The organism is Aquimarina atlantica (assembly GCF_000626715.1).
GTDB lineage: Bacteria > Bacteroidota > Bacteroidia > Flavobacteriales > Flavobacteriaceae > Aquimarina > Aquimarina atlantica.
In genome coordinates this window covers 1-57,671 of record NZ_AQRA01000013.1, presented here as the reverse complement: position 1 = coordinate 57,671, position 57,671 = coordinate 1, and the positions used below count along the sequence as shown (strand labels likewise).

The following is a 57,671-nucleotide window of genomic DNA, read 5'->3' as shown; positions in this document are numbered from 1 at the left end:
GTACCAATGGCCATTACTCCAGCACCAAAAAGAGCACCTACAAGACTATGAGTTGTTGATATTGGCATTCCTATTTTTGTAGCAATAAATACAGTGAAGGCAGCTCCAAGAGCAATAGAGATCGCAAAAATCGGCATCTGGATTAATTCATTAGGCACTAGTCCTTTTCCAGAAAAGTTTTTTACCAGTTCTTCGGCTAAAAAGATAGCAGCAACAGAACCTGAAAATGTTGTTATTGTAGCCCAATTTATTGCTTTTTTGTAATTCGTAGTTCCACTTCCGAAGAGTGTGGCAACGCCTTTAAAATTATCATTGGCACCATTACTATATGCCAAAAAACAAGCAGCAATAAAAAGAAGAATTAATATCATCGGTATATATGTAGTTAAGAATTAATTGTTCATAATCCGACGCATTGTTTTGAATTACCTTACAGTATTTATAAAAGAAAACAAAAAAAGAAGCCGAAGACAAATACTTGTCTTCGACTTCTCAGGTTATAGTTAATTAGCCCTCGCTTTTAACAGCATCCACCTCCATCATAATGGTAGGTAGATTCGCTAATAAATATATCATCTCTGTTTAAATCAGCTATAGCACCAGCCGTCTTATCGCATATTGCTATTGGTTGATTTTTTAGTAATACATGCCCTTTTTTATCATCAAAATAATCTTCATCACCATAGTATATAGCTGCTTTTCCTGTAAATACACAAGGGCCATCTTTTGGCATTGGATCTTTGATTGCTGCTACTTCTATAGATTCAATGTAGATCAATTCGTCGGTATCATAATGTTTTGGATCCAAAATTCTGTAAGGTTTACGCGCTCTAATTTCAATAGTACCAAAACCTACATCGGTTAGTGCTTTTACATATTCTGCAATAGGTAAACTTCCGCTTAAGCATAAAGCTCTTAATCGTTCATCGTTACGCAGGGTATCATTCATTGGTTGTTCGCAAGTAGGATCGCTCATAACCAATCTTCCATGTGGTTTTAATACACGATACATTTCTTCGATCGCTTTTCGAAGATCATCTGCCTTAAATATATTAAACAAACAATTTTGAGCAGCAACGTCGATACTATTATCTTCTACAGGAAGGTTAAGGGCATCACCATACCTTAGATCAACAAATTCACTTTTAAACCAGTCATTTTGAGCTTCGGCTTCTTCAAAATTCTTACGAGAAGCTTCTAACATTTCATTCACAACATCGATTCCTATAACACCACTTTTCTGACGAGAAAAATAAGAGAATTGTAATAATTCCATTCCGCCTCCCACACCAACATATAAGACTTTGGGAGAATTAGTTAAGTCACGTGCATTTACTGTACTACCACAACCATAATTCATTTCCTGCATAATTTTAGGAATCTTAAGTCCAGGTAGTTCCCAGATGGGATTAGTGGTACAGCATAAACCTACATCTGGAGTTAATGCTGCTTCTTTATACACATCGTGAGTGGTATTTAAGTAGCTCATATAGTATTTTTTGTCGTTTCCAATTAAGAAGGAAATATAAGTTATTTTGGGTTATAATTAGTTTTGTCGGAAAGTGAGGAAAAAACTTTCACTACTATTTATAATGATTTTATTAATTCTTTAAATAATAGGATCATTTCTGGCTCTGCTTTTCCTGCCATTTCAATAATTTCATCGATATTGATCGGTTTTAGATTGTCGGGATCACATTCGTCGGTAAGAACAGAAACAGCAGCTACAGACAGATCTAGATGATTAGCGACAATCACCTCGGGAACGGTACTCATTCCTACTGCATCGGCACCGATAATTTTAAGATAACGATACTCTGCACGAGTCTCGAGTTGAGGCCCCACTACAGAGGCATATACTCCTTTATGAAGATTGATGTTATTATCCTTCGCAATAGATTCTAATTTTGTATTTATATCTACATCATAAGGAGCACTCATATCTGTAAAACGACTTCCTAATTGTTCTACACCTTTAAAAGCCAGAGGTGAACCTCCTTGTAAATTAATATGATCATCGATAAGCATTAATTCTCCTTTTTTAAAGTTGAGATTAACAGCTCCAGAGGCATTAGAAACTAATAAGGTCTTGATTCCCAATTTATGCATGATACGAACCGGATAGGTCACATCCTGAAGCGAATATCCTTCATAAAGATGGAAACGTCCTTGCATGACAATTACATTTTTACCGCCTAGTTTTCCATAAATTAGTTTTCCTTTATGAAATTCTACAGTAGCTGTCGGGAAATTAGGAATATGATTATAGCTTACTTCTTTAATGACTTCTATTTCATTAATTAATTGTCCTAATCCTGTTCCTAGTATGATTCCTATTTCAGGATTTTCAAAGCCTTTTTTCTGAAGGAATTCTGTGGTTTCTTCGATGTATTTGATCATATTGTATTAGCTTAGAAATTTTTGAAAAACGGCAATGTCTTTAATGTCTTCATAATAATCAATATCATTGCGTTCTTCTAATAATTTTAGGTTTTTGTTTTGAATATTTTTTAATGTATCCTTAAGAACAGTTTCTGTTCCCCAGGTTTTATTTTTAAAAACTTGTGAATTTAAGGATTTCATTCCAAATAAGTAGTATCCTCCATCTTCTGCCGGACCAATTACATACTCATGAGATGCCAAAGCCAGAAATGCATTTTCAATATCTTTTTGAGTTAAATCATACATATCACTTCCGATAATGATAATGTTTTGATATCCATTGGCAAAACCTGCTGCAAAAGCATACTCCATTCGTTGTCCTAAATCATCACCTACCTGTTGTTTTTTGGTATAAACCTCGGGGTTCCAGGAGTCATTATCTCTTATTTTTACAGAATAATGAACTTCTTTATGAACATTTAGATTTTTAGTAATATCAACTGTATGTTGTAGCAGAAATTTATAGATATCCAAAGCTGCCTGGTCACCAATAGTGGCAGCTAGCCGGGTCTTGCATTTGCCCAACTCTGGATTTCGGGTAAAGATTAGAAGTAGATTTTTTTCTTTCAATTTGAGTAGATTTTTTTTCCTTTATATAGCCATTTACTCCATTCTTCAGAATAGGTATGGACTTCATCGGTTAATTCTTCATTAGAGTTTAGAATAGGGAGACCTCTATTTTTCCATTCAAAAATACCTCCATACAAATTATAAACATTGGTGTATCCAGCTTTTTTTAGCTGTTCTGAGATATCTTCTGATCGAATACCAATACTGCAATAGACAACTATAAATGAATCTTTTGGAATATGTTGTTTTGTAATAGAATCTATTTTGAAGTTATCATACCCAACATGAATAGCCTTTTTTAAATGACTAATCTGATATTCTTTTCGCTCTCTTGCATCCAGTACTAGCACTGTATCCTGAATAGTATTTAATGTCGAAACCGAAATATAAGGAATACTTTCGTTATTGTATAGATGTAATAATTCATCTAACGAATTCTGAGCACTAGCTATAACAGAGAGAAAGAATGATATTGAAAGTATAAAAATCTTCATTTTGGGTTTCAAGAAATATTAGGCCACTGTTCCCTGGCAACTACTTCCCGCTCCGGCTGTACATCCATAACAATGTTGTGAAATGATAATATTTCTGTCCTGAAGTAATTCTTCGTTATATTCACTTATATGTTTTACTTTACTGGCTACTTTAAGATCTAGCATCTGATTAAAATCACAATCATATAACCATCCGTCCCAACTTACAGAGATCGTATTAGTACACATTACATTTGCTACAGCAACCGGATTATATGCTTCTACCAATGCATACATATAATCTTCATAATTTTCTGAAGCGATTAGGTAATCCAAAAACCTACTAATCGGTAAATTGGTAATTGCAAAAAGATTATGAAATTGAATATTGAAATCTTCTAATAAGGCCTTTTTAAAATCTTTTTCCATAGATGCCTGATTTCCTGGCAAGAATGCTCCCGAAGGATTGTAGACCAAATCTAACCTTAAGCCACTATCGGGCATGCCATACCCTCTATCATTAAGCTCCTGAAGTGCTTTTATAGATTTGTCAAAAACACCATCCCCTCGTTGCTTATCTGTTTTCCCCCTGGTCCAGTGAGGCATAGAAGAGACTACATGTACATTATGTTTTTTGAAAAAATCAGGAAGGTCATAATATTTTTTATTCGCTCTAATAATCGTAAGGTTGCTACGTACAATAAAATCTTTGATTCCTGCTTTACTTGCTTCTTCAACAAACCATCTAAAATTAGGATTCATTTCGGGGGCTCCTCCTGTTAAATCCAAAGTATGAGCTCCGGTTTTTTTTATAACATCCAGGCATTGCTGCATGGTTTCCTTAGTCATGATTTCTTTACGATCAGGACCTGCATCTACATGACAATGTTCACAAACCTGATTGCACATATACCCTACATTAATTTGTAAAATTTCTAGCTTATTAGGGCGCAAAGTAGAATGACCAATTTCTGCAATTTTATCGGCAAACCGAGGGAGTTCTCCATTAGCAAAAATACCATTGTTCAGGATTTCTAATTGCCTCGTGGTATTTGCTAACTGATCATTTCGTTTATGTAAAGACTGTTTTTTTTTAACTTCTGACATCTTCTGTTCTTGGATTATACTTCTTTTGGGGCTATTCTAATTAGAACTGATCTTTTTTGATTTCACTTCCTTTAGCAGTATAATGTAGCATCATTGCCTTATAAAGTTTTCGTTCTAAGAAGGTCAAATTTACTTACATAGAAAGCTTTTCATATTTATTCATCATCTGCACTCCGTGAACCAAAGTGGCACCACTTTCTATCGCAGCACCGGCATGTACCGCCTCCATCATTTCTTCTTTTGTAATCCCTCGTTGTAGTCCGTCCTTGGTATAAGCATCGATACAATAAGGGCATTTTACAACATGAGAAACGGCAAGTGCAATTAATGATTTTTCTCTGGCACTTAATGCTCCTTCTTCAAAAACCTTACCGTAGTAATCAAAGAATTTAGTTCCTAATTCTTCACTCCACTCAGTGATTTTTCCAAATTTTCTTAAGTCGGCAGGGTCATAATATGTTTTTGACATATGGGATTATTTTTTTTGAGTTACAGACACGCAATATTATGTCGTTGATGGTATGTTATACTTACATAAGAAATTGTTTATTTCTTTAAAAAGTATGTGAATTCTTAAAGATATGTAAGATAAAAAACCCTAATTAATAAATGAACTATTTTTTTGGCAAAAATATAGGAATTACACTACAAACTCATCACTATATTAATATTACGTTAAGAAAAAAGCTTAATTTAGGCGTTGAAGTACGACAGTTCTTCTTCTAATACTATGAAGCCAAAATTGAAGCTATGAGGAAAAAAGTAACCCTAAAACAACTTGCCAGAGAATTAAATCTTTCTATTTCTACAGTTTCAAAATCGTTAAAAAACGACTCAGAGATTAGTCAAAAGACCATTACCAGAGTGCATGAACTTGCAGATTTTTATAATTATAAACCCAATGCACTGGCAGTTAGCTTAAAAAGTAATAAAACCAAGACGATAGGAGTAATATTACCCGAAATTCTCAATCATTTTTTTGCAAAAGTCCTTTACGGAATTGAACAGGAAGCTTCAGAAAATGGATATAAAATAGTGACCTGTATTACAAACGAATCGTATAAAAAAGAAGTAGAATATGTAGAGATGTTAAACTATAGTAGTGTTGATGGATTTATTGTTTCACTAAGTCAGGAAACGCAGGTTCTCAATAAATTCGACCATTTCAAAGAACTTAAAAGAGATAATGTACCGATTGTAATGTTTGATAGAGTTACAGAAGAGATCGATTGTGATAAAGTGATTGTTAATGATAAACAAGCTTCAAAAACAGCAGCGAAATATCTTATTGATACGGGTTGTAAAAAGATAGCCATAATTACAACAATCGGGGGTCTAAGTGTAGCTAATTTACGTTTAGAAGGAGCAAGAGAAGCCGTAGGTGTTAATGATCAGATATCTTTAATAGAATTGGTAGTAAAGGATTCTAATAATAATGAACAGGAAATAGAGAAATTTCTTAAAAATAATGATATTGATGCGGTTCTTGGGTTAGATGAAACGGCTGCCGCTATTACCATAAATATGTCGCATAAATTAGGATATAAAATCCCAGAAGATATTTCGGTTATAGGATTTACCGACGGATTATTGTCTAAGTATTCGTACCCAAAACTTACAACTGTTTCTCAACATGCCGAGGATTTAGGAGTAAAAGCTGCTCAGATTTTAGTGAATCAATTGGATGATTTTGTTGAGAATTACAAAACCAATACCGAAATCGTTAAGACGTCTTTAATTTTAAGAGATTCTACCCATTAAATATAAGTAGAGGTAAACATCTAAATAATTATAGTGAATAAAAATAAGCGTACAGCAAAAGAAGAAAGTCCGATTAGGTTTTCGGTTTTGGATCGCGATGCGCAGGTACAAAGTGCAAAAAATGAACTATATGATCTGGTTGTGATTGGTGGAGGAGTCACAGGGGCCGGAACCGCCTTAGATGCAGCTTCCAGAGGGTTAAAAGTTTGCCTGGTAGAGAAAAATGATTTTGCCTCTGGTACCAGTAATAAATCTACTAAACTTATTCATGGTGGGCTTAGATATCTAAAACAAATGGAAATCGGCCTGGTTAAAGAATCAGGAAGTGAACGGGCAATAGTACATAAATTAGCGCCACATTTGGTAATGCCAGAAAAGATGTTGCTTCCTATTATCGAAGGAGGAACATACGGTAAGTTTATGGCATCTGTAGGATTAAAAATCTATGATTTTTTGGCTAATGTAGAAGGTGACGACAAGCGAAAAATGCTTAGCGCACAAGAAACATTAAGTAAAGAACCTTTGCTTGGCGAAGAAGGACTTACAGGAGGAGGATACTATGCAGAATACAGGACAGATGATGCTCGACTTACTATAGAATTGCTAAAAAAAGCTGCTTCTTTTGGGGCTAATAGTATCAATTATTGCGAAATGACTTCTTTTAATTATGATGAAGAAGGTAAGATCAGAAGCCTTAAATGTATAGATCATAATACAAAGAAAAGTTTTTCAATTCGATCCAGAAGTTATATTTCTGCAGCAGGACCATGGGTAGACTTGCTACGAGAAAAAGATCACTCGATGGGTAGTAAGCATCTACATTTGACCAAAGGTGTACATCTTGTTTTTTCTAGAAATCGGTTTCCTCTTACACAATCTATCTACTTTGATGTGCCGGATGGTAGAATGATTTTTGCTATTCCCAGAGGAAGAGCAACTTATGTAGGAACCACAGATACCGATTATAATGCAAACCTTAATCGGGTAGTCGCTACAAAACAAGATGCAGACTATTTACTGAAAGCAGTAAATCATATGTTTCCTGGTCTAAAACTTACCAGAGATGATATTGAGTCGAATTGGGCGGGATTACGACCTTTAATTCATGAAGATGGCAAAGATCCTTCAGAATTGTCTAGAAAAGACGAAATATTTGTGTCAAAAACAGGCTTGATTTCTATAGCAGGAGGAAAACTTACCGGATATCGTAAAATGGCACAGCGGGTAATTGATACCGTACTTAAAACTTTGAGTGATAAAACAAGGGGAAAGTTTTCTGAATCACATACACAGAAAATACCACTTACCAGTACACCTCTTAAAGATACCGAAGAAGTACAAGCATACCAATATAATATTACTCAACAACTTAAAGCTTTAAAACTAGAGGATCCATATTATGGTTGGTACCTTACTTCGACTTATGGTAAACAAGCAGATATTATTATAGATAATATGAAGCGTTTTCCAAATGATGAAATAATAGAACGATTGATACGTGCAGAACTATGGTATTGTATTCACTACGAAATGACCAATGGCTTAGCGGATTTCTTTGTAAGAAGAACGGGGAGACTCTATTTCAATATAAATAGTGTTCATAAATATCGATTATTGATTCAAGGAGATATTGTTGAATATTTAAAATGGGATGAAATTCGTATCGAAACCGAAAATAGATACCTTGATTTATTATTACAAGATGCTACTACTTATTATGAAAAAGAATTTGAATAAAACGAGTTAAAATCTGCCAACAACACCTATCTGTCCAACGCCTACTCGTAAATTCCATCGGATTTTGTGTTTTTTAGAGCCAAAAGCATAACGCTTATCTTTCTTCAAATAATTATCAACACTGTCAACAATAAATACACTCATTACTATCCCAAGTGTAACATCGGTCAACCAATGTGCACCATCCCACAATCGTGAAACCGGAGTGACCAGGCCCAGAGCATAAATTCCACCCTTTACGAATAAGTTATCAAATTGTTTAGCAAACGCATGTGCTGTAGTAAACGCCAAAATTGCATGTCCCGAAGGAAAAGAATGATATCCAGCTTCATTAGACCAAAAACGAAAACTTAAGTTCCCCTCACCTTCTAAAGGTCGTGCACGACCTACAGCAGTTTTTCCTAATGTTTGAAGAAGCCCTCCCGCAGTTGCAGATGCGATAAGAAGAACGCCGGTTCGTCTAATTTTTTCATTTTTTGTAATAAGTCCTAAAGTATAAACGCTAGTCGTTAATCCATAGTTTAACAAGGGCTTTCCAAATCTAAAACCGGCTTCTTTTATAAGGTCGGGAACCCCATCGCCTTGTTTTCTGAAAACATCATTGGCAGGCTCGTCTACTGCCAAAAGAATGGCATTCCCGGCAATAACCCCACCAAAAGTTAACCAGTCTTTTCCTTTCCATCTTAATGGACCGGTATAAACATGTTTTACACCACCATATACAGACATACCATCATGCTTCATCATTTGCCAGGTGGTCATTTCAGACTTAGTTTCTAGTGTATCACCAACATTTTGAGAATCTTGCATGTCATGAGAATCCTGAGCATAAATAGAGAATGTAGAAGCTAATAAAATGCAGATTAGCAGTGGTTTAGTGTATTTCATAGTAGGGATTTGCTATGCAAAAATAGTAACTTATTCATAAATAAATCATACCACACGAAATATTTGAACAAAAAACAGAGATGTGATGCAAGAATAAAAATTTAAGCTTTTTTTAGATACATTTTTTGAAATTGAGAAGGAGACATGCCACTTCTTTGTTTAAATAATTTTGAAAAATGAGAATAATCATCATATCCCAGGTCCCAGGCGATCTCTGTTAAATTATTTTCTGAATATAAAATTTGTCGTTTAGCCTCAAGAATAACTCTTTCTAAAATAAGATCTGTTGTCGTTTTACCAATAGTCTCTTTGCATATTCGATTTAGGTGCTTTACACTTATATTCATTGATTCTGCATAGGCAATAGCAGATTTTTGCCTCTTATATTTTTCTTCTATCAATTGTTCAAACTTATGTAGTTTCATCGTGAGATTTTTAGAATTTACCAGGTCCTCAAAACTGTCCTTTAGAACAAGACGTGATAATTCTATATAGATGAGATCAATAAGATTAACTAGCTTCTGTTTTTTTAATAAAGCATTAGATCGAGATTCATTTAAAATAGAAATAAAAAGAGGCTCAATTAATGCTTGTGTTTTTTTATCAAGGTAGATACAAGGGGAGTTTTGATTTGAGAAAAAAAACGGAAAAATAGAAAGATTTTTGTTTCGCCCAATAGCTTCGTAAAACTCCTTAGAATGAAAAATAATATACCCTTTACCTTTGGTCGTAAATTTCCAGAAATGTGTCTGACCAGGTCTTAAAAGAAAAACACTTCCGGGTTTAATCTCATAGGACTCAAAATCAATTTCGTGAACTCCTGTTCCTTCAATAAATAAAACAGAAAGATAAAAATTATGCTTATGCGGATGAGATATAATATCTCGATTATTTAATAGATGAGTTGCAAAGTCATTTGCATAAAAATTTTCAACACTCCCGGTATCGCGAAATTGCGTAATATCTAAAATAGGAAGATTCATAAATATAATAAATGTCTTAATTATACAAATAAAAGTGTAAATAATAAAATATGAAAACTTCAAAATGTCCATATTTTGCAATAAAAAGAATAGTTTTTATGAAAACCGTGATAAATATCCTAAAGGGAAAATGTTCAAAGTGTGAAGAAGGAGATATTTTTATTAAAAAAAGAGGAGTGTTTGCATTGAAATTGCCTAAAATGAATGAGAAATGCCCACATTGTAATCATAAATTTTTGATTGAACCTGGTTACTTTTATGGAGCAATGTATGTGAGTTATGGTTTAACCGTTGCCGAAGGGATTATAATTTATTTGTTAAGTAGTTTTTTTATAACAAAACCAGTCCATTTTTTTATTATTTTATCTGTGAGTGCTGTATTGTTGAGTACTACGAATTATAAATATGCCAGAATATTTTGGATATATTTGTTTACCAGAAAAGCACAACATGCATCAGAACTAACTAATTCATTTATTAGAGAAGGTACAAAAGAAACAGAATTACCATAACTTGCTTTATATGATATTTTTAGGAAACATAAAGGAGTATCTTCAATTAGAGACCATCAATAATCAAAATAGTAAAATAATAAATGAAACTATAGAAAGTAGTTTGACTATTTTATGGTTTGAATCTGATCACAACGAACTCATAATTGATGGAAAGAAGCATGCATTCTCTAAGAATGAAATTGTTTTCTTAACAGAATTTCATAAGGTAGAAATCAATAATATTGACTGTATTCGGTTTTTAAGATTTAATAGACCTTTCTATTGTATTCTTGATCACGATACCGAGGTAGGTTGTAAAGGTATTTTATTCTTTGGGGCATCGCAATTACCAATCATTCAAATTCCAGACAAAGAATTAGACAAATTTGAGACGTTATGGAAAATGTTTACTATAGAGATGCAATCTAATGATAGTTTGCAAATAGAGATGTTGCAAATGATGCTTAAAAGATATTTGATTCTTTGTGCCAGAATATATAAGTCAAAAGAGAATTATCCCAATGAAAAAGCAGATTCTGATATTATAAGAGAGTTTAATTTTTTGGTAGAACAACATTTCAAGACAAAGCATCACGTATCCGAGTATGCCGAGTTATTATTTAAGTCTCCAAAGACATTGTCTAATATTTTTTCAAAGATGGGATCCAAAACTCCTCTGCAATATATACAGGATCGTAAAATGCTTGAAGCAAGAAGACTTTTGCATTACACAAATATGCAGATCAAAGAAATCGCTTACGAAATTGGGTATGAAGATGTACAGGCATTTAGTAGATTTTTTAAAAACCAGGAAGGGATTTCTCCTTCAGAATTCAAAGAAAAGGTAAGCTAGGAAAAATTGCCAACACTTCGGGAATAGTTACCTAACAAAGACTTGCTTCTCTGCACCATCTTTGCATTGTCAAATTAAGTATTAATCTAAAGAATAAGACAATGAAAAAAATAATAATACTAGTAACGTTAATCATATCAGGTTTAACAAGTGTATATGCACAATTACCGGATCCAGGATTTACTGTAGATCAAAATACAGCCATTGTAATTACAGATCCCCAAAACGATTTTTTAAGCCCTAACGGTGTAACCTGGGGAGTAGTAGGAGAAAGTGTTACCGCAAATAATACAGTTGATAATATCGAAGCATTATTTAAAGTAGCACAACAAAAAAACATTACTGTTTTTGTTTCTCCGCATTATTATTATCCTCATGATCATACCTGGGAAATAGAAGGAGCACTAGAAGCATTAATGCATAAAATCAATATGTTTGATAGAAAAGATGCATTATCTACAGAAGGTTTTGAAGGTTCTGGAGCAGATTGGTTAGATAAGTACAAAAAGTATATTAAAAAAGATAATGTTATTGTCACAAGTCCTCACAAAGTATATGGGCCAGAATCTAATGATTTGGCATTGCAATTACGCAAACATGGGTATAGTAAAGTGATATTGGCAGGTATGTCTGCGAACCTGTGTACAGAATCACACATGAGAGATCTTGTAGAATCAGGTTTTGATGTAGCTGTAGTAAAAGATGCAACGGCAGGAGCTATTTTACCCGGTTTAAATGCCTATGAAGCAGCGGTGGTAAATTTTCAGATGATCGCTAGTCATGTTTTTACAACCAAAGACATTGTTAAAGAAATCAATAGTTATAAATAGTAAACTATTTGGATTACAAAAAATGTGAAATGTGATTATTTCATAATTGAGGATTGATTTTTTTATGATAGAAACCCTTGCGAGTAATTATTCGTAAGGGTTTATTATTTAAAAATGAATTTTAATAGTAGAAAACAAAAGGGGATTCTTTAAAATCTTATTAAATAATTCTTACTTTGTATCTATGGTTATAGACTTATCTTTTTTCTCAATTTTAGAGCTTCTTTCATTTTCTGGGGCTCTAATGTTGGGCCTTCTCTTTTTTACTATGAAGTCTGCTAATAAAAAAGCTAATATTTTTTTAGGACTATTTCTTTGGATTTTTTCATTAGGTATTTTTGTCGATTTATTGGATTATGAAATAGAAGAAGGTGTGCTACTTGATCGTATTCTTTTTCTTATTCCTTTATGTATTGCCCCGCTTTTATACATGTATACCTATCAAACGATAAATAGACCTTATCTAAAAATGTTGAAGTATGTGTTTATACCTTTGTTTATAGTCTATTTGATTATTCTATTTGTTATGAACTCTGAAGAAATGATTTGGGGTATCGATTTAATGGAATATGCAATTGAGATTGTATTATATGTATTGATTTTGAAAAAATTGCAAGAACTTAAATCAGAATTAAATAATTTCTATTCAGAATTAGAAAATAAGAGACTATCCTGGATAAAGACCATCATTTATATTAGCCTCGCATTTATTGTATTTGATTTTGTAGAAGGTTTTATAGGTTTTGAAGAAGAAATGGTAGAACCATATCTTGATTCGATTTCGATAATACTTTCTTTTATAATGGTGTATTGGATTGCCCACAATGGGTTTTCTCAGTCAGAGATATTTAAAGCATCTCTTTTTACCCATGATTCGCAAGATCTGCCATCAGAACCATTCGAAATACATACGATTACTATAAATGAAACTAGCGTTGAAGATCAAAAACGATTTGAAGAGGTTAAGAGTACAATCGAAAAAGAAAAATTGTATGCAAATTCTGAATTAAATTTGCGAACACTCTCCGAATCTCTTCAGATAAAAGAAAAAGAACTCTCCAGACTTATAAATATTCATGCTGAAACTAATTTTTATCATTTTATAAATGGTTTTCGGGTTACCGAATTCAAAAGATTAGTACAAACCCCAATGGCTCAGCAGTTATCGATTTTAGGGATAGCTCAGGAAGCAGGGTTTTCTTCTAAATCAACATTTTACAATACCTTCAAGACTATAGAAGGGATGACTCCTAAGCAGTATGAACTATCGCTAAAAAAGTCCGAATAGAAGCAGCTGGACTTGTTGGGTGAAACTATGCCTGGATAGGGGCGTTATTTTGTATGTACCTAATTTTTATACATACAATTTATGAAACACCTATTTTTAATTTTTACTTTTTTTTCTGCCTCTTATACGCTACTGGCACAATCTTATAGCATCAGTGGATCTATTAAAGATAGTACTACAGGAGAAACATTATTGGGAGCTACGATCTATGATAAGCAATCAGGAAAAGGAGCGGTAACTAATGAATATGGATTCTTTTCTTTAACCCTTAGAGAGGGAGAGCATACATTGATTATTTCTTATCTGGGATATGAGGATATAATTCAAAATATTGATCTAACAGAAAGTAAAAAAATAAACATCGAATTAAAGCCGGTCAGCAATAATTTAGATGAAGTTATTATCACTACTAATACAAATAACAAAAGTCAGACAGGAAACATTATTGCCGGCTCTATAAACCTGAAACCTCAGGATATAAAAAAACTACCTGCTTTGCTAGGAGAGCCAGATGTAACCAGAGCTATGCTTACACAAGCAGGAGTGTCTTCTGTAGGAGAAGGAACGTCTGGTTTTAATGTAAGAGGAGGTAATATTGATCAAAATTTGATTCTTCTGGATGAAGCCCCCATTTATAATTCTTCACATGTTTGGGGGTTCTTTTCCATTTTTAACTCAGATGCGATAAAAGATATGAAATTATACAAAGGAGGAATCCCTGCAAGGTATGGCGGTAGAGCTTCTTCGGTATTAGATATTAGACAGCGTGAAGGAAGTAATAAACAGTTTAAAGGAGAAGGAGGATTGGGGCTTTTATTTTCCAGATTAACCCTCGAAGGCCCTATTAAAAAGGATAAACTAAGTTATTTGGTCTCTGGTAGGCGTTCTTATTTTGATTTAGCATTTCCGCTTATAAAAAGTTTAAAAGGAAACAAAGTGTATTTCTATGATCTAAATGCTAAACTCTCCTGGGATATCAATGAAAAAAACAAACTATTCGCTTCTGGATATTTTGGAGCCGATGTGATGAAACTAAAATTTGATGATACCGATGAGGATCAACAAAACACACAGCAAAATACTAATGAGAGTATAAATTTCTCATGGAAAAACAGTACAGCTACAATACGATGGAATCATATTTTTTCTGAAAGATTATTTATGAACTTGTCAGGAGTCTTCAGTCGCTATAATTACTCATTATCATCAGAAAATAGTAGTGGAGGGCCCGCCGGATCGGCTAGTAATTTCACCTGGAAATCGGCCGTAGAAAATTGGATACTTAAACCCGATTTTACATTCTTTCAGAATACAGAGACCAAAATTCGTTTTGGAGTTAATAGTACATTATATCGTTTTACTCCTGCAAAGATTACAGGAAACGATACTTCTATAAATACAGTAAACTTTGGTACAGAAAAAGGCCTGGAAATAGCACCTTATGTGTCTTACGAAAAGAAGTTAAATAAGTTTTCTGCAAATATAGGTTTGCGATACTCCTGGTTCGGAAACTTAGGACCGAAAAAAGTATCCTTTTATGATGCGCAGGTACCACAAACTGTAAGTAGTATTACAGGATCACGTAGTTATAAAAGTAATGAGGTGATTAAAAATTACCATGGTTTTGAGCCTCGATTAGCACTTAAGTATGATCTTAATAATAGAAAAGCTATAAAATTGGGATACAACAGGATGTTTCAATACATACACCTGATTTCGAATAGCTACTCTACACTACCTTTTGATATATGGAAACCAGCAGGATATCATATAAAACCATTAGAGGTGAACCAGATTTCTGCTGGATATGCTTATGATACTCCTAACAGAAAATATAATTTTTCTGTAGAAGGATATTACAAAACCTTTAAGAACCTGGTAGAATATAAAAATGGAGCAGATCTGTTTTTGAATGAAAATTTAGAAACTCAACTATTAACCGCAAAGGGATATTCATACGGCTTAGAATTAAGTGGATATAAAACAAAAGGAAAGTTAACAGGAAATGCTAATTACACGTATTCGGTAACTAAAAGAAAGACTACAAGTTCATTTAATTCAGAGAATATTAATAGTGGAAATTATTATCCTTCTAATTACGATCGTCCTCATATTTTTAATATTACTTCTAATTATGCATTGTCTAAAAAATGGAGTGTTGGAGCCTTTTTTACTTATCAAACAGGTAGGCCAACAACTTATGCGACAGGCAAGTTCGAAGTGGGGGGAAACCAATTTTTTACCTACTCAGATAGGAATGCATTTCGCTTAAAACCTACACATAGATTAGATATTTCTTTTACATATACGCCTAAAAAGAAAGCAAACAGAAGGTGGAGTGGTAATTGGGTGTTCGGTGTGTATAATGTATACAGTCATAAAAACCCATTCTCGGTGTATTCTTCTGTGAGAAATAATCAATTAAAAACATTTCAATATTCTGTAATCGGTGCACCGGTACCTTTTATAACCTATAATTTTAAATTTTAAGTAAGATGAAAAGTATATATATAAAAATAATAACAGGTAGTTTGCTTATCTTTTGTATTATCAGTTGTACCAAAGAAATAAGTCTTGATGTTACTCATGAACCTCAGACTATCATTTTTGGATCTATTTCTAACGAGACTGTTCCGGTTTCGATACGTATCCAACAATCGGTTCCTTTGCAGGATTCGTCATCTTCAAAACCTGTAAATGATGCTTCAGTATCGTTATATGCAAAAGATACTTCGGGGAATACCAATTTAATTACAAATGATTTTGCGATTAATCAAGGGATTTATACTTCAACTCAATCTATTTCAACTATAATAGGTTATTCGTATTGGATAGAGGTGCGACTAACCGATGGAACTTTATTTAAATCAAAAGAAGAGCTGTTAAAACCTGTTGTTCTTATTAAGAATACAGGCATTAAAAATGGAGATGTTTTAGAGATAGAGTTTAGTGACCCAGGTGATGATACCAACTTTTATAAGTTTACTGTAGAGTTATTTAATGAAGGGCAATTAGTTTCATCTAATACATCGCAATCTAATGATGTAGTATTTAATGGCAAAGAAAGCGCATCTGTAGAAGTTGATCTGTTTCGATTGCAGGATGATGATGAGGATATTACAGTTCTTTATGATGAAATAAAAGTTACTTTTTGTAATATCAATTTTAGTTCGTATCAGTTTTATTTAAACCAAAGCCTACAATTAGAGGCAAATGATAGTGAAAGCTCTGGAGACCCAAGCCAATTGTTTGCAACTCCCCCTGTAAATCTCTTAGGAAATATTACAAACTCAAGCTCGAATACAGTGGTGCTAGGCAATTTTACTGTGAATTCATTGAGTACTGTAAATCAACCAGTCAGTAATTAAAAAGTCCGGATAGAAGCATTCGGACTTGTTCTGTGGCATAACTTTTAGGGTTTAGCGTCATTTAGATGTTGTAGATATAAACCATAAAATTTTAAAATTATGAAAATGAAAAGAAATCAACTTATTATCCTGTTTTTAATCTCTGTAAGCCTTTTGGCGTGTAGTAATGATGATGATAACAGTGGAGCTGTGTCTCAAAGCGATTTCGGAATCTTTAAATCAATTAATGAAACAACAGCAGAAATGAACGGTACGATTACAAGCGCTACCCCTGCTCATTTTAATAATCTACTTGCAAAGTATCCCAAATTAAAAAGAATCAATATGTTGGATTGTCCTGGTTCTGAGGATGATGATGCTAATTTGATTGTCTCCAAAAAAATGCATGATAGTGGTATAGAATTTCATTTATCTGCACGTTCTGTCATTGCCTCTGGAGCAGTAGATATGTATGTAGGAGGGGTAAAAAGAACGCGCGAACAAGGAAGTCGTATCGGAGTACATTCCTGGGGGGCTGATCCCGGGCAACCAATCGCTACTTCATACCCCGTTGGTCACGCCGTGCATTTACCATATATCAACTATTACAAATCGGTAGGGTTTACACAGAAAGAAGCCGAGGATTTTTATTATTTCACAATAAATGCGGCTCCTGCAGAAAGGGTTCACTGGATGACTGAAGAAGAAATAACCCGATATAAATTAACAAAATAACAAAGTATGAAAAATCATTTTAGAATAGTAAATATGATAGTAGTAGTCTGTACCATTTTAAATTGTGTAGCCTGCTCAAATGATGATGATATTGTAACAGTACCAACAACAGGAACGATTAATTCTGGAAATGACCCAAATTTTAAAATTGTAGAAAATACAGATACAGGTTTTGGTGCATTCAATAGAAAAGTTATGGTTTTTGATATTCCAATTTATGCTGTAGCTGCAGTAGAAGATGTTAAATTATTACATGCTGCTAATTTAATGGCTCAGTATCTAGATAATGACGAAGATGGTTCGATTGATAATACAACGATTCACAATTCGATGAAATCTAACAAAGCTTTTTTGTTTATGTGGAAAACAGAAGCCGATAGAGATAGTTTTAACCCTCCTGCGGGATTTGAAGTTGGGCAGGACTTAGGAGCAGATGAGACCGTACCGGCATGGCATACAAATGGGCATACGGGATCATTTGATGCTGCTTTAGAAGAAGTATGGCATATTGTTACTAATGGAGGACATGAAAGAGCCTATCCTGGGGTTTTTAGCTCTCAATCTGGATCAGAAATCAGTAAAGCAATGGATGTTGCCCGTGGAGGAAACTTTCAATCTCCGCCGGCTAGCTATCCTGCCAGTGCCTGGTATACTTATGATGATACTACCTGTAATTATAATTGCCAGGTTGGCGAATATTTATATTGGGTAATGAGTTCTATGCTTGGAGCGCAAGAAAACAGATTAAGTGAAATTGATAATGAGTGGAGGTTAAACACCAGGGCCAAAGTAGAAGCAACTGATACAAAGGCCTGGGCAATATTTACAAATCCTGCCTATAAAATGCCGTCAAAATTGCCAGATGGTACGTATAAAAGGTAATACATGAAATTAACCGAATACATCTGGTTTTTGATTATACCCCATATAAATTGAAATGCCTAAAAGATGTGTTCGGTTTTTAAACTACTAAAAGAAAATAACGATGAAGAATATATTTAGATTATCGCTATTAGGTTTTTTGTTGGTGTTGATTATTGCTTCTTGTAGTAAAGATGATGATGCAACAATACCGGATAGTAATAGCACTTTAATAGAACAACAAAAGGTATTTAAAGAATTTTGGGAGATCTATGATAGACATTATCCTTTAATGCACAGAAAGAATATAGACTGGCAGAATGTATACGATACATATTACCCAAAAATCACTAGCACAACTTCCGACAATCAGTTGTTTGGGATTTTTGAAACGATAATGGGTACTATTGTCAAAGATGGGCATAGTAGTTTAACTTTTAATGCCAATCAAGAAGCAGGGTTTGAACCAGAATTTGATAGGAATATTCAAAATATGATCCAAAACAATACTGCTGGTAAAGTAAGTATTGTCTCGAGCACTGCCAATAATCCATATTTGTCGTACGGTACTATAACCAGTGATTCTAATATTGGATATATCAATTCCAAAAATTTTGAACCAGTACGTGAAAATGATAGCGAGTTTAATAATTTTAAAACTATTGTCGACGAGGCATTAACAGCACTGAAAAATAAAACAGGGATTATTATAGACCTTCGTACTAATGGAGGTGGGCAAGGGCCATTTGCATATTATTTGGCTGGTAGATTTTTTGCAAACAATACCCCGATAGAATTGATACGACAACGTATAAAAATAGCTACAGGAAGTACTGTTGCTTCCCTTGGTGAATGGGCAACAAAGGAGTTCGAAGGGTATCCCGATGCCAGAGTAGAAGGAGGCTTTGTAGCAGGAGTTTCTCCTGAAGATAATACCGTTGTAGCTTCAGGACCATTTCAATTTACCAAAAAAGTTGCAGTGCTAACTTCAAAAGGAACGGCAAGTGCAGCAGAGTATTTTACAGCTGCAATGAAAACCCAATCTCATACCAGAACAATAGGAAATACAACTTTTGGGATCTTTGCCGGGAGTGACATTTTTACCTTAACTAATGGAGGAGGAAAATGGAAAACTCAGGTTTCAATTCATGATGTAGAAGTTAAATACAACAATACATTTCAATCCTTTGAAGGCATTGGGATAAGCCCTGATATATTATCTATACCCACCAATGCCCAAGTTGCAGCAGGAGATGATATTCATATAGCAGAGGCAATACATTATATTAAGAATTAATAGAATGTTGTGGATCGCTTTCTATGATTTAGAGATTATGATTCTAGCAATAACAAAAAAATAAGCAAAATGAAAAACAAAGTTTTAATGAAAAGTATAATTGCTATAGCAAGTTTTACTTTTTTTCTTTCCTGCGAAGCAGATGATACCCCAGATACAATAACAACCACAACGAAACCAACCAGTACCATTTTACAGGAAGTAAAAAAAGATCTTAATGGATATAAAATAGCCTTTGGTGATACTAGGAATATATATATGATGGATCCAGATGGTTCTAATGTGGTAGAATTAGCAGATGCCAGTCCTGTATCGGGTTATGTCTCGTGGAGTCCAGACGCCAAACACGTATATTTTGCAAGTGCAAAAGGACCAGCAGGAAGTGCTTGGGAAGCTTTTAGAGTAAATGTAAAAACAAAAGAGGTGTCTAAAATATCAAACTTTGGTTTGGATGTAAGATCCCTGGGGGTTTCTCCTGACGGAAAAACATTAGCAATCTCTGTAATGACAGGTAATTCTAATATTGATGGCAACAACGATAATTTGACCAAATTTTCTACTAATTTGTATACTATCCCAATGGCTACGGTAGAGTCAAAAATTAATTCAGGAACTCAAATAGTAATAAGTGATCTGACGGCTATTCAAAGTTCACCCAATGAAGATCAATTTTGGTACGAAGAGTTGAGCTGGAATCACGATGCAGCTAACCCTGTGCTGGCATATACCAAAACCTGGCGTTATGATGAGGATGAGGTGTCTTATACGCATGCTTATACGATTAAACCAGATGGAAGTTCTAATACATTGATTTCTGAAAATAAAGATCAGCCAATCTGGAGTATTGATAATAAGAAATTATCTTTTCTGGATTTAAGTTATTACAGTTTTTCTGATAGTAGTATAAAACAAATTACTGTCTCAGGCATTTCTAAAGAAGTTTCAGGAGGTTCACTATCACCAAAAGGAGGTGCTTATATCGTTTTTGAAATTGGTGATGAAAATAGAAAAGGAGGTATTGCTAAAACCACTGAAGCTTCTAATATAGGATTTCAATTACAGACTTCTGTAGATGTATATGAACCTAGATGGTCACCAATACCCTTTAATTAGACAAAAGGTAATTTTTTAAGAATTAAGGAAAAGTTAAAAAATAGGGTAGAATAAACTTTAGTTGTTGTTTATATATAACATTTTGTAACATCCATGTGTATTTCAGTCTTTTGAGAGAGTAGATAGTAGTATGAGGTGTTATTCATAGTAAATGTTGTACTAGAAAATACAGATTAATAAAGTGTTGTGGGGCGTTTCTATATTGTAGTAATGTAATTACGCCCCTGCAACCACAAATTATGATATTATGGATAGAAAGAAATTTTTAAAAAATGGAATGGCAGGAATAGGCTCTATTATAGCAATTCCGACGTTAATAACATCTTGTAATAAAGATGATGATGCAGGAGGCGTAGTAGATGCAGGGTCATGTGTTGTCTCTCCGGTAGAAACAGCAGGGCCGTTTCCGATAAAAACACCAGCAGATTTGGTGAAAGAAAATATAATTGGTGATCGTACGGGAATTCCTCTAAAAATAATCATACAGGTGCAAAATGTAAATGATAATTGTAAACCATTAACAGGAGCATTTGTAGATATCTGGCAATGTGATGCAAAGGGGAATTACTCTGAATATTCTGGTCAGTTAGATGGAGATTTTACAAATCAAAAATTTTTAAGAGGAAGGCAAACTACAGATACCAGTGGTAATGCTTCGTTCATAAGTATATATCCTGGATGGTACCCAGGCAGAGCTCCTCATCTTCACTTAGAAATTTTAAAATCATCAGGACAATCATTACTTATTACTCAAGTTGCTTTTCCCGAAGATATTTCTAAAGCAGTCTATGCTACTACAAATTATAAAGGCGATTTTGATACTTCAAATGCTCAGGATGGTATATTTTCTGGTGATATTAATCGCAGTATAGCGAATTCTGTAACAGGAAATATAACCGATGGATATGTCCTTACCGAGACTATAAAAGTATCGGGGTAAATCTAGAATGTTAGACTTTTGACTTATGTAATAAAAACAAAAAACCCAAACACCTGTTCGGGTTTTTCGTGGTGTAACTCCTTCAGATAAATATCAACATATATTTTACTCACAAACTCAAAATGATTTTAGAAGGCACCTTTTCTTATAAATTATATTCTTAATACACCCAGCCGGTTACACCTTCATATTTGTATCCGGCATTAACACCTTCAGAATAATTTTTGGTATACAGGTGATCAGAATGTTGAGTATTGTAAAAGCGATATAGCTTTTTTCTTCCGTTACCAGGCTTTTTGTGTATTAAAACAAGTCGGGAAACATCTTTCCATCCTTTACTAATTAAAGTCAAAATTTCGGTAGGGCTAGTTGTTAAAACGAAGTCTATTTTTCTTGGGTGTAACAAAAAGTATAGCTCGTTATACGTATTAAAATCGATTTCTTGGCGAGATCTGGCTACGTCAGTCCTAAAAGAAACCCCTTCTCTGCGTCCTATTCCAATACCTTGACCTCCTTGTGTTCTATAGGTATGAAGAGATGCAGATCCCCCACTATAATATCGATATACGTTTTGAGAACTTAAAGCTCTTGATTTGGTGTTGTTATTGTTTTCAGTCGTATTAGAAACTTGCTCTATAGGTAACTCTTCATTGTCTGATTCACAAGAAGTCAATACTAAGCATATTACAAAAGTTAAATTTAAAATTGAAACTAAGAATTTGGTTTTTTTCATGGTTTTAAGAGTTTTAAAAGTTGGTATTTGATGAAATTCGTTTTTAAGATTGGTATGTGTTTTATTCTGTAGAATTCAAAAATATGATGATAAGTGTATGAAATACAAAGTAATATTGTTGATATTTATAAATTTAAACCGATACTTTATGCATGTCGCAAGCGTTAGATTTTTGCTATTGTATACCAAACTATGTAGTTAATAAATTATTCACATTGTTTTTTTTTGGTAGTTTTATTTCGTATTATTTTTTTATGTTATTCACCTATACATTTAATTAAAAGGTATGATTTTCGAATTCTGTTGAGCAGATTTCAAGTACTATAAAAATCATTTTAATGATCAGGAAGTATTTATTTTTAGGGTATCTGCTAATTTTATTTGTTTTTGCACAGCCATTATGCGGACAGATAAAAAAGTCTAATGCTGCTCAGGATTTACTTGATTTTGATAAATTAAAAGAGATAATTGCAGAACAACAGGAAGATTCCCTAAAATTAAAAATAGCACAGGTCGCTCTCGATAAAGCCAGATATCGATTAGATACATTGCGTATGGCTGATGCATATTATTTTTTGTCCAAACTAAGCCGTTCTAATCAATTACATTATGCAGATAGTCTTATTGCAATTACAAAGAGCAAAAATTATGAAAGATATCCGGCATTGGGTTATTTGAGGAAAGGTAATATACGTTATGAAGAAGGAAATTATAAAGAGGCTTTAGAGCTTTACCTAATAGCATCAGAATCTGCAAAAGAAAATGGAAATGAGCTGTTATACTTAAAATTGAAATTTAATATAGGACTATTAAAAAATACGGCAGGAGAAAGAGAAGAGGCTCAAGCTATTTTTTTTGAGTATTTAAACTTTTTAGACCAAAACCCCAAAATTAAAACTTCAAATACCTACAATAGAGTGCTATTTGCTCTTACTGATTCATACATTTATAGTAATCAATTTAAATTGGCTGAAGATTATATTGATAAAGGAATTAAGGAAGCATTAAAAACAAATGACATATCTATCTATTCTAATTTTGTGATGTATTCGGGGATGTACGAATATTTTTCTAAAAACTACAATAAGGCAATTGACAGCCTAAAAAAAGGAAAGAAATTAATACAAAAATCTGATGAGGTAAAGACAAGAATTGCTATCTGTGACTATTATATAGCTCGCTCATATCAGGATCAGGGTATGGTAGACCAGAGTATACAATATTTTAGAGATGTAGATCGTATTCTTAAAGAAACTGAAGATGTTATTCCTGAGTTAATTGATACATATGATTATTTGATTGCTGATTCTAAATCAAAAAAAAACCTTCAAAAACAAATTGAATATATTAATACACTATTACGATTAGATAGTATAAGACATGCTAACCAAATATATTTAACCAAAAACATTAACGAGAGATACGATACTGTAGAATTAATTTCTGAAAAAGAAAAATTAATAGATCAATTGCAACGCGATAAATTCTTAAAAGAAGAAACGATAACTATTCTAATTGTATTTCTTGTTGTTTTGATTGTACTTGCTATATATGGTTTTCGTAAGAGTTATGTGAATAAAAAACGTTTTTTAAAATTACTTGAAGATCAAAAAAATAAAGAACATGATCTGCTAGAGTTTGTTAATATCAATACTAATATTTCAAAAAAACAGGATATAGATATTCCAAAAGATGTTGTAGAAACGGTATTACAAAAGCTTCACAATTTTGAAAAGTCGGCCAAATTTTCAAAAAAACATTATACACTTAATTCATTAGCTAAAGAGCTAAATACGAATAGCGCATATTTATCAAAGATTATAAATGTGTATAAAAATGTCAACTTTGCCAATTATCTCAATAATTTAAGGGTTGATTTTGCTGTAGATGAGCTTACCTCTAATAAGTCATTACGTTCCTATACCATTAAAGCCATTGCAGAAGAAGTGGGGTTTAAAAATGCACAATCGTTTTCTTCTGCATTCTATAAAAAAACAGGTATCTATCCGTCCTATTTTATTAAACATTTAGAGATATAAAGTAAAGCCGTAGTATCGAATTCAGTGTTTTTATGCTTTAAATTTATAAATATCAACTAGTATATTATGCTGGGAGTTAGTTAAAAACTATATTTTTAGTACCACTAACTTAATAAATCAAATTGTTATGAGCACAAATAAGGATATAAAATCATTAAAATTAAAAAAGATAAAAGTTGCCAAATTGGTGGATACAAATACAATTAAGGGAGGAAACATACCACCTGCCTCACGAGTACTTTGTATTACTGGGAAGAAGTGTTTCACGATACCAACAAAAACAGTTCCGGTAGAGGAGTAGGATAAAACTTTTAATAATATGTAATAAAAAAAACCCGAACAAATGTTCGGGTTTTTTAAGGTGGTGCCTCCAGGAATCGAACCAGGGACACAAGGATTTTCAGTCCTTTGCTCTACCAACTGAGCTAAGGCACCTTGCTGTAAGCGGATGCAAATATAGAACGCTTTTTTTAATACTCAAAAGAAAAAATTAAAAAAATCGTTTTGTATTTTTACGACTTACAAATAAAAGTATGAATCTCATTATTGATGTAGGGAATACATATACCAAAATAGGAGTTTTTGAAGAATCAAAAATTGTCTATAAAAAAAGGATTGAACAATATCATTTTAAAGAGGCAATCCAAAATATCAAAGAAGAATACCCTTTGATCACCAATGCCATAATTTCTTCAGTATCTACTATAGAAGAGAATCATATAACACATATTAAGCGTATGTATCATACGCTTATGTTGGATCATCAGGTAGAAATGCCATTCAAAAACCTGTATAAAACCCCAACTACATTAGGAATAGATCGATTAGCTTTGGTAGCAGCCGCTGTAGATCAGTTTCCTAATAAGGATGTATTGGTAATCGATGCAGGAACTTGTATAACATATGATTTTAAAAACAAAAAAGAAGAGTATCTTGGTGGCGCAATTGGGCCGGGAGTGCGACTTAGATATGAGAGTCTTCATAATTACACAGCAAAACTACCATTGTTACAGGTAACTGACCCAAAAAATCACATAGGAAACAGTACAGAAGAGGCAATACATTCGGGAGTAGTTTTTGGAATTTTGCATGAAATTGACGGAGTAATTGAAGAATATTGCAACATTTATACTGATTTAACAGTTATTTTAACTGGTGGAGATGCACATTTTTTGTCTAAAAGATTAAAAAATAGCATATTTGCCACTTCTAATTTTTTGTTGGAGGGATTAAACCACATTTTAGCTTTTAATAATAGTAAATGATAAAGAAGATTTTAGTAATCATATTGGTGCACGTTACCATAATATCTTACGCTCAGGAAGGGACTTCGTCTCCGTATTCTTTTTATGGGATAGGGATACCGAAGTTCAAAGGAACAGTAGAAAATAGGTCGATGGGGGGATTGAGTATATATACAGATAGTATCCATTTAAATCTTCAGAATCCTGCGTCTTATGGCGAATTGAGGCTCACAACATATTCGGTAGGAGCTTCATATCGTAGATATAAGATTAGTAATACTAATCAATCATCATCTGGAGAAAATGCCTCATTAGATTATTTGGCTATTGGAATTCCTGCTGGTAGATTTGGCTTTGGTTTTGGAGTTATTCCTCTTACCTCTGTGGGGTATGAACTTAATAGTATTAAAGATGATGGAAGTGAACTTCGATTCACCGGCAAAGGAGGATTGAATAAGGTCTTTTTAGCTACAGGATTCAAAGTTAACAAGAATCTGAGCGTAGGTTTAGATTTAAATTATAACTTTGGGAATATTGAAAACAAAACAATATTACGAAGACCGGGTGTTCAATTTGATACAAGGGAAATAAATAGTTCGGATTTATCATCCTTTAGTTTATCTTTCGGAGTGACGTATAAAACTATGATCACAGAGAAACTAGAAATAGTTGCTTCTGCAGTGTCAACGCCTTCTTTTGAATTAACAACAGATAGTACGAGAGAACTTGCTACTATTGTAATTGATAATAGTGGTAGAGAAGGAGTTATAGAAAGACAAGATGTTGCTGTAGAAGACAAAGAAATAGATCTTCCTGCCGAATTTAAATTTGGTACCGGGATTGGGCAACCTAAAAAATGGTTTGTAGGTGCAGAATATATATATATGGATTCTGGAAAATTTACAAATCTTGTATCTAACCAGGATAATGTTGTATATGAAAATGCCTCAAAGTTCAAAGCAGGAGGATATTATATTCCTAATTATAACTCGTTAACAAGCTATTTTAGTAGAGTTGTATACCGCGCTGGGTTTCGTTATGAGGAGACAGGATTAAATATTAATAACGGTTCGATTAATGAGTTTGGCATATCTTTTGGGGTAGGCTTACCGGTTGGTAGATTATTCTCGAATACAAATATAGGTTTCGAGTATGGTCAACGGGGAACAACAAATTTTGGGCTGGTTAAAGAAGAGTTTTTTAATATCTCTTTAAGTTTGTCATTAAATGATAAATGGTTCAGAAAAATAAAATTTAATTAAATACAATAATTACTACAGCTATGAATACTAAAGTTTTATTTATAATAGCAACAGGATTAGTTTTAAGTACTACAAAAGTAAGTGCTCAGGCTACAGACTGTGCAACTACAGCATCCATCGCTTATGAGCATGCTAAGGTAAAGAATTATACTGCTGCAGAGGAACCTCTGTGGAAAGTGAGGAAAGAATGTCCTACATATAGCGTTGCAACATATCAATTTGGACAAAAATTGTTAGAAGCTAAGTATAAAAAAGCTTCTGCTGCAGAGAAAACTACTCTTGCAAATGAAATCATTACATTATGGAAAGAGCGCTTTCAATACTTCCCGGCAAAAACTAAAATTGGGGATATGCATTCTGATATAGGTCAGTTAATGTATGATAACAAAATAGGAACCAAAGAAAATCAGTTTGCAGAGTTTGATAAAGCATATACAACAGATAAGAAAAACTTTAAAAGACCTAAGAAATTATATACCTATTTCTCTCTTTTTGTTGATCTTCATGGTGAAGGGAAAAAAGAACTTCAGGGAGTTTTTGATCTGTATGATGATATTACAGAAAAGATAGAGAATGAAGAAAGTAGACTTGCACAGATTATTGCAGAACTTACAGAAAAAGAAGAAGCAGGAACTACATTATCTTCTAAAGAAAAAAGAAAACTAAAAAATTCTGGTATTAACCTAAATGCCTTTAGTAAAGTAAAAGCAGGAATTAACCAGAAATTAGGAGAGTTAGCCGATTGTAAAAACTTAATACCTCTTTATGCCGGACAGTTTGAGTCTAAAAAAACAGATGCAAGTTGGTTAAAGGGAGCTGCAGGAAGAATGTCGTCTAAAGAGTGTACAGATGATCCATTGTTCTTTAAGTTGGTAGAAGCGTTACATAAAACAGAACCGTCTGCAAAATCAGCTTATTATTTAGGAATATTGGCATTAAAAGATAAGAAGACAACTACTGCATTAAAGTACTTTAATCAATCTGCAGAATTAGAAACTAAAACAAGTGATAAAGCTAAAGTTTATTTCAAGATTGGTGAAGTGATGAAAAGACAAGGAAGTAAGGGAAAAGCTAGATCTTACTATAGAAAAGCACTTAAGCATAGACCATCTATGGGTGTTTGTTACCTTAGAATTGCAAGTATGATAGCAGGTAGCGCAAACAGCTGTGGTACCGATGTGTTTAGTAAAAGAGCAGTGTATTGGTTGGCAGAAAACTATGCTCGAAGAGCAGGAAAAGTAGATCCAAGTTTAAAATCTACAGCAAATAAATTTGCGGCTAACTATCATGCTAAAGCACCATCAAAAACAGATATTTTTAACAACCCAGAAAAAAAATCTGTAAGTATTGGATGCTGGATTGGTGAAACGGTTAGAGTGCCAAAGCTATAATGCAGAATAAAAATATATATACAATAATAAACATTGTCACAGCATTTGCTGTGACAATGTTTTTTTCATGTCAATCAACAACAAAAAATGACCTTGGAGGTCTAATCTTAGAAGATGCCCCTATTGCAGAAGGATATGAGATAAATCTTAAATATACAGACTCAGGAAGACTTACGGCAATACTTAAAACATCAAAAATATTAGATTATTCTAATACATCTTTCGCTTATCACGAATTTCCAGAAGGTATTGTGCTAGATATTATTGATAAAGAAGGAAAAGTAAGTGTAGTTACCTCGGATTATGCAATTTCTTACCAGCAAACAGGCTTAATCGATATGAGAGGTAATGTAGATATAAAAACCTCGGATAGTACCCATTTGCAAGCCAAACAGTTATATTGGGATCAAAATATTAGTTGGATATTTACAGATCAACCCTATAAAAGTTATTTGCCAGATGGAACAATTAATGAAGCAGATGGTTTTGATGCTAATCAAGATTTTACTATCTTGAATTCAAGAATAAATGATGGGGTAATGTTTATAGAGGAGTAATCCAGTACTATGATGAAAGTATTTAGATTTTTTGAATACGCCTATTTGGCGATCATGTGTTTTTTTATCTACGAAGCATACGTAGAATGGGGACAAGAAGGCGGAAAAAGTATGCTTTATATTTTCTTTGCAATTGCCGCAATTTTTATGTTTTTCTTTAAAAGAAACTTTAGAAAACGATTTGACGCCAATAACAAAGACTAATTCATGGAATTACATATCATTGTTATTATTCTTTCCCTTATTCTTTCAGCTTTTTTTTCAGGAATGGAAATCGCCTATGTTTCTTCTAATAAAATACACATAGAGATTGAGAAAAAACAAGGGGGATTTATCTCAAATATCCTGGCACGCTTAACAAAAAAACCTTCCAAATTTATTGCAACAATGCTTGTAGGTAATAATATAGCGTTGGTTATATATGGATTTTATATGGGTGAAGTATTGATGAAGGTCATAGCCGGATATTTTCCTGAAATTGCAGGTAGTGTTACATTACTATTGCAAACATGTATTTCGACTTTGGTGATTCTAATTACCGCAGAATTCTTACCCAAAGTGTTCTTTCAGATATACTCTAATACATTACTCAAAGCATTTTCATTTCCGGCATATATCTTTTATGTGGTATTTACACCTATTTCATCATTTGTAATATGGGTTTCTGATTTTGTATTAAAGAAATTTTTAAAAACAGATGGAGACCAGGTTCAACTTGCTTTTAGTAAAACAGAATTAGGAGATTATATAAATGAGCAAATGGAAACCATCGAAGAGCATGACGAAATTGATAGCGAAATCCAGATTTTTCAGAATGCATTAGATTTTTCAGACGTTAAGTCAAGAGAAGTAATGGTTCCCAGAACAGAGATCGTGGGTGTAGAGAAATTACAATCAATAGAAGAAGTAAGTACCTTATTTATAGATACAGGGCTATCAAAAATTATTGTGTACAACAATACTGTAGACGATATCATTGGGTATGTACACTCTTTCGAGTTATTTAAAAAACCTAAATCGTTAAGATCAATTCTTTTGCCAGTGGTTTTTGTGCCAGAAACAATGTTTGTTAAAGATGTACTTAATCTTCTTACCAAAAAACACAAAAGTATAGCCGTAGTGATCGATGAGTACGGAGGTACAAGTGGTATTATTACAGTAGAAGATATTGTAGAGGAGCTTTTTGGTGAGATTGAAGATGAACATGATTCTGTAGAACTTATCGAAGAACAATTGTCAGAAAATGAATATCGGTTTTCTGCTCGAATAGAAGTAGATCATATCAACGAGTCCTATAAATTAGACCTTCCGGAGGATGAAAATTATGAAACACTGGGAGGGATGATTGTAAACCATACCGAAGAAATTCCTCAGCAAGGTGAAGAGGTGAAAATAAATGGTTTCAAAATTAAAATTATAGAGACTTCTAATACCAAAATTGAGATTGTAGAATTACATGTGATACCAGAGGATTAAATAATACGATTGTGATGAGCAAAAAAACACGAAACCAGGGGATTGTAGTATTTGTTATAGTGTACATCATTATTGTAATATGTGATCTTATTTGTAGTAGTAATGAGGCGTACTCAGATCTTAGAAATATTACAAAACCTTCAATTCTGGGCTCATTAATCACCTTTTTTTTAGTACATAGAAAAGGACTGGGTATTTCTATATTTGGATTAATGATATTAGCCTTGTTATTTTCTTTAGCCGGAGATATACTACTTTTATTTGTCGCACAGTCTCAACTCTTCTTTATTGCAGGTTTAGTTATGTTTTTGTTGGCACATGTAATGTATATTTTGGTCTTTCTTAAAAAGCACAATAAGCATAAAAAAAACAGGATTTTTCTTATACTAACCGTTGCTTATGGAGTAGGTTTGTTTTATTTATTATATCCTTGGCTGGGAGATATGTTAATCCCCGTGATAGTGTATATGATCGTAATTTTGTTAATGTCAAATGCGTCGTATTTAAGAGAGAAACGAGTTTCCCAAATGAGTTTTTTCATGGTTTTTATAGGTTCCCTGTTTTTTATGATCTCTGATAGTATTTTGGCATTTAACATGTTTTATCAACCTTTGCTTATGAGTAACGTATGGATTATGACTACATATGCAACAGCTCAGCTTTTGATTGTTTGTGGTGTTTTAAGACAAAAAAATCAAATTTTTTAAAGTAATAAAAGTACGTAAAAACCACACTATTCTATATTAAAAACCGAAAGAGTTAAAACTTCATAAGACTTTCAGTTTTTTAATTGGTATTATTACAATAAAATGGTATTTTCGCCCACTATATTTTGAATAAATTATAATATACCATGGCAGTTTTAAATAAAATCAGGCAGCGTTCGGTTTTTCTAATCGTAATCATTGCATTAGCACTTTTCTCTTTTGTGTTAGCAGATTTGATTCGTAATGGAGGAGCTATTTCCCAGAAAGCTGAAAATACGATTGCAACAATAAACGGAAAAGATATTGATCGAACAGAGTTTGCTAGAAAAGTAGAACTAGCATCAAGAAGTTTTGGAGGAGGAACATCAAGTATCCAGGCTGTAAATTATGTATGGAATCAAGAATTGAGAGAAACAGTTTTTGAAGAGCAATTCGAAGAACTGAATATTAGAGTAGGAGAAGATCAGGTAAACCAGTTATTAGAAGAATCATTAGCAAATAATCCTACGTTTTTGAATGAAGCCGGAGTTTTTGATAAAGCCAAAATGCAAGAATATGTAGCTAATGTAAAAGCTACTTCACCACAAGCATACCAACAATGGTTAGATTTTGAAGTTTCTGTAAGTAAAGGTGCTAGAGAGCAAACTTATCTTAATATGATTAAAGCTGGTGTAGGATCTACATTAAAAGAAGGAGAACTGGCTTATAAAATGGAAAATGATAATGTAGATATCAAATATGTACAGCTTCCATTTTCTAGTATTGAAGATACAGAAGTAGAGGTAACTGATGCAGAAATTAAAGCATATATCGATGCTCATAAAGATCAATATAAAGCAGAAGCTTCTAGAAGTATACGTTATGTGTTATTTAATGAAGTTCCTAGTGAAGAAGATGAGAATCAGGTAAAAGCAGAAGTAGCTGCTTTGTTAGATGATAAAGTAGAGTTTAATGAAGTAACCAAAACAAACGATTCGATTTTAGGATTCAAAAACATTGATGTAAAAGATGCAGAAGAGTTTGTAAATCAAAATTCTGCTGTAAAATTTGATGGTGGATTCAAGTTTAAAAAAGATTTACCAACTACAGAGGCAGACACAATCTATAATCTTGGTATAGGAGATGTATATGGGCCATATAAAGATGGGGATTATATTAAAATTTCAAAAGTAGTTGCGCAAAAGCAAATACCAGACTCGGTTAAAGCAAGTCATATTTTGGTTTCTTGGGCAGGATTAGGTACTGCAGGTGATACAAAACGAACTAAAGAAGAAGCAAAGGTCTTAGCCGATAGTATTATTGCAGTAACCAAAGCAGATAATACAAAATTCTCAGCTTTGGCAACACAATTCTCTGCAGATACTTCTAGTAAAGATAAAGGAGGAGATCTTGGATATTTCTCACCAGGTAGAATGGTGCCAGCTTTTAATGATTATTGTTTTGAAAACAAAACTGGAGACCAGGGAATCGTAGAAACACAATTTGGATATCATATTATAAATATAGAAGACCAGAAAAATGAGCAAAAAGCTATAAAAGTAGCTACAGTAGCTCAAAAGGTTGAACCAAGTGAAAAAACGATCAATGCTATTTTTACTGAAACAACCAAATTTCAGATTTCGGCTAGAGACAAAGATTTTGAGGAAGTTTCTAAAGAAAATGAATTAACAGTACGACCTGTAAATAAAATCAAAGAATTAGATGAGAATATCCCTGGATTAGGAGCTAGAAGAGCAATTGTGCAATGGGCTTTTAACGAAGAATCTAAAGTAGGTGAAATAAAACGTTTTGATATCCCAGAAGGATATGCAGTAGTTCAATTAACCGAAAAAGAAGATAAGGGATCAATGAAAGTAGAAGATGCAAGTTTAACCATAAAGCCAATCTTGATTAATAAAAAGAAGGCAGAAAAATTAAAAAGTAAAATTTCTGGTAGCGCACTTGATGCAATTGCTCAGAGTCAAGGACAAACTGTAAAAGTCGCTTCTGCATTAACTATGAAAACTCCAACTATTAGTGGAGCGGGAACAGAACCAAAAGTAGTAGGAACAGCCTTTGCTTTAGAGCCAGGAAAGGTGTCTGGTCCTATTGTTGGTAATAACGGAGTATATGTTATAGAAGTAACTAAGAAAACACCAGCTAGTGGTTTAGATACATATATGAGCTATGCATCACAGGTTTCTAAAGCGCAGACAGGTGCAGTTAATACCAAAGTTTTTGAAGCACTTAAAGAGGCTGCAGAAATAGAAGATAAGAGATCTAAATTCTACTAGAAATAGATAGAATTAATATCAAAAATAAAAAACCCTGAAGAATGACTCTTCAGGGTTTTTTATATATTAGTTTTGGTATAGCGTCTAGCTTCTAACCTTCTGTTCCCATTTCCAGGCAGAAGTAAGAGAGTCGTCTAAGGTACTTTTTGCTTTCCATCCTAGTTCACTATTTGCTTTAGTGGTATCTGCATAGGCTGCTGTAATATCACCTTCTCTTCGTTCTACAATTTTGTAGTTTAGTTTTTGTTTAGATACTTTTTCAAAGGATTGTATCACTTCTAGAACAGAACTCCCTGTACCGGTGCCTACATTAAACACTTCATAATTAGATGCATTTTTGCCATCTAATAAGCGTTGTAAGGCTACTACATGAGCTTTTGCAAGGTCTACGACATGTATGTAGTCTCTAATACAGGTTCCGTCTGATGTAGGATAATCATCACCAAACACAGATAATTGCTCTCTTAGCCCTATTGCTGTTTGTGTAATAAAAGGAATCAGGTTTTGAGGAACTCCAATAGGAAGTTCTCCGATTTCTGCCGAAGGGTGTGCTCCAATTGGATTAAAATAACGTAGTGCAATTGCTTTTAAGGCAGGATGTACTTTGCAGGTATCTCTTATGATTTCTTCTCCAATCTGTTTTGTGTTTCCGTAAGGAGATTCTGCTGCTTTAACCGGGGCATCTTCTGTGATAGGTAACTCATCTGCCTGGCCATATACCGTGCAAGAAGAGCTAAAAATAAAACTAGCCGATGGTTTATTAGCTAATTGCTGAAGGATATACACCAGAGTCGATAAATTATTTTCATAGTATAACAAGGGTTTTTCTACGCTTTCACCTACAGCCTTTGATGCTGCAAAATGAATTACTCCCTCTATATCATTATGACGCTTAAAAAACTCCTGGACCTTATCCTTTTCTCTAAGGTCAAATTTTTCGAAAACAAGATCTTTTCCGGTGATTTCACAAATTCCTTTAATCACATCGGGTGATGAATTCGAACAGTTGTCGATAATAACAACTTCATACCCTTTGTTTTGTAACTCTACAACGGTGTGAGAACCAATAAACCCCAATCCCCCCGTGACTAAGATTTTCATATGTAAAATGATTTAATATTTGCACCAACGAAGGAACAATAATTAAAGGATTTTAGCAACTTCTTGATTTACAAATTCTAAAAATCTTTCATCTTTTTCTGTAAAAGGATCTGAGCTCTCAGAGTCAATATCAATCTGTCCGATATTTTCTCCGTTCTTAAATAAAGGAATTACAATTTCTGATTTAACTGTTAGGCTACATGCAATATAATTACTTTGTGCCTGCACATCAGGAACCACAAAATTCTTATTAGAAATCGCAACCTGACCACAGATTCCTTTTCCAAAAGGAATAATATCGTGATCTGTTTTTTCACCTACATATGTGCGAAGTTTTAATTCTTCTTTGTCTTCGTTTTTAAAATAAAAACCAACCCAATCATAGTGATCTATATTGTCTTTTAGTAGTTTGCAAATCATATACAACCTGTCTGTAACAGATTCATCATTGTTTTCAAGTATATGAGTAACCTGGGGTCTTAAATCTTCAAAAAGCATTCCTTAACAATTTTTCCCGGCAAAAATATCTAAAAAAAATATAAAAGCCTCTTATTTAGAATGGTATTGTTTTGTTAAAAAATCATTTAAAAAATAAAAATGGATTGGTGATTGTTTTATTTATAGAGTATTTTTGACATCTTAATAGCAAATAAACTAGATTAATTTTTAGTGTGTAATTACATGAATAATAGTAGTTTGAGAACAATAAAAAGATTTTTTATAGTAATAGTATTTATGGCTTTGGCAGGTGTGTCCTGTAATAAAGATAAGAAACCAGAATCGGTTACTATAGATGATCATGAAAATGAAATTGCAGATTATAATAAGACTGATTCTAGATCAGAAGTTAAGTTTTCTGATGCAAAAATTCAGGAAATATATAGTTTGTATCTATCTGTAAAAGCAGCTTTGGTGAATTCTGAAAGTAGTATTGTGCAGGAAGAAACTAAAAAATTAGAAGCTGTTATAGAGGATTCTGAAGAGAATGACCAGCTTAAAGCAGTTTCAAAACTCATTTCACTAACTAAGGACATCAAAAAACAACGTGATTTTTTTGTAACATTAACTAGTGAAGTAGAAAAACTGGTTAGTAAAGCAGAAATTACATCGGGTGAAGTGTATAAGCAATTTTGCCCTATGGCATTTGATGGAGAAGGAGGATATTGGTTGTCTGATTCTAAAGAAGTTAGAAATCCATATTATGGGAAAAAAATGCTTGTCTGCGGAAATGTAGAAAAAACCTTTAAATAACAGGTGAATTCATGTTATTTAACATAAAATATAATATATATTTCACGTATAGCGAAGTAAGAAAATACTTATAACAGAAATATTGATTATATTTATAAGGAATCAAGTGCGTAAATAAACTTAATTTTGAGGGAAATTTAAGATATTAATGCGTACTGGATTAGTATTGTAATTGGGATAAAACAAAAAGGATATGATTGAGAAAAAATTAATCTTGTTGATTTTTTCTGTACTCTTTTTTTCCTGTAGTGAAGCAAAAATGGCCCCTGGACCTACAGTTCAGACAATTGCTCTTATAGAAAAATCTAAAGCACTACAGTTACGAGGAAAAAAAGTAGAACAGAGTATGCTCAGAAAAAAAGATTCGTTAGTAATGCTTATCGGTGGACCGAGTATAGAAGTTACTTCGAATGATAAAGATTTTGTAAATATAGAGAGCTTGTCTGATGAGTTTATTTTGGATATGAAATATGCTACTTCTGATAATTTTTTAAAAGAAAAAGTATATTCTTGTGCTAAATGTTTTGTTAGAAAAGATGTAGCAGAAGCGCTAATTAAGGTAAATAATGATTTGCTTACTCAAGGATACAGAATAAAATTCTTTGATTGCTACCGACCATATAGTGTACAGAAAAAAATGTGGAAGATCTTCCCCAATCCTGGATATGTTGCGGATCCAAAAGGAGGATCTATACATAATAGAGGAGCAGCTGTGGATATAACTTTGGTTAGGTCAGCAGGCGGGCATGTCGATATGGGGACAGATTTTGATCATTTCGGAAAAGAAGCACATCATTCGTATACATCACTTTCGAAAACAGTGCTTGGGCATCGTAAGTTGTTAAAGGAAACTATGGAGAAGCACGGCTTTAAAACGATAAGAACAGAGTGGTGGCACTATAATTTTAAAGGAAATAAAAAGTATAAAATATCAGATTTTAGGTGGAAATGTGATTAAGACTTGTTGTTTTTTAAGAAGTTAGTAATAAAAAAACGACACTCACCTTAATGAATGCCGTTTTAAAGCACAATAATTGTAAAAATCGGAAAAATCATGCTGTATATTTAGAACTGCTCGACTTCTGTACTGCCTTCCATAGCCACAGTCGAAGCTTTACCTGCAGTTACTGTATTTTGTACGGCATCAAAATATGTAGTACCTACAAACCCTTGATGCTTTACCGCACGAAATCCGTCTTTTTGTAACGCAAATTCTCTTTCTTGTAATTCAGAATAACCAGCCATTCCTCTTTCTTTGTATGCCTTGGATAATTCAAACATGCTTGTGTTTAATGCATGAAATCCTGCGAGAGTAATAAATTGAAATTTGTACCCCATTGCTGCTAGTTCTTCTCTAAATGTCTCCATTTCTGAAACAGAAAGCTTTGCAGCCCAATTAAAAGAAGGAGAACAATTGTATGCCAGCATTTGATCTGGATATTTGGCATGGATAGCTTCAGCAAATTTACGAGCTTGTTCTAAGTCGGGATTACTGGTTTCCATCCAAATAAGATCGGCATAAGGAGCATATGATAACCCTCTGTCAATACCTTGTTCTATTCCGTTCTTAACATAGAAGAAGCCTTCATCTGTACGTTCGCCAGTAACAAATTTTCTGTCACGCTCATCTATATCGCTGGTTAGTAAATTAGCAGCATCTGCATCTGTTCGGGCAACAATAACTGCTGGTACTCCCATTACATCTGCTGCAAGACGAGCAGCAACTAATTTATTAATAGCTTCCTGGGTAGGGACTAATACTTTTCCGCCAAGGTGACCACATTTTTTTGCAGAACTTAATTGATCTTCAAAGTGAACTCCACTGGCGCCTGACTCAATCATAGATTTCATCAATTCAAAAGCATTTAGGTTGCCTCCAAAACCAGCTTCGGCATCTGCAACGATAGGAACCAAATAGTCTTTTTTGTTTTCTTCGCCATTTACTACTTGTATTTGATCTGCTCTCAGTAATGCATTATTAATTCTCTTTACTACTTGCGGAACACTATTTACAGGGTATAGAGATTGATCTGGATACATTTGTCCGGCAAGATTTGCATCGGCAGCCACTTGCCACCCACTTAAGTATATTGCTTCTAATCCAGCTTCTACCTCCTGTACTGCCTGGTTCCCGGTTAGTGCTCCTAGTCCTGCTACAAAATTCTGAGTCTTTAGTTTCATCCATAGTTTTTCAGAACCTTGTTTGGCTATGCTATGCTCGATTTGGTATGAGCCTTGTAACTTTACTACCTCTTCTGCAGTATACGGGCGTTCTATAGTCGCCCATCTTGGATTTGTGGTCCAATCGATAATCAATTCTTCTATTCTTTGTTCTGTATTCATGACTTATTGATTTTACTATATATTGATTTACTTTATATGTATTGATATGCTCTGGTGGTAAGAAATTCTTCAAACTCATCAGATGTTACCAGGTTTTCGAAAATCTGGATGGCATTTTGATAATTTTCGGTTTTAAAGAGTGTATTTCCTACCTGCTTTTTAATTACCTCAAGTTCATCTTTAAATAGATTGGTGAATAATGAGTTATCAAGCGTTCTACCATCTTCTAAAACTACTTCCTGCTGTAGCCATTGCCATATTTGAGTTCTGCTAATTTCTGCAGTAGCGGCATCTTCCATAAGGTGATATAATGCTACTGCTCCATTCCCTCCCAACCAGGTGGCGATATAGTGAATTCCTACATTAATATTTTGCCGTATTCCTTTTTCGGTAATTGTACCTTCTGGGATGGCTAAAAGATCATTTTCGGTAATGTTTATATCATCACGTTTTACATCTATTTGATTAGGGTTTGGCATATGAGTGTCAAATACACGCATTGCTAATGCAACTAATCCCGGATGCGCCACCCATGTACCGTCATGACCGTTTTTTACTTCTCGCTCTTTATCTGCCTGTACTTTGGCATATGCTATTGCATTTCTACTTTCGTCTTCTTTAATTGGGATTTGTGCAGCCATACCGCCAATTGCCAGAATGTTTCTTTTGTGACACCTTTGAATTACTAGCTTGCTATAAGCATCCATAAAAGGGCTGGTCATTGTTACCTGTGCACGATCGGGAACTACAAAACCTGGGTGATTTCTTAATTTTTTGATGTAGCTAAAAATATAATCCCATCTTCCGCAATTCAATCCAACGATATGATCTTTTAATGCATAGATAATTTCATCGAGTTGAAAACTTGCTGTAATAGTTTCTACCAAAACCGTCACCTTTACTGTTCCGTGTTTGATACCTAAGTAGTCTTCAGAAAAATCAATTACATCGTTCCACCATATGGCTTCGGTAAAATGCTCTAGTTTGGGAATGTAATAATAAGGTCCGGCACCGTTTTCCTTAAGTTGTTCATTATTATGAAACAGGTACAGGGCAAAATCAAATAGAGAAGCAGATACTTCCTCGCCTTTTATTAAAAGATGTTTTTCATTAAGATGTAAGCCTCTGGGTCGTACGATTAATGTAGCTGTTTTTTCGTTAAGCCTGTAGGTTTTATCTTTTTTTGGATTATAAAACGAAATAGTTTTGTTAACCGCATCTTTTAAGTTTTTTTGGCCTTGAAGACAGTTTTCCCAAAGCGGGGCATTGCTGTCCTCGAAGTCGGCCATAAATGTTTTGGCTCCAGAATTTAAAGCGTTAATTACCATTTTTCTGTCGACAGGCCCTGTGATTTCGACTCTTCGATCTTGTAGGTCTATAGGAATTGGCGCGGCTGCCCATTCGCTATTACGAATCTCTTTGGTGTTTTCTGGAAAAGAAGGATGAGTTCCCAGATCAAATAGTTGTTGTTGGCTTTGGCGATTTTTTAAAAGGACTAATCGTCTTTCGTTAAAACGATCTTGTAAGGCCTCTAAAAAAATCAGGGCTCCATCGGTCAATATTTCGGGATGGTAGTTTTTAACTTCATTGGTGAAGCTAATTTTCTGATTAAGGTTTGTCTGTGTTTCCATAACTAATATCGTTTGAGTGAACAATATTATAAAAAAGTTTTTTACAAAACAAGCGAACGTTCGCTAAATGTGAACTTTTTGTTTTTTCGTGGATTACGCAAAAATGGTTACTTTTGAACTTATGGCAATAGCAGAAGAATATATTAGACTGATTTTTGGTCTGAAAATCAAGCAAATACGAACAGAGAAGGACTTATCTCTTTTTGGGTTGTCAAAGTTGTGTGGACTTTCTAAATCGTATTTAAATGAAATAGAAAAAGGAAAAAAGTATCCTAAAACAGATAAAATTATCAAACTTGCAGAGACATTTGATGTTCCTTATGATCATTTGGTTTCTCTAAAACTAGATAAAAACCTGGCGCCGATTGGTGAAATTTTACAATCTGGAATACTAGATGAAATTCCGTTAGAATTGTTTGGTATACAGCAAAGCGATTTAATTGATATTATAGCTAATGCACCATCAAAAGTAAATGCCTTTATAAGTACGATTATTGAGATTGCACAGCATTATAATATGAGTCGTGAAGGTTTTTATCTGGCTTCTTTACGATCTTATCAAGAAGCGCATAATAACTTTTTTAGAGACTTAGAGGATAAGGCTTTACGATGTGCTAACTCATATCAGTTGGATTTAAGTGGAAAAATTACTTCGGCTGATTTAGAAGATATTCTTAAAGAAGAATATGGGTATACGATCAATGTTGCAGGAATCCCAAAACAGGAAGAATTGGATAACCTGAGGTCGGTATTTGTGCCTTCTACAAAGACACTATTGTTGTCAGATCGAGTAGATGAGGCTCAAAAAACATTTATTTACGCTAAAGAATTGGGGTATCAATACCTGGAAATTGTTGAAAGACCTTATACCTTTTCGTGGATAAAGTATGATAATTTTGAAGAGGTACTGCATAATTTTTATGCGTCATACTTTGCTGGCGCTTTGATTATCCCAAGAGCTCATCTAAGAGAGCATCTTAAAGAATTGTTTTCTATGAAACGATTCTCTGAGAAAGCTTTTCATAAGATTATGAAATTGTATAATGCTTCTCCAGAATCTTTTTATCAGCGCCTTACAAATATATTACCAAAAGATTTTGGTATGCAAAATGTATTCTTTCTTCGGTTTACTCATAAATTAGGGGCAGAGAAATTTAATTTGGTTAAAGAATTACATATCACACACCAGCAGCAACCTCATGCTAACGAGGTTAATGAGCATTACTGCAGACGGTGGATGGCTATAAAGATTTTACAGCGTACAGCTACTAAGGATTTGGAGTATGCATTTGATATTCAAATCTCTGATTATGTAGATACAGATCAGCAATACCTAGTGTTTACTTCGGCTACAAAGGATCCTTTTAAGAAAGATTATTATCGTAGTATAGGGATTGGGTTTTTGAAGTCTTCTACTTTAGAGAAAAAAATTAGTTTTGTTAACGATACGAAAATATTAAAGGAAAAAGTAGGAGTCACTTGTGAATCATGCTCTCTGGTGGATTGTGAAGCCAGGATGGCTCCTCCAAAGCAATTATTAGTTAAAGAAAAACATAAAAAGACAGCAGAGTTGGTAGAAGATATTATGAAGCAATATTCCTAGGTTATCTCATAATCTTATAAAATAAATACTACTAAAAAACCCATTTTGAAATTTCAAAATGGGTTTTTTGTATTCTTAGCAAATTTATATCGCAAATTTGCTAACTGATTTTGTTATTACCAGATAATTACATCATTCCTGGCATACCTCCGCCCATTGGTGGCATTCCACCTCCGGCAGGAGCATCCTCTTTAATGTCTATTAGTGCGCATTCTGTAGTAAGGATCATACCAGATACAGAAGCTGCATTTTCAAGTGCTATACGTGTTACTTTTTTAGGATCGATGATTCCGGCTTTAAGCATATCTACGTAATCTTCAGATTTCGCATCATATCCAAAATTATCTTTACCTTCAAGAACTTTAGAGATTACAACAGATCCTTCACCTCCGGCATTCTCTACAATCGTTCTAAGTGGTGATTCAACCGCACGGTTTACGATTTGTATACCCGTAGCTTCATCAGCATTCTCGGTTTTTACTTTATCTAATACAGATTTAGCTCTTACCAGTGCAACACCACCACCAGCAACAATACCTTCTTCTACAGCAGCACGAGTAGCATGAAGTGCATCATCTACACGATCTTTCTTTTCTTTCATCTCTACTTCAGAAGCAGCACCTACGTATAGCACAGCAACACCGCCGGCTAATTTTGCTAAACGCTCCTGTAGTTTTTCTTTGTCATAATCAGAAGTAGTAGTTTCTATTTGTGCTTTGATTTGATTTACTCTGTTTTTGATTAAATCTTCTCCGCCAGCACCATTAACTACAGTAGTATTATCTTTGTCGATAGCTACTTTTTCAGCAGTACCTAAGTGCTCAATAGTAGTGTTTTCTAATGTAAAACCACGCTCTTCAGAAATCACAGTACCTCCTGTTAGAATGGCAATATCCTCTAGCATTGCTTTACGTCTGTCTCCAAAACCAGGAGCTTTTACAGCCGCAATTTTTAGGGCTCCACGTAGTTTGTTTACTACAAGTGTTGCTAATGCTTCTCCATCTACGTCTTCTGCGATAATTAAAAGAGGTTTTCCAGTTTGAGCAACAGGCTCTAAAACCGGGAGCAGATCTTTCATAGCAGAAATCTTCTTGTCATAAAGTAAGATATATGGTGTTTCCAGATCAGCTGTCATTTTTTCGCTGTTAGTCACAAAGTATGGAGAAAGGTATCCTCTGTCAAACTGCATTCCTTCTACAATATCTACAGTGGTATCTGTTCCTTTTGCTTCTTCTACTGTGATTACACCTTCTTTACCAACTTTTTCAAAAGCTTTGGCGATAAGATCTCCGATAGTTTCATCATTGTTAGCAGAAATAGCTGCTACCTGTTTGATTTTGTCAGAAGAGTCACCTACTTCTTTTGTTTGTTTTGCAAGGTCTTCTGTGATTGCTTTTACAGCTTTATCGATACCGCGCTTAAGATCCATTGGATTTGCACCAGCAGCTACATTTTTAAGTCCTTCTTTTACGATAGCCTGGGCTAATACAGTTGCGGTAGTGGTACCATCTCCTGCAAGGTCATTGGTTTTAGAAGCTACTTCTTTTACCATTTGTGCTCCCATATTCTCAAGAGCATCCTCAAGTTCTACTTCTTTAGCTACAGAAACACCATCTTTGGTTACTGTAGGAGCTCCAAAAGATTTACTTATAATTACATTACGACCTTTAGGTCCTAAAGTTACTTTTACCGCATTGGCTAATGCATCTACACCACGCTTGATACCATCACGTGCTTCTATGTCAAATTTTATGTCTTTTGCCATAATTAATTTTTTGAAAAATTAAATCCAAATCTCAACATTCAAAACTTCCAGAATATTTTCGTGGGATGTATTGAATAAAGTAGTGGATTTGTTTTTGTGATTTTTAAATTGATACTTCTTATACGATAGCAAGGATATCATCCTCGCGCATGATTAAATAATCCTTTCCATCTAATTTTAATTCGGTACCAGCATATTTACCATAAAGTACGGTATCACCAACTTTAACAGTCATATCGTGATCTTTTTTACCGCTACCTACAGCAGCTACTTTACCTTTTTGTTGTTTTTCCTGGGCTGAGTCAGGAATAAATAATCCTGATGCTGTTTGCGTCTCTGCAGGAAGTGGCTCTACAACCACACGGTCTGAAAGAGGTTTGATGTTTACTCCCATTATGATTTGTTATTTTTTTTGTTAAAATTAAAATGAAATCTTCGATGCTTCTTATTTCAGAAATTATGCCAGTGGGGCGATACTGACAAATTGAAACAAAAAATGCCGACTATATGACAAGTCGACATTTTTGTTGTTGTTTTTTTAAAAAAAAGATGTTATTCTTTGTCACCATTTTCTGTTGCCGGAGGAGTTACAGGAGTTTCTATCTGAACATCCTCGGTATTAACTTTTGATTCGGGAATAGAGCTTCCACCCATTAAATCTATATTAGATAGTAGGATTAATACCAATAATAGTGTGGCTAAAGTCCAGGTACTCTTGTCTAAGAAATCTGTAGTTTTTTTTACGCCACCTAGTTGTTGTGTTCCGCCACCGCCAAAAGAAGAAGATAATCCACCTCCTTTAGGGTTCTGTACCATAATTACTACTACGAGTAAAAAAGATACGATAACGATTAGGATTAAGAATATTGAAAACGTTGTCATTATATTGTTATTTATTTTCTTGTAATTTTTTTATCGCTCGAATTTGGTCTGCAAAGAAACCACTTTTTTCGGGATTTTTCAAAATTAATATGTTATAAGCCTGAATTGCTTTTTTATAGTTTTTTTGAACCAAATATACTCTGGCCAAAGTTTCTGTCATTAATTCGTCTGAAGGAACCAGGTTTTCCTTAGCTAGATTACGCGCAGGAGTATTCTTGGCAGCGGGTTGTATCTTGGGATTATTAGCGATAAACTCATCTATCAAATCGAATTTATGTTTTTGATCTAAGGGTTTAACAGATTTTTGTTCTTTAATTTCAGGAATCGAAGCTTTGGTTTCCTGATCAGAATCCCTGTCTATTGGATGTAAAGAGGTTAGTTTTAACCACTCTGCAAAAGAATGTGTTTCTTTTTTATTAAAATCCAGAGGTTTGTTAATTTGTAAGGTTTCTTCTGGAGTTTTGTTTTTGTCTTGAATATTTTTTGATTGATCTTTTTCTGTTGTATCAGGAATTGCAGATTTCGCAATTTCTATTTGTTTAAGAGTACTGTTTTCTTTTCTTTCAGAAAATAATTTAGGATCCAGAACACTCTCTGCTTCTTTCATTTTCATTCTTACAGCATCATCCATAGCTATTCTAGGGAGTGTTTTAATCTCTTCTGGATCGATAACTGTTATATCAGACTTATGTTTCTTTTTTACGTCTTCTGAAGTGTTATTTTCTTTAAAAAGATCAGAGGTGATAAAATCAAACAATACACTACGATCTGTAGTGTATGCTGCAGTGGTCTTTAATTCCTGGTTGTATCTAAAACTTTCCTGATCTTTTAAAGATTTTAATACCAATGCTCTTGCCGACTGAAAATAAGGAAATGTCCTTGTGATTTTTTCAAGGGATTTTGCCTGCTCCTTATTAAGCTGGGCAGGATTTTGAAGCAAATATGAAAACTCTTTAATATTCAATTAGTACTAATTATATATTTATTATTCAACTCTTTGATAGAGCTTAGGATTGTTTTTACCATCTGGCCAGTGTAGCATTAAACATATCTTGTGTGATTCTCTCAAAGATTACATCCAAAGCCTGATCTCTTATTGTATTTTCTGATGAAGAAGCGGGATAATCAAAGAAAAAAGAAAAACGTTGTTCTAGATCTTGGGTGGGGTCTTTTGTGTCATAAAACCTCATATTTATCGCTATCGTTAACCGATTCTGGGCAGCTGTTATGTTTGATGTTGCTGTATTTGGGGAAACATAATCCTGTACGATTTCTCCTTCGTAAACGATATCTCCCCCAGAAGTAGATAAGCTAAGGTTAGTTTGATTAAGAATTAAATCTTGTAACTGATTCGTAAAGGTCTGATCGGCCCCAGGAAAAATCCTCGGAGATTGGTTTTGAAAAAAATTAACTTGAAATGTTTTTGTGTCTGGAGAAATATTTGTTCCGGTAAAGGAATATGCTCCGCATCCTTGAAACAAGACCATTACAATTAGTGTTGCTGCTATGTATTTTAATTTTCTCATCAATGTTATAAATCGTATTGTTTTATTTTTCTGTACAAGGTGCGCTCACTAATTCCTAATTCTTCTGCTGCTGCTTTACGTTTACCTCTATGACGTTCTAGGGATTTTTTAATCAATTCTAGTTCTTTATCATGTAGTGATAATGTTTCTTCTTCTTCAATTTCTTCGGCAAAATGATACTTGTCATCTTCTTGCTGTGGGATTGCAATCTGAGGTGGTATTTCGAGCACTTCAGAGGTTGTTGCAGGTCTTGGAGGTTCTTCAAAATGCATTTCTTCTTCTTTCTCCTGATAAATTTTTTGAATTAACCTTTCATTATCTTTTTGTACTTGTTGTGTGTTTCCACTTTGCATTAGCTCCATGGTTAGTTTTTTAAGATCATTAAGATCACTTTTCATATCAAAAAGCACTTTGTACAATATTTCTCTTTCGTTACTGAAATCACTTTCTTTTTTATCTGCAGAAATCACTGCGGGTAAATTACTTCCGATATTAGGTAGATATCCATGTAAAGTGGTTCCGGCTATCGTTCTGTTTTGTTCAAGGACTGAAATTTGCTCTGCAATGTTGCGCAATTGTCTGATATTACCACTCCAGTGGTATTTTTCTAATAAGGTAACTGCATCCTCACTTAGTCGAATTGTAGGCATCTTATATTTGGTTGCAAAGTCAGAAGCGAATTTTCTGAATAGTAAATGAATATCTTCTTTACGATCTCTAAGCGGAGGTAAAAGAATTTCTACTGTACTAAGACGATAGTAAAGATCTTCTCTAAATTTACCTTTCTTAATTGCATCAAACATATTAACATTGGTAGCTGCTACAATACGAACATCTGTTTTCTGAACTTTTGATGATCCTACTTTAATAAATTCGCCATTTTCTAATACTCTTAATAAGCGTACTTGTGTGGTGAGGGGTAATTCTCCTACTTCATCTAGAAATATCGTTCCGCCATCGGCTACTTCAAAATAACCATTTCGGGTTTGTGTCGCTCCTGTAAAAGCTCCTTTTTCGTGACCAAAAAGCTCACTGTCTATTGTGCCTTCTGGTATTGCTCCGCAGTTTACGGCAATGTACTTACCGTGTTTACGGTGAGACAGAGAGTGTATAATTTTAGGAATACTTTCTTTACCTACACCACTTTCTCCGGTCACTAAAACCGAAATATCGGTAGGAGCTACCTGGATCGCTTTTTCCACAGCACGGTTTAATTTAGGATCGTTTCCTATGATTCCGAATCGTTGTTTTATGGCTTGAATTGATTCCATTTATGGAGTTTGTTTTTTTGTTTTAATGCGTGTCTATAAAGTCATGGTTAATTATTATCAGAATATCCAATTGCCTCACCAAGTAAAGTTGCACTGGTACACTCATCGATACGAACCATTACAAAATCTCCAATTTGATATTTTCCTTTTGGGAATATAGCTACAATATTTTTTGTAGTTCTCCCACTCCAATGTTGATCAGATTTTTTAGATTCTTTTTCAATTAATACTTCAAAAGTTTGTCCGATATAACTTTGATGCCTATAGGCACAGTGTGTTCGTTGTAAAGCAATAACTTCTGCGAGTCTTCGCTTTTTTACATCTTCAGGAACATCATCTTCTAATTTACGTTCGGCAAGTGTTCCGGGTCTTTCAGAATAAGCATACATATACCCGTGCTCATATTTTACATATTCTAATAGAGATAATGTATCTTGATGATCTTCTTCTGTTTCTGTAGGAAAACCAATAATCATATCCTGAGTAATTGCACAATCCGGGATTATTTGTTTAATATTATCAATCAAATCCATGTATTCTTGTCGGGTATGCAGGCGGTTCATTTCCTTGAGTATGCGATCACTTCCACTTTGTATAGGCAGATGTATGTGTTTGCATATGTTTTTGTGTTTTGCCATAATTTCTATAACATCTAATGTCATATCCTGAGGATTAGATGTAGAAAAGCGAATACGCAATTTTGGATGTCTCTGGGCTGTCATGTCCAGGAGTTTAGCAAAATTTACCGCTGTCGCTTTTTGAAAATCACTAGCTTTTTGAAAATCTTTTTTCAGGCCACCACCATACCATAAATAACTATCTACATTTTGTCCCAGTAGAGTGATTTCTTTAAAATTTCGCGATACCAGATCATCGATTTCTGTTAAGATGCTTTGGGGATCGCGACTGCGTTCTCTACCTCTGGTAAATGGTACTACACAAAACGTACACATATTGTCGCAACCGCGAGTAATAGATACAAAAGCAGAAACTCCATTACTTTGCAAGCGAACAGGTGCTATATCGCCATAAGTTTCTTCTTTAGAAAGGACAACATTAACCGCATTACGACCTGCGTCTACTTCTTCGATAAGATTAGGGAGGTCTTTATAGGCATCTGGCCCAACAACAAGATCGACTATTTTTTCTTCTTCAAGGAATTTACTTTTCAGGCGTTCTGCCATACACCCGAGAACTCCAACTTTCATTCCTGGATTGATTCTTTTTACAGCATTATATTTTTCTAGTCTTTTTCTAACTGTTTGTTCGGCTTTTTCTCTAATAGAACAAGTGTTTACCAATACCAAATCAGCATCTTCGAGATGCTGTGTAGTGTTAAAACCTTCTTTGGCCAGAATGGAAGCAACAATTTCACTATCACTAAAATTCATCTGGCAACCGTAACTTTCTATAAAAAGCTTACGTTTATTTTCTTTGTTCTGATCAAGAGCAAGTGGCTGTCCCTGTATGCTTTCGTCAATAATCTTCTCCATAAAATAATTCCTTACCAATTGGGGTCAAATAGTGTGCAAAGATACTTTTTAATACGATTTGTGACAAAGTGGCAGGGATTTATTTTCTAAAAAATCTATATTTGATAACTTTCAACTTAATAAATATAGATGTAATGACAAATACACTCTTTGAGAAAATAGAAAACAGTAAGCCCATTGATTTTGGTGATATTTTTAATAAAAGTATTGAGCTTTTTAAAAAAGTATGGCTTCAGGGTTTTGTACACTTGCTTATTTCGATATTGGTTATGCTTCCTTTATTTTTTGTGATGTATATTCCTATTATTGCTCTTGCTGGTATATCAGGATTTGAAAGTAGTTACGGAGGATATGGTGACTACGGGTATCCTAGTGAAGAACTATCTGTTGGTCTAATGTTTTTGTTTATTATATTGGTTTTGATAATAAGTATAATTGCTTCTGCACTTCAATTTGGTATTACAGCACATTTTTATAGAGTTTGTAAACAGGTAGATATAGGTTTGCCAGAGACATCTTCGTATTTTATGTTTCTTAAAGGAAAATATTTAGGGAAAGTATTTACGTTGGCAATAGCAATATTTGGGATAGCAATTTTAGCTGCACTATTGTGTTACCTTCCGATTCTTTATGTAATGGTTCCTCTGCAGTTGTTAGGTGCTATATTTGCTTTTAATCCAGAGTATAGTGCTTCAGATCTTATAAAAGCTAGCTTTAAATTAGGGAATAAAGTTTGGGGTGTTTGTTTTGGTTTAATACTGGTAGCATCTATTTTATCTCAATTAGTAGGGATGATATTGTGTTTTGTGGGGGTGTTTTTTACTGCCTCTTTTGTTTATTTACCAATCTATTTTGTATATAAGGATGCATTGGGTTTTGAAGATGATGAATTTGAAAACAAAGAAACATTATTTGTAAAATAAAAAATAAGAAACCTGCTGATCAGCAGGTTTTTTTTGAACTAATTTTTTTGATAAAGAATCTTGATATCAAAAAATTGATATACTTTTGTCGTCAGAAATTAAAGGACTATGGCTAAGAATTTAGTGATTGTGGAGTCGCCTGCTAAGGCCAAAACAATAGAAAAGTTTCTTGGAAAAGAATATACAGTAGCATCCAGTTTTGGGCATATTGCAGATTTACCTTCCAAAGAATTAGGAGTTGATGTTGATGGGGATTTTAAGCCCAAATACATTGTTTCGAAGGATAAGAAAGATGTTGTAAAAAAGCTGAAAGATCTTTCTAAGAATGCAGATATGGTATGGCTGGCAAGTGATGAGGATCGAGAAGGAGAGGCTATTGCATGGCACCTTGCAGAAACTCTTAAATTAGATAAAGAAAGAACGCGTCGTATTGTTTTTCATGAGATTACTAAAAATGCTATTCTTAAAGCAATAGAAAATCCTCGCTCTATAGATTACAACCTTGTAAATGCGCAACAAGCCAGACGTGTTTTGGATCGTTTGGTAGGATATGAACTGTCACCTGTGTTGTGGAGAAAGGTAAAAGGAGGTTTGTCTGCAGGAAGAGTACAATCTGTTTCAGTACGATTAATAGTAGAACGAGAGCGTGATATTTTAGGTTTTAAGCCAGAAGCTTCATATAGAATTGATGCAGAATTTTCTAATCAAGCTGGTAAGTCTTTTAAAGCTAAGCTTCCTAAAAATTTTAAAACCAAAGAAGAAGCAGAAGCTTTTTTAAAGAAAAACCTTGGAGCGTCATTTAAGGTAGCAGATCTTTCTACTAAACCTGCAAAAAAATCACCAGCTCCACCATTTACTACATCAACATTACAACAAGAAGCCTCAAGAAAATTGTATTTCTCTGTGAGTAAAACAATGACGATGGCACAACGGTTGTATGAAGCAGGTTTGATTACTTATATGAGAACAGATAGTGTTAACCTGTCTGTGGAAGCTCAAAATGGAGCAAAAGCAGAAATTGATTCGGCTTATGGTAGTGAATATAGTAATCCAAGGCAATATAAAGGGAAATCTAAAGGAGCACAAGAAGCTCACGAAGCAATACGTCCTACAGATTTTTCAAGACATAGCGTAAATGTTGATTATGACCAACAACGTTTATACGAATTGATTTGGAAACGAGCTATTGCTTCGCAAATGAGTGATGCCAGGTTAGAAAGAACTAATGTAAAGATTGATGCCAACACACATAAAGAACAGTTTACTGCCAATGGAGAGGTGATAAAGTTCGAAGGCTTTTTAAAAGTATACTTAGAAGGTAATGATGATGAGGATGAAGAACAAGAAGGAATCCTTCCTGCAATGAAAGTGCAAGAAAGCTTGTTTAATAATTACATTTCTGCGACAGAAAGATTTACAAGAGCACCGGGGCGATATACAGAAGCTTCACTGGTTAAAAAATTAGAAGAATTAGGAATAGGAAGACCATCGACATATGCTCCTACGATTTCTACAATTCAGAATAGAAACTATGTAGAAAAAGGATCTAAAGAAGGAGAGGTTCGTAATTATATTCAAATGATTCTCTCTGGGGATGCTGTGAGTGAGAAAAAACTATCTGAGAAAGTAGGTAGTGATAAAGGAAAATTAATTCCAACCGATGTAGGGATGGTTGTAAATGATTTTTTAGTAAATCATTTTGCTTCAATTCTTGATTATAATTTTACTGCAAAAGTAGAGCAGGATTTTGATGAAATAGCAGAAGGTCAGGAAGATTGGACTCATGTGATGAAAGAGTTTTATCAAGAGTTTCATCCAATAGTAGAGGATGTGTCACAGAATGCAGAGCGAGAAGTCGGAGAGCGTATTTTGGGAGAAGATCCGGCTACTGGTAAGGTAGTAAGTGTGCGATTAGGTAAATTTGGACCAATGGTTCAGATAGGTACTGCCGATGATGAAGATAAACCAAAATTTGCTAGTTTACCTCCTGGACAAACATTAAGCGGTATTACCTATGAAGAAGCAATGGATTTGTTTCAGTTGCCAAAAGAACTTGGTGTATATAAAGGAGAGACTATTGTAGTTAATAATGGCCGTTTTGGACCCTATGTACGTTTTGGCGAAAAATTTGTTTCTCTAGAAAAAGGAGAAGACCCATTAAGCACTTCTTTGGATAGAGCTATTGAGTTAATTGACGCTAAAGAAAAAGCTGATGCTCCTATATATGTATATGAAAATCTTCCTGTTCAAAAAGGAAAAGGCCGATTTGGTCCCTTTATTAAGTGGAACGGAATGTTTATCAATGTAAATAAGAAGTATGACTTCGATAATCTATCTGATGATGATATCGTGTCACTTATAGAAGAGAAGAAGCAAAAAGAAATAGATAAGGTTATTCATAATTGGGAAGAAGAAGGAATTCGAGTTGAAAAAGCCAGATGGGGTCGTAGTAATATAATAAAAGGTAAAGTTAAAATAGAGTTGCCTAAGACTGTTGATGCTACAAAATTAACGTTGGATAAAGTAAAAGATCTCATAGAGAAAAATGCTCCCAAGAAAAAAACCGCAGCAAAAAAGAAAACTACAAAAAAGACCACTAAAAAGAAATAAACCAATATATGTCTTTCGAATTTCTTATACCAGTTAGTGATTTAGTTACTGCTCATACTAATTTACTTTCTGAACATGCATTAGGAAATCAAATTAAAATTCATACAGCAGCTAATGGAGTACCTGATCTGGAAAAAATAGATGTTGCTATTCTCGGTATTCGAGAGAATAGGAATGATATTAATTTTTTGGGCGAAAACTTAAATTTTGATACCATTCGTAAATCGTTATACGAACTTTATCCTGGTAATTGGAGTACTAATATAGTAGATTTGGGAGATATCGCTCCGGGTAATGAAGTTAGTGATACGTACTATTTAGTACAGGAAGTATTGTCTGCATTATTGGTAAAAAATATCATTCCTGTTATTATAGGAGGGAGTCAAGATTTAGTCTATGCACAATATAGGTCATTCGATATTTTTGAGAGAATGGTTAATTTGGTTAATGTAGATAGTAAATTTGACTTAGGGAATTCTTCTAAGCCTATTACCAATACTTCATTTGTAGGTAAAATTATTGTAGAACAACCCTATAATTTGTTTAACTATAGTAATATAGGGTACCAAACATATTTTAATACTCAAGAAGAAATAGATCTGATAGAAAAATTATATTTTGATGCTTATCGCTTGGGAGAAGTTATTTCAGATGTGACGGTTGTAGAGCCAATTATGCGAGATGCCGATATTGTTTCTGTAGATTTGGGAGTTATTAATTCTACAAGTTTAAATGGGTATACTGCTTCTCCTAATGGTTTTGATGGTCGCGAAATTTGTGCGATTTCGAGATATGCAGGAATAAGTGATAAGGTTAAAAGTTTTGGGATTTACGAATTTAAAAACTTCAAAAACGAAGAAACAGCTTCCTTATTGATCGCTCAGATGATATGGTATTTTATAGAAGGAATCAATTACAGATCTAACGAAATTGATATAAAAAATTTAAAAAGTACACTACATTATAATGTGCCGGTAGAAGACGAAGTTTTGTCGTTTTATAAAAGTGTTATGACCGGGAGATGGTGGATAGAAATACCATTTATTTCATCTGGCAATAATAAATTGAAAAGACATACGTTATTACCTTGCACATACAACGATTATGAGCGTGCTTGTAATCAGGAAATACCTGAAAGATGGTATAAGGCAAAACAAAAAAACGAAGTTTAACATTTTTATTAGGTCGATTTAAGGTTTTTTTTAGAAAAAAATTGTTTTTCTGGAAATAAATAAATAGGTTTACGTCCTTAAATCTAGAAGATCTTAACCTAAAACACGTTATGAAGAAATTTGTATCACTCTTTGCTATTTTAGCAATGCTCTACAGTTGTGGTGGTGGAAGCCGAGGAGAACTGGTAGGAGCACAAGGGAAAAAATGGCACCCGCAAAAACCATATGGTATGGCCCTCATCCCTGGAGGTTCATTTATTATGGGTAAGTCGGATGATGATAAAGCAGCACTTGCAAATGCCCCTACAAGAATGGTTACAGTTCGTTCTTTCTACATGGATGAAACTGAGGTGACTAATAGTGAGTATAGACAGTTTGTAAATTGGGTTCGCGACTCTGTTGTTAGGATGAGGCTTGCAATAATGGCTGATGAGCTGGGTAAAACTCCAGGTGATGACGGTATTGGAGAATATGCATTCTTAGATGCTGATACCGAAAACATGTCCGTCTATGAAAAATATATGTACGATAACTATAGTGGTACAGGAGAAACTGGCTACGAAGGTAGAAAACTGAATAAAGATGTAGATATCGAATGGGATATAGATGATTATCCCGATGAGTTTTATGCCGAAGTTATGGATACTATGTATATTCCTCTAGAAGAATCTTATAATGGTAGACGTACTTTAGATGTAAGTAAATTTGAATTCAGATTTACTTGGATGGATATTCAGGCAGCTGCACGTGCTAGAAAAGGAGGAAGAAAAGATTTTGTAAAAGAAGAAGTTATAAAAGTATATCCAGACACTACAGTTTGGATCAAGGATTTTAACTATTCATATAATGAGCCTATGCATAATGACTATTTTTGGCATAGTGCATATGATGACTACCCGGTAGTAGGTGTTTCTTGGGAACAAGCTAGAGCCTTCTGTCGTTGGAGAACTATCGAGAAAAATACCTACCAAAAGAAAAAAGGTAAAGAATTTGTGAATTACTTCAGACTGCCTACAGAAGCAGAATGGGAGTATGCCGCTAGAGGAGGCCTTGAGTCAGCTACGTATCCATGGGGAGGCCCTTATGCGTTAAATGATAGAGGTTGCTTCTTAGCAAACTTTAAGCCTCTTAGAGGAAACTACGCAGCAGATAACTTTTTATATACTGTAGAAGCCAAAACATTTGACCCTAATGATTATAACCTATATAACATGGCGGGTAATGTTTCTGAGTGGGTACAGTCGTCTTATGATCCCGCAGCTTACGAATTTGTATCATCAATGAACCCAAATGTCAATGATGATGAAAACAAACGTAAAGTTGTACGTGGAGGATCCTGGAAAGATGTTGCTTACTTCCTACAGGTAAGTACCAGAGATTACGAATACGCAGATTCTGCGAGGAGTTTTATCGGATTTAGAACAGTTCAGGACTATATGGGTACTGAATCGACTGGAGAAGCTAATACTCAAAATCAAAACTAAGTCCCAAAATTTTCTATCAACTTAATTACTAACCCTTTTTTAAAACTTAAGATTTAAAAAAACAAAACAAATTTATTATGGCAAATTCAAAAGCAAGCAAGAAATTAATGAACATGGTCTACGGTCTGGGAGCAGCCGTTGTAATATTAGGTGCACTTTTTAAAATTATGCACTGGCCATTTGGTAATGAAATGCTTATTGTTGGTCTGATCACAGAAGCATTAGTATTTACTGTTTCTGCATTCGAACCAGTAGATAACGATTTAGATTGGTCTTTAGTGTACCCTGAATTAGCAGGAGGAAACAAAAAAGACAAAAAAGAGAAAGAAACTCCAGAAGGATTATTGTCTCAAAAATTAGACGATATGCTTAAGGAAGCTAGACTTGATACTAATCTTATGAGTAGCCTTGGTGAAAGTATCCGTAATTTTGAAGGAGCAGCCAGAAACCTTGGTCCTACAACAGATGCTATAGCAGGAACTAAAAAATATAGTGAAGAGATGGCAAGTGCAGCGTCGCACCTTGAATCTTTAAATAGCTTATACAAAGTTCAGTTAGAATCTTCTGCACGTCAGGCTGAAGCTAACCAGGCTATTGCTGATAATGCAACTAAGCTTCAAGATCAAATGGAAAGCCTTGCTAGTAACCTTTCTTCGCTTAATGGAGTATATGGTGGTATGTTAACTGCAATGAACAGAAGTTAACATTTTTTAATTAAATATTTTATAATAACTACCAAAACCTAAAAAGAATATGGCAGGAGGAAAATTATCCCCAAGGCAGAAGATGATTAACCTGATGTACTTGGTTTTCATCGCGATGATGGCATTAAATATGTCAAAAGAAGTATTAACTGCATTTGGTTTAATGTCAGAAAAATTGACAGAATCAAATCAGTTAGCTACTCAACGAAATACTGGATTTATGGCAGGTCTGGCCGAAAAGGTTTCAGAACAGCCAGAAAAATATACCCCATTAAAAGAAAAAGCAGATCAGATAAGTGTTTTATCTAATGAATTTAATTCATATTTAGATCAACTTAAAGCTGAATTGGTTGACGATAGGGAAGATCCTACGGATTACGAAACTATGGATAGACCAGATAGATTAGACCAAAAGTTTTTTGAAGGTGGTAAAGTTACTGCCGGGGCTCAGGAATTTTTGGATAAAATCACAAAATATAGAGATGGTGTATCAGCTGCAATCAAAGAAGTAAAAGAAGTAGATGCTTCTATCGCTGATGATGTGATTAAAACCTTTTCTACAGATGATGTAAAAGACAGATCTGGAGTGACTAAAAAATGGTTAAACTATAACTTTGAAGGATTTCCTTTGGTTGCTTCTTTAACTAAGCTTACTCAAATGCAAGCCGATGTTAAAACAACAGAAAGTAAAGTGCTTTCAGCTTTATTAGCTGGACAACAAGCGTCTGAACTTTCTTTTAGTAACTATGAGGCGATTGTAGTTGCAGATAAAACAGCTTTCTTTAGTGGAGAGAGTTTTAAAGGTAGAATCGTTCTTGGACGTTTTGATGCTACACTAAAACCAACCAAAGTAATGGTTAATGGTAAAGAGCAAACAGAAGTTACAAACGGACAAATCATGTTAGATTTCCCTGCAGGAAATGTTGGAGAAAGAGATGTGGCTGGAGAACTTCAATTTAAAGAAGGAGATTCTACAGTAACGATTCCGATTAAGAGTTCATATACTGTAATTCCTAGGCCAAATTCTGCTGTAATTTCTGCAGATAAAATGAATGTGGTGTATCGTGGAGTTAATAACCCAATGACTATTTCTATTCCTGGTGTACCAGCTGTAAATGCTTCTGCCCCTGGACTAAGAAAAGTTGGTGGAGCAGGAAAATATATGATGAATGTTACTGCTGTAAAAGCTCGTGAAGTAAATATCAAAGTTAGTGGTAAACTAGCAAATGGTACTACAGTAAGCGACAGTAAGAAATTTAGAATTAAAGGTATACCAAGACCTGTAGGAACAGTACGTGGTGAAGATGGAGCAATCAAAATGGCAAGAAATGCCTTAGAAATTTCATCTGTAGGTGCGATTCTACCAGATTTTGACTTTGATATTAAATTAAAAGTGACTGGATTTAAATTTAAAGTAGAAGGACAGCCAACAGTAAGTGTTCCTGGAGGAAGACTTAATGCTAAAGCAAAATCAGCTTTACGTAAAGCAAAAAGAGGTTCTTCTGTTCAAATTATTGATATAAAAGCACAGTTAGCTAATAGCTCTGGATATAAATTGAAGAAAATATCTCCGGTTGTTATTGAGTTAACGAATTAAAAAATAAACTTACGTAGTTATGAATTTGAGAAATTTTGTATTAACCGTTTTTGGTCTATTAGTTTCTTCTCTTTCTTTCGGACAGGCAAATGTTTTAAATGCCAATAATCCTGATGAGATAGGAAAGAAAACTCAAGAACAGATTTTATATGACAATGATCGTCCTTTAGAGTACGGATATGTAGATAAACGTGATGTATTGTGGGCAAAAACCACTTGGGAAACTATTGACCTTGATGAGCGAATAAATTTCCCATTGTATTATCCTATTGATACATTTAATATTGGTGCTAATCGTCGATCTTTATATGATGTACTGGTAACGAATATCAAAAACGGAAAAATCAAGAATATTTATTCAGATTCATATTTTACCGAGACACGTACTTTTGAAGATCTTCAGTCTACAATGTCTAAAATAGACACTACTGATTTAGGATTTGAGCAGTATAATGCCGGAGAAGAAGTAGATCCTCAGTATATTAACAGAAGAGATATTACTTCTGCCGATATAGCAGAATATAAAATAAGAGGATATTGGTATTTTGATAAAAGACTAGGAGAATTAAGATACAGATTGCTTGGATTAGCACCTGTAGCTCCTGATGTTAACTTTATCGATGATGATGAGCCAGATATGGTCGCATTATTCTGGATATGGTATCCCGATGCCAGAGAAATATTTCATAATGCAATGGCATTTAATAGAAAAAATACATCAATGCCGTTTACGTATGATCATATTCTTAATGCAAGACGCTTTAATTCTGTGATTTATAAAGAAGATAATATTCAAGGTGACCGAGAAATTAAAGATTATGTTATTGATAATGCTTTGATGCAACTTCTTGAAAGTGAACGAATTAAGGAAAGTATTCGAAATTTTGAAATGGATATGTGGAGTTATTAACGAC

At 34.0% G+C, this 57,671-nt stretch carries 53 protein-coding genes and 1 tRNA gene (1 of these 54 running past the window's edge); 32 read left to right on the top strand and 22 right to left on the bottom strand.

What is annotated here, in order from left to right:
* The 7 genes from ATO12_RS22615 to ATO12_RS22585 form a co-directional block, all read right to left on the bottom strand.
* Positions 1 to 371 carry the start of an inorganic phosphate transporter gene (locus ATO12_RS22615; RefSeq protein ID WP_034246999.1) on the bottom strand. The gene continues 748 nt to the left of window position 1, outside the view, so only the first 371 of its 1,119 coding nucleotides appear in the window; it begins with the start codon at positions 369 to 371; its stop codon lies off the left edge, out of view.
* A 149-nt stretch (positions 372 to 520) separates the two neighbouring features.
* On the bottom strand, positions 521 to 1,489 hold the full coding sequence (arsM, locus tag ATO12_RS22610; protein WP_034246997.1) for an arsenosugar biosynthesis arsenite methyltransferase ArsM: 969 nt from the start codon (positions 1,487 to 1,489) through the stop codon (positions 521 to 523).
* A gap of 98 nt (positions 1,490 to 1,587) precedes the next feature.
* Entirely contained in the window at positions 1,588 to 2,400 is an 813-nt protein-coding gene (locus tag ATO12_RS22605) for a purine-nucleoside phosphorylase (protein ID WP_034246995.1), read from the bottom strand.
* A gap of 6 nt (positions 2,401 to 2,406) precedes the next feature.
* Positions 2,407 to 3,012, bottom strand: a complete 606-nt coding sequence (locus ATO12_RS22600; protein ID WP_034246993.1) for a TIGR04282 family arsenosugar biosynthesis glycosyltransferase — start codon at positions 3,010 to 3,012, stop codon at positions 2,407 to 2,409.
* Entirely contained in the window at positions 3,009 to 3,506 is a 498-nt protein-coding gene (locus ATO12_RS22595) for a rhodanese-like domain-containing protein (protein WP_034247100.1), read from the bottom strand. Before ATO12_RS22595 ends, ATO12_RS22600 begins: the two co-directional genes overlap by 4 nt.
* 18 nt (positions 3,507 to 3,524) lie before the next feature.
* Positions 3,525 to 4,592 (bottom strand): arsenosugar biosynthesis radical SAM (seleno)protein ArsS, encoded by a 1,068-nt coding sequence (arsS, locus tag ATO12_RS22590; RefSeq protein WP_034246991.1) that lies wholly within the window; start codon positions 4,590 to 4,592, stop codon positions 3,525 to 3,527.
* Between the two features lie 133 nt (positions 4,593 to 4,725).
* Entirely contained in the window at positions 4,726 to 5,061 is a 336-nt protein-coding gene (locus ATO12_RS22585; RefSeq protein WP_025742421.1) for an arsenosugar biosynthesis-associated peroxidase-like protein, read from the bottom strand.
* A gap of 281 nt (positions 5,062 to 5,342) precedes the next feature.
* Between ATO12_RS22585 and ATO12_RS22580 the strand changes: the two genes are divergently transcribed.
* Together ATO12_RS22580 and ATO12_RS22575 are read left to right on the top strand one after the other, a co-directional pair.
* Positions 5,343 to 6,353 (top strand): LacI family DNA-binding transcriptional regulator, encoded by a 1,011-nt coding sequence (locus ATO12_RS22580; RefSeq protein ID WP_034246989.1) that lies wholly within the window; start codon positions 5,343 to 5,345, stop codon positions 6,351 to 6,353.
* Positions 6,354 to 6,386: 33 nt separating this feature from the next.
* Positions 6,387 to 8,090: a glycerol-3-phosphate dehydrogenase/oxidase gene (locus ATO12_RS22575; RefSeq protein WP_240486170.1), complete on the top strand. Its 1,704-nt coding sequence runs from the start codon at positions 6,387 to 6,389 to the stop codon at positions 8,088 to 8,090.
* A 6-nt stretch (positions 8,091 to 8,096) separates the two neighbouring features.
* Here the strand turns inward: ATO12_RS22575 and ATO12_RS22570 are convergent, their stop codons facing one another.
* Both ATO12_RS22570 and ATO12_RS22565 read right to left on the bottom strand, forming a co-directional pair.
* Positions 8,097 to 8,978 carry a phosphatase PAP2 family protein gene (locus ATO12_RS22570; protein ID WP_034246987.1) on the bottom strand — a complete coding sequence of 294 codons (882 nt, stop codon included), beginning with the start codon at positions 8,976 to 8,978 and terminating at the stop codon, positions 8,097 to 8,099.
* A gap of 101 nt (positions 8,979 to 9,079) precedes the next feature.
* Positions 9,080 to 9,961, bottom strand: coding sequence for an AraC family transcriptional regulator (locus ATO12_RS22565; protein WP_034246986.1), 882 nt, complete (start codon positions 9,959 to 9,961; stop codon positions 9,080 to 9,082).
* A 98-nt stretch (positions 9,962 to 10,059) separates the two neighbouring features.
* Between ATO12_RS22565 and ATO12_RS22560 the strand changes: the two genes are divergently transcribed.
* The 11 genes from ATO12_RS22560 (at position 10,060) to ATO12_RS22510 (ending at position 21,719) form a co-directional block, all read left to right on the top strand.
* A complete protein-coding gene (locus ATO12_RS22560) occupies positions 10,060 to 10,473 on the top strand; it encodes a hypothetical protein (RefSeq protein WP_051576034.1) in 414 nt (137 codons plus the stop codon).
* 10 nt (positions 10,474 to 10,483) lie between these two features.
* Positions 10,484 to 11,308 carry a helix-turn-helix domain-containing protein gene (locus ATO12_RS22555; RefSeq protein ID WP_034246984.1) on the top strand — a complete coding sequence of 275 codons (825 nt, stop codon included), beginning with the start codon at positions 10,484 to 10,486 and terminating at the stop codon, positions 11,306 to 11,308.
* Positions 11,309 to 11,409: 101 nt separating this feature from the next.
* On the top strand, positions 11,410 to 12,138 hold the full coding sequence (locus ATO12_RS22550) for an isochorismatase family protein (RefSeq protein ID WP_034246982.1): 729 nt from the start codon (positions 11,410 to 11,412) through the stop codon (positions 12,136 to 12,138).
* Between the two features lie 268 nt (positions 12,139 to 12,406).
* On the top strand, positions 12,407 to 13,426 hold the full coding sequence (locus ATO12_RS22545) for a helix-turn-helix domain-containing protein (RefSeq protein WP_165583439.1): 1,020 nt from the start codon (positions 12,407 to 12,409) through the stop codon (positions 13,424 to 13,426).
* 81 nt (positions 13,427 to 13,507) lie between these two features.
* Positions 13,508 to 15,916, top strand: a complete 2,409-nt coding sequence (locus ATO12_RS22540) for a TonB-dependent receptor (RefSeq protein WP_034246978.1) — start codon at positions 13,508 to 13,510, stop codon at positions 15,914 to 15,916.
* A 5-nt stretch (positions 15,917 to 15,921) separates the two neighbouring features.
* On the top strand, positions 15,922 to 16,794 hold the full coding sequence (locus ATO12_RS22535) for a DUF4249 family protein (RefSeq protein ID WP_034246976.1): 873 nt from the start codon (positions 15,922 to 15,924) through the stop codon (positions 16,792 to 16,794).
* A gap of 105 nt (positions 16,795 to 16,899) precedes the next feature.
* Positions 16,900 to 17,508, top strand: a complete 609-nt coding sequence (locus ATO12_RS22530) for an alpha/beta hydrolase (RefSeq protein ID WP_131248883.1) — start codon at positions 16,900 to 16,902, stop codon at positions 17,506 to 17,508.
* A 6-nt stretch (positions 17,509 to 17,514) separates the two neighbouring features.
* The gene (locus ATO12_RS22525; RefSeq protein WP_131248882.1) at positions 17,515 to 18,390 is read left to right on the top strand and encodes a hypothetical protein; all 876 of its coding nucleotides are present in this window, start codon (positions 17,515 to 17,517) and stop codon (positions 18,388 to 18,390) included.
* A 103-nt stretch (positions 18,391 to 18,493) separates the two neighbouring features.
* On the top strand, positions 18,494 to 19,666 hold the full coding sequence (locus tag ATO12_RS22520; RefSeq protein ID WP_034246973.1) for a S41 family peptidase: 1,173 nt from the start codon (positions 18,494 to 18,496) through the stop codon (positions 19,664 to 19,666).
* Positions 19,667 to 19,753: 87 nt separating this feature from the next.
* Positions 19,754 to 20,779, top strand: coding sequence for a TolB family protein (locus ATO12_RS22515; protein WP_034246971.1), 1,026 nt, complete (start codon positions 19,754 to 19,756; stop codon positions 20,777 to 20,779).
* A 247-nt stretch (positions 20,780 to 21,026) separates the two neighbouring features.
* Positions 21,027 to 21,719 carry a dioxygenase family protein gene (locus ATO12_RS22510; RefSeq protein ID WP_034246969.1) on the top strand — a complete coding sequence of 231 codons (693 nt, stop codon included), beginning with the start codon at positions 21,027 to 21,029 and terminating at the stop codon, positions 21,717 to 21,719.
* Between the two features lie 160 nt (positions 21,720 to 21,879).
* On the opposite strand, the gene ATO12_RS22505 is transcribed toward ATO12_RS22510, so the two are convergent.
* Entirely contained in the window at positions 21,880 to 22,452 is a 573-nt protein-coding gene (locus tag ATO12_RS22505) for a hypothetical protein (RefSeq protein ID WP_034246967.1), read from the bottom strand.
* A 338-nt stretch (positions 22,453 to 22,790) separates the two neighbouring features.
* On the opposite strand from ATO12_RS22505, the gene ATO12_RS22500 reads away from it, so the two are divergent.
* On the top strand, positions 22,791 to 24,491 hold the full coding sequence (locus ATO12_RS22500; RefSeq protein ID WP_034246965.1) for a helix-turn-helix domain-containing protein: 1,701 nt from the start codon (positions 22,791 to 22,793) through the stop codon (positions 24,489 to 24,491).
* A gap of 362 nt (positions 24,492 to 24,853) precedes the next feature.
* Here the strand turns inward: ATO12_RS22500 and ATO12_RS22495 are convergent.
* Positions 24,854 to 24,926, bottom strand: a tRNA-Phe gene (locus tag ATO12_RS22495).
* Between the two features lie 98 nt (positions 24,927 to 25,024).
* Here ATO12_RS22495 and ATO12_RS22490 point away from each other — a divergent pair.
* The 8 genes from ATO12_RS22490 to ATO12_RS22455 all read left to right on the top strand — a co-directional run bounded on the left by ATO12_RS22490 (position 25,025) and on the right by ATO12_RS22455 (position 33,401).
* A complete protein-coding gene (locus ATO12_RS22490) occupies positions 25,025 to 25,756 on the top strand; it encodes a type III pantothenate kinase (RefSeq protein WP_034246963.1) in 732 nt (243 codons plus the stop codon).
* Complete coding sequence (locus ATO12_RS22485) at positions 25,753 to 26,997, top strand: porin family protein (RefSeq protein WP_034246961.1); 1,245 nt, start codon at positions 25,753 to 25,755, stop codon at positions 26,995 to 26,997. Before ATO12_RS22490 ends, ATO12_RS22485 begins: the two co-directional genes overlap by 4 nt.
* Positions 26,998 to 27,017: 20 nt before the next feature.
* Positions 27,018 to 28,388 (top strand): tetratricopeptide repeat protein, encoded by a 1,371-nt coding sequence (locus ATO12_RS22480; protein WP_034246959.1) that lies wholly within the window; start codon positions 27,018 to 27,020, stop codon positions 28,386 to 28,388.
* A gap of 56 nt (positions 28,389 to 28,444) precedes the next feature.
* The gene (lptC, locus tag ATO12_RS22475; RefSeq protein ID WP_240486169.1) at positions 28,445 to 28,945 is read left to right on the top strand and encodes an LPS export ABC transporter periplasmic protein LptC; all 501 of its coding nucleotides are present in this window, start codon (positions 28,445 to 28,447) and stop codon (positions 28,943 to 28,945) included.
* Between the two features lie 9 nt (positions 28,946 to 28,954).
* A complete protein-coding gene (locus ATO12_RS22470) occupies positions 28,955 to 29,149 on the top strand; it encodes a hypothetical protein (protein WP_034246956.1) in 195 nt (64 codons plus the stop codon).
* Positions 29,150 to 29,152: 3 nt separating this feature from the next.
* The gene (locus ATO12_RS22465) at positions 29,153 to 30,421 is read left to right on the top strand and encodes a hemolysin family protein (protein WP_034246954.1); all 1,269 of its coding nucleotides are present in this window, start codon (positions 29,153 to 29,155) and stop codon (positions 30,419 to 30,421) included.
* A 14-nt stretch (positions 30,422 to 30,435) separates the two neighbouring features.
* Complete coding sequence (locus tag ATO12_RS22460) at positions 30,436 to 31,128, top strand: lysoplasmalogenase (RefSeq protein ID WP_034246952.1); 693 nt, start codon at positions 30,436 to 30,438, stop codon at positions 31,126 to 31,128.
* Between the two features lie 146 nt (positions 31,129 to 31,274).
* A complete protein-coding gene (locus ATO12_RS22455) occupies positions 31,275 to 33,401 on the top strand; it encodes a peptidylprolyl isomerase (RefSeq protein WP_034246950.1) in 2,127 nt (708 codons plus the stop codon).
* A gap of 84 nt (positions 33,402 to 33,485) precedes the next feature.
* Here ATO12_RS22455 and galE read toward each other — a convergent pair whose 3' ends face one another.
* Both galE and ATO12_RS22445 read right to left on the bottom strand, forming a co-directional pair.
* A complete protein-coding gene (gene galE / locus ATO12_RS22450; RefSeq protein WP_034246948.1) occupies positions 33,486 to 34,502 on the bottom strand; it encodes a UDP-glucose 4-epimerase GalE in 1,017 nt (338 codons plus the stop codon).
* A 42-nt stretch (positions 34,503 to 34,544) separates the two neighbouring features.
* Entirely contained in the window at positions 34,545 to 35,000 is a 456-nt protein-coding gene (locus ATO12_RS22445) for a GAF domain-containing protein (RefSeq protein ID WP_034246946.1), read from the bottom strand.
* 198 nt (positions 35,001 to 35,198) lie between these two features.
* On the opposite strand from ATO12_RS22445, the gene ATO12_RS25180 reads away from it, so the two are divergent.
* Positions 35,199 to 35,753: a DUF3347 domain-containing protein gene (locus ATO12_RS25180; RefSeq protein WP_165583438.1), complete on the top strand. Its 555-nt coding sequence runs from the start codon at positions 35,199 to 35,201 to the stop codon at positions 35,751 to 35,753.
* Between the two features lie 193 nt (positions 35,754 to 35,946).
* Complete coding sequence (locus ATO12_RS22435; RefSeq protein WP_316932940.1) at positions 35,947 to 36,711, top strand: M15 family metallopeptidase; 765 nt, start codon at positions 35,947 to 35,949, stop codon at positions 36,709 to 36,711.
* A gap of 107 nt (positions 36,712 to 36,818) precedes the next feature.
* Here ATO12_RS22435 and aceA read toward each other — a convergent pair whose 3' ends face one another.
* A complete protein-coding gene (gene aceA, locus ATO12_RS22430) occupies positions 36,819 to 38,096 on the bottom strand; it encodes an isocitrate lyase (RefSeq protein ID WP_034246944.1) in 1,278 nt (425 codons plus the stop codon).
* Positions 38,097 to 38,128: 32 nt separating this feature from the next.
* The gene (gene aceB, locus ATO12_RS22425) at positions 38,129 to 39,727 is read right to left on the bottom strand and encodes a malate synthase A (RefSeq protein ID WP_034246942.1); all 1,599 of its coding nucleotides are present in this window, start codon (positions 39,725 to 39,727) and stop codon (positions 38,129 to 38,131) included.
* 121 nt (positions 39,728 to 39,848) lie between these two features.
* Here aceB and ATO12_RS22420 point away from each other — a divergent pair, with 121 nt between their 5' ends.
* Positions 39,849 to 41,330, top strand: coding sequence for a helix-turn-helix domain-containing protein (locus ATO12_RS22420; RefSeq protein WP_240486172.1), 1,482 nt, complete (start codon positions 39,849 to 39,851; stop codon positions 41,328 to 41,330).
* Between the two features lie 127 nt (positions 41,331 to 41,457).
* On the opposite strand, the gene groL is transcribed toward ATO12_RS22420, so the two are convergent.
* From groL to miaB, 7 genes are all read right to left on the bottom strand, one after another.
* Positions 41,458 to 43,095: a chaperonin GroEL gene (groL, locus tag ATO12_RS22415; protein WP_034246941.1), complete on the bottom strand. Its 1,638-nt coding sequence runs from the start codon at positions 43,093 to 43,095 to the stop codon at positions 41,458 to 41,460.
* A 118-nt stretch (positions 43,096 to 43,213) separates the two neighbouring features.
* Positions 43,214 to 43,489 carry a co-chaperone GroES gene (locus ATO12_RS22410; RefSeq protein ID WP_034246939.1) on the bottom strand — a complete coding sequence of 92 codons (276 nt, stop codon included), beginning with the start codon at positions 43,487 to 43,489 and terminating at the stop codon, positions 43,214 to 43,216.
* Between the two features lie 158 nt (positions 43,490 to 43,647).
* On the bottom strand, positions 43,648 to 43,977 hold the full coding sequence (gene secG / locus ATO12_RS22405; protein WP_034246937.1) for a preprotein translocase subunit SecG: 330 nt from the start codon (positions 43,975 to 43,977) through the stop codon (positions 43,648 to 43,650).
* A 7-nt stretch (positions 43,978 to 43,984) separates the two neighbouring features.
* Positions 43,985 to 44,941 carry a hypothetical protein gene (locus ATO12_RS22400; RefSeq protein ID WP_034246936.1) on the bottom strand — a complete coding sequence of 319 codons (957 nt, stop codon included), beginning with the start codon at positions 44,939 to 44,941 and terminating at the stop codon, positions 43,985 to 43,987.
* A 55-nt stretch (positions 44,942 to 44,996) separates the two neighbouring features.
* Complete coding sequence (locus tag ATO12_RS22395) at positions 44,997 to 45,503, bottom strand: LptE family protein (RefSeq protein WP_034246934.1); 507 nt, start codon at positions 45,501 to 45,503, stop codon at positions 44,997 to 44,999.
* Between the two features lie 5 nt (positions 45,504 to 45,508).
* The gene (locus ATO12_RS22390; protein ID WP_034246932.1) at positions 45,509 to 46,774 is read right to left on the bottom strand and encodes a sigma-54 interaction domain-containing protein; all 1,266 of its coding nucleotides are present in this window, start codon (positions 46,772 to 46,774) and stop codon (positions 45,509 to 45,511) included.
* A gap of 47 nt (positions 46,775 to 46,821) precedes the next feature.
* Entirely contained in the window at positions 46,822 to 48,267 is a 1,446-nt protein-coding gene (miaB, locus tag ATO12_RS22385; protein ID WP_034246930.1) for a tRNA (N6-isopentenyl adenosine(37)-C2)-methylthiotransferase MiaB, read from the bottom strand.
* A 134-nt stretch (positions 48,268 to 48,401) separates the two neighbouring features.
* Here miaB and ATO12_RS22380 point away from each other — a divergent pair, with 134 nt between their 5' ends.
* The 7 genes from ATO12_RS22380 (at position 48,402) to porN (ending at position 57,667) form a co-directional block, all read left to right on the top strand.
* Positions 48,402 to 49,190: a hypothetical protein gene (locus tag ATO12_RS22380; protein WP_034246928.1), complete on the top strand. Its 789-nt coding sequence runs from the start codon at positions 48,402 to 48,404 to the stop codon at positions 49,188 to 49,190.
* Between the two features lie 108 nt (positions 49,191 to 49,298).
* Entirely contained in the window at positions 49,299 to 51,800 is a 2,502-nt protein-coding gene (gene topA, locus ATO12_RS22375) for a type I DNA topoisomerase (RefSeq protein ID WP_034246926.1), read from the top strand.
* A gap of 8 nt (positions 51,801 to 51,808) precedes the next feature.
* Entirely contained in the window at positions 51,809 to 52,972 is a 1,164-nt protein-coding gene (locus ATO12_RS22370) for a formimidoylglutamase (protein WP_034246924.1), read from the top strand.
* Between the two features lie 110 nt (positions 52,973 to 53,082).
* Positions 53,083 to 54,456: a T9SS ring complex lipoprotein PorK/GldK gene (gene porK / locus ATO12_RS22365; protein ID WP_034246922.1), complete on the top strand. Its 1,374-nt coding sequence runs from the start codon at positions 53,083 to 53,085 to the stop codon at positions 54,454 to 54,456.
* Between the two features lie 77 nt (positions 54,457 to 54,533).
* Entirely contained in the window at positions 54,534 to 55,160 is a 627-nt protein-coding gene (gene porL, locus ATO12_RS22360) for a type IX secretion system motor protein PorL/GldL (protein ID WP_034246920.1), read from the top strand.
* A gap of 49 nt (positions 55,161 to 55,209) precedes the next feature.
* Complete coding sequence (gene porM, locus ATO12_RS22355) at positions 55,210 to 56,757, top strand: type IX secretion system motor protein PorM/GldM (RefSeq protein WP_034246917.1); 1,548 nt, start codon at positions 55,210 to 55,212, stop codon at positions 56,755 to 56,757.
* Between the two features lie 19 nt (positions 56,758 to 56,776).
* Positions 56,777 to 57,667, top strand: a complete 891-nt coding sequence (gene porN / locus ATO12_RS22350; RefSeq protein WP_034246915.1) for a type IX secretion system ring subunit PorN/GldN — start codon at positions 56,777 to 56,779, stop codon at positions 57,665 to 57,667.
* Positions 57,668 to 57,671: the final 4 nt, after the last annotated feature.

Coding starts and splice junctions, on each gene's coding strand:
- arsM (WP_034246997.1), bottom strand. CDS start 1,489: ATGAGCTACTTAAATACCACTCACGATGTGTATAAAGAAGCAGCATTA.
- ATO12_RS22605 (WP_034246995.1), bottom strand. CDS start 2,400: ATGATCAAATACATCGAAGAAACCACAGAATTCCTTCAGAAAAAAGGC.
- ATO12_RS22595 (WP_034247100.1), bottom strand. CDS start 3,506: ATGAAGATTTTTATACTTTCAATATCATTCTTTCTCTCTGTTATAGCT.
- arsS (WP_034246991.1), bottom strand. CDS start 4,592: ATGTCAGAAGTTAAAAAAAAACAGTCTTTACATAAACGAAATGATCAG.
- ATO12_RS22585 (WP_025742421.1), bottom strand. CDS start 5,061: ATGTCAAAAACATATTATGACCCTGCCGACTTAAGAAAATTTGGAAAA.
- ATO12_RS22580 (WP_034246989.1), top strand. CDS start 5,343: ATGAGGAAAAAAGTAACCCTAAAACAACTTGCCAGAGAATTAAATCTT.
- ATO12_RS22570 (WP_034246987.1), bottom strand. CDS start 8,978: ATGAAATACACTAAACCACTGCTAATCTGCATTTTATTAGCTTCTACA.
- ATO12_RS22565 (WP_034246986.1), bottom strand. CDS start 9,961: ATGAATCTTCCTATTTTAGATATTACGCAATTTCGCGATACCGGGAGT.
- ATO12_RS22560 (WP_051576034.1), top strand. CDS start 10,060: ATGAAAACCGTGATAAATATCCTAAAGGGAAAATGTTCAAAGTGTGAA.
- ATO12_RS22555 (WP_034246984.1), top strand. CDS start 10,484: ATGATATTTTTAGGAAACATAAAGGAGTATCTTCAATTAGAGACCATC.
- ATO12_RS22550 (WP_034246982.1), top strand. CDS start 11,410: ATGAAAAAAATAATAATACTAGTAACGTTAATCATATCAGGTTTAACA.
- ATO12_RS22545 (WP_165583439.1), top strand. CDS start 12,407: ATGAAGTCTGCTAATAAAAAAGCTAATATTTTTTTAGGACTATTTCTT.
- ATO12_RS22540 (WP_034246978.1), top strand. CDS start 13,508: ATGAAACACCTATTTTTAATTTTTACTTTTTTTTCTGCCTCTTATACG.
- ATO12_RS22535 (WP_034246976.1), top strand. CDS start 15,922: ATGAAAAGTATATATATAAAAATAATAACAGGTAGTTTGCTTATCTTT.
- ATO12_RS22530 (WP_131248883.1), top strand. CDS start 16,900: ATGAAAAGAAATCAACTTATTATCCTGTTTTTAATCTCTGTAAGCCTT.
- ATO12_RS22525 (WP_131248882.1), top strand. CDS start 17,515: ATGAAAAATCATTTTAGAATAGTAAATATGATAGTAGTAGTCTGTACC.
- ATO12_RS22520 (WP_034246973.1), top strand. CDS start 18,494: ATGAAGAATATATTTAGATTATCGCTATTAGGTTTTTTGTTGGTGTTG.
- ATO12_RS22515 (WP_034246971.1), top strand. CDS start 19,754: ATGAAAAGTATAATTGCTATAGCAAGTTTTACTTTTTTTCTTTCCTGC.
- ATO12_RS22510 (WP_034246969.1), top strand. CDS start 21,027: ATGGATAGAAAGAAATTTTTAAAAAATGGAATGGCAGGAATAGGCTCT.
- ATO12_RS22505 (WP_034246967.1), bottom strand. CDS start 22,452: ATGAAAAAAACCAAATTCTTAGTTTCAATTTTAAATTTAACTTTTGTA.
- ATO12_RS22500 (WP_034246965.1), top strand. CDS start 22,791: ATGATCAGGAAGTATTTATTTTTAGGGTATCTGCTAATTTTATTTGTT.
- ATO12_RS22490 (WP_034246963.1), top strand. CDS start 25,025: ATGAATCTCATTATTGATGTAGGGAATACATATACCAAAATAGGAGTT.
- ATO12_RS22485 (WP_034246961.1), top strand. CDS start 25,753: ATGATAAAGAAGATTTTAGTAATCATATTGGTGCACGTTACCATAATA.
- ATO12_RS22480 (WP_034246959.1), top strand. CDS start 27,018: ATGAATACTAAAGTTTTATTTATAATAGCAACAGGATTAGTTTTAAGT.
- lptC (WP_240486169.1), top strand. CDS start 28,445: ATGTTTTTTTCATGTCAATCAACAACAAAAAATGACCTTGGAGGTCTA.
- ATO12_RS22470 (WP_034246956.1), top strand. CDS start 28,955: ATGATGAAAGTATTTAGATTTTTTGAATACGCCTATTTGGCGATCATG.
- ATO12_RS22465 (WP_034246954.1), top strand. CDS start 29,153: ATGGAATTACATATCATTGTTATTATTCTTTCCCTTATTCTTTCAGCT.
- ATO12_RS22460 (WP_034246952.1), top strand. CDS start 30,436: ATGAGCAAAAAAACACGAAACCAGGGGATTGTAGTATTTGTTATAGTG.
- ATO12_RS22455 (WP_034246950.1), top strand. CDS start 31,275: ATGGCAGTTTTAAATAAAATCAGGCAGCGTTCGGTTTTTCTAATCGTA.
- galE (WP_034246948.1), bottom strand. CDS start 34,502: ATGAAAATCTTAGTCACGGGGGGATTGGGGTTTATTGGTTCTCACACC.
- ATO12_RS22445 (WP_034246946.1), bottom strand. CDS start 35,000: ATGCTTTTTGAAGATTTAAGACCCCAGGTTACTCATATACTTGAAAAC.
- ATO12_RS22435 (WP_316932940.1), top strand. CDS start 35,947: ATGATTGAGAAAAAATTAATCTTGTTGATTTTTTCTGTACTCTTTTTT.
- aceA (WP_034246944.1), bottom strand. CDS start 38,096: ATGAATACAGAACAAAGAATAGAAGAATTGATTATCGATTGGACCACA.
- aceB (WP_034246942.1), bottom strand. CDS start 39,727: ATGGAAACACAGACAAACCTTAATCAGAAAATTAGCTTCACCAATGAA.
- ATO12_RS22420 (WP_240486172.1), top strand. CDS start 39,849: ATGGCAATAGCAGAAGAATATATTAGACTGATTTTTGGTCTGAAAATC.
- groL (WP_034246941.1), bottom strand. CDS start 43,095: ATGGCAAAAGACATAAAATTTGACATAGAAGCACGTGATGGTATCAAG.
- ATO12_RS22410 (WP_034246939.1), bottom strand. CDS start 43,489: ATGGGAGTAAACATCAAACCTCTTTCAGACCGTGTGGTTGTAGAGCCA.
- secG (WP_034246937.1), bottom strand. CDS start 43,977: ATGACAACGTTTTCAATATTCTTAATCCTAATCGTTATCGTATCTTTT.
- ATO12_RS22395 (WP_034246934.1), bottom strand. CDS start 45,503: ATGAGAAAATTAAAATACATAGCAGCAACACTAATTGTAATGGTCTTG.
- ATO12_RS22390 (WP_034246932.1), bottom strand. CDS start 46,774: ATGGAATCAATTCAAGCCATAAAACAACGATTCGGAATCATAGGAAAC.
- miaB (WP_034246930.1), bottom strand. CDS start 48,267: ATGGAGAAGATTATTGACGAAAGCATACAGGGACAGCCACTTGCTCTT.
- ATO12_RS22380 (WP_034246928.1), top strand. CDS start 48,402: ATGACAAATACACTCTTTGAGAAAATAGAAAACAGTAAGCCCATTGAT.
- topA (WP_034246926.1), top strand. CDS start 49,299: ATGGCTAAGAATTTAGTGATTGTGGAGTCGCCTGCTAAGGCCAAAACA.
- ATO12_RS22370 (WP_034246924.1), top strand. CDS start 51,809: ATGTCTTTCGAATTTCTTATACCAGTTAGTGATTTAGTTACTGCTCAT.
- porK (WP_034246922.1), top strand. CDS start 53,083: ATGAAGAAATTTGTATCACTCTTTGCTATTTTAGCAATGCTCTACAGT.
- porL (WP_034246920.1), top strand. CDS start 54,534: ATGGCAAATTCAAAAGCAAGCAAGAAATTAATGAACATGGTCTACGGT.
- porM (WP_034246917.1), top strand. CDS start 55,210: ATGGCAGGAGGAAAATTATCCCCAAGGCAGAAGATGATTAACCTGATG.
- porN (WP_034246915.1), top strand. CDS start 56,777: ATGAATTTGAGAAATTTTGTATTAACCGTTTTTGGTCTATTAGTTTCT.